General features: G+C 48.9%; 51 protein-coding genes, 1 pseudogene and 1 riboswitch (1 of these 53 running past the window's edge). Of the genes and pseudogenes, 17 read left to right on the top strand and 35 right to left on the bottom strand.

The genetic code is table 11. The features are described from left to right. Both K0504_RS08470 and K0504_RS08465 read left to right on the top strand, forming a co-directional pair. A protein-coding gene (locus tag K0504_RS08470) for a DUF2306 domain-containing protein (RefSeq protein WP_220103748.1) crosses the window boundary here: on the top strand, positions 1 to 235 show its 3' portion. The gene continues 221 nt to the left of window position 1, outside the view; the window shows 235 of its 456 coding nt (coding positions 222-456); the start codon falls outside the window, past its left edge; its stop codon occupies positions 233 to 235. A gap of 154 nt (positions 236 to 389) precedes the next feature. Then, the gene (locus tag K0504_RS08465; RefSeq protein WP_220103747.1) at positions 390 to 1,292 is read left to right on the top strand and encodes a hydrogen peroxide-inducible genes activator; all 903 of its coding nucleotides are present in this window, start codon (positions 390 to 392) and stop codon (positions 1,290 to 1,292) included. A gap of 250 nt (positions 1,293 to 1,542) precedes the next feature. Here K0504_RS08465 and K0504_RS08460 read toward each other — a convergent pair whose 3' ends face one another. The 12 genes from K0504_RS08460 to K0504_RS08405 all read right to left on the bottom strand — a co-directional run bounded on the left by K0504_RS08460 (position 1,543) and on the right by K0504_RS08405 (position 17,417). After that, complete coding sequence (locus K0504_RS08460; RefSeq protein ID WP_220103746.1) at positions 1,543 to 3,384, bottom strand: GGDEF domain-containing protein; 1,842 nt, start codon at positions 3,382 to 3,384, stop codon at positions 1,543 to 1,545. 228 nt (positions 3,385 to 3,612) lie between these two features. Continuing rightward, a complete protein-coding gene (locus tag K0504_RS08455) occupies positions 3,613 to 3,936 on the bottom strand; it encodes a hypothetical protein (protein WP_220103745.1) in 324 nt (107 codons plus the stop codon). Positions 3,937 to 4,142: 206 nt separating this feature from the next. Then, complete coding sequence (gene atzF, locus K0504_RS08450) at positions 4,143 to 5,948, bottom strand: allophanate hydrolase (protein WP_220103744.1); 1,806 nt, start codon at positions 5,946 to 5,948, stop codon at positions 4,143 to 4,145. Next, entirely contained in the window at positions 5,945 to 9,577 is a 3,633-nt protein-coding gene (gene uca / locus K0504_RS08445; RefSeq protein ID WP_220103743.1) for an urea carboxylase, read from the bottom strand. The genes atzF and uca overlap by 4 nt, the downstream gene beginning before the upstream one ends. A gap of 92 nt (positions 9,578 to 9,669) precedes the next feature. Beyond that, positions 9,670 to 10,308, bottom strand: a complete 639-nt coding sequence (locus K0504_RS08440; protein WP_220103742.1) for an urea amidolyase associated protein UAAP2 — start codon at positions 10,306 to 10,308, stop codon at positions 9,670 to 9,672. A 12-nt stretch (positions 10,309 to 10,320) separates the two neighbouring features. Next, on the bottom strand, positions 10,321 to 11,046 hold the full coding sequence (locus K0504_RS08435; protein WP_220103741.1) for an urea amidolyase associated protein UAAP1: 726 nt from the start codon (positions 11,044 to 11,046) through the stop codon (positions 10,321 to 10,323). A gap of 81 nt (positions 11,047 to 11,127) precedes the next feature. Next, entirely contained in the window at positions 11,128 to 11,949 is an 822-nt protein-coding gene (locus K0504_RS08430) for an ABC transporter ATP-binding protein (protein WP_220103740.1), read from the bottom strand. Next, positions 11,942 to 12,772 (bottom strand): ABC transporter permease, encoded by an 831-nt coding sequence (locus K0504_RS08425; RefSeq protein WP_220103739.1) that lies wholly within the window; start codon positions 12,770 to 12,772, stop codon positions 11,942 to 11,944. Before K0504_RS08425 ends, K0504_RS08430 begins: the two co-directional genes overlap by 8 nt. Before the next feature lie 73 nt (positions 12,773 to 12,845). Beyond that, positions 12,846 to 13,928, bottom strand: coding sequence for a putative urea ABC transporter substrate-binding protein (locus K0504_RS08420; protein ID WP_220103825.1), 1,083 nt, complete (start codon positions 13,926 to 13,928; stop codon positions 12,846 to 12,848). 116 nt (positions 13,929 to 14,044) lie between these two features. Then, positions 14,045 to 14,158, bottom strand: a riboswitch (guanidine-I (ykkC/yxkD leader). Between the two features lie 240 nt (positions 14,159 to 14,398). Next, a complete protein-coding gene (locus K0504_RS08415) occupies positions 14,399 to 15,268 on the bottom strand; it encodes a transporter substrate-binding domain-containing protein (RefSeq protein ID WP_220103738.1) in 870 nt (289 codons plus the stop codon). A 118-nt stretch (positions 15,269 to 15,386) separates the two neighbouring features. Then, positions 15,387 to 16,325: a transporter substrate-binding domain-containing protein gene (locus K0504_RS08410; RefSeq protein ID WP_220103737.1), complete on the bottom strand. Its 939-nt coding sequence runs from the start codon at positions 16,323 to 16,325 to the stop codon at positions 15,387 to 15,389. A 159-nt stretch (positions 16,326 to 16,484) separates the two neighbouring features. Then, a complete protein-coding gene (locus K0504_RS08405; protein WP_220103736.1) occupies positions 16,485 to 17,417 on the bottom strand; it encodes a substrate-binding periplasmic protein in 933 nt (310 codons plus the stop codon). 379 nt (positions 17,418 to 17,796) lie between these two features. Between K0504_RS08405 and K0504_RS08400 the strand changes: the two genes are divergently transcribed. Both K0504_RS08400 and K0504_RS08395 read left to right on the top strand, forming a co-directional pair. Further along, positions 17,797 to 18,261 (top strand): chemotaxis protein CheX, encoded by a 465-nt coding sequence (locus K0504_RS08400; RefSeq protein ID WP_220103735.1) that lies wholly within the window; start codon positions 17,797 to 17,799, stop codon positions 18,259 to 18,261. Continuing rightward, on the top strand, positions 18,251 to 18,682 hold the full coding sequence (locus K0504_RS08395) for a secondary thiamine-phosphate synthase enzyme YjbQ (protein ID WP_220103734.1): 432 nt from the start codon (positions 18,251 to 18,253) through the stop codon (positions 18,680 to 18,682). The genes K0504_RS08400 and K0504_RS08395 overlap by 11 nt, the downstream gene beginning before the upstream one ends. 89 nt (positions 18,683 to 18,771) lie before the next feature. Here the strand turns inward: K0504_RS08395 and K0504_RS08390 are convergent, their stop codons facing one another. From K0504_RS08390 to dnaB, 3 genes are all read right to left on the bottom strand, one after another. Next, positions 18,772 to 19,137 (bottom strand): hypothetical protein, encoded by a 366-nt coding sequence (locus tag K0504_RS08390; protein WP_220103733.1) that lies wholly within the window; start codon positions 19,135 to 19,137, stop codon positions 18,772 to 18,774. Between the two features lie 157 nt (positions 19,138 to 19,294). Further along, positions 19,295 to 20,383, bottom strand: coding sequence for an alanine racemase (gene alr, locus K0504_RS08385; RefSeq protein ID WP_220103732.1), 1,089 nt, complete (start codon positions 20,381 to 20,383; stop codon positions 19,295 to 19,297). A gap of 3 nt (positions 20,384 to 20,386) precedes the next feature. Then, complete coding sequence (gene dnaB / locus K0504_RS08380; RefSeq protein ID WP_220103731.1) at positions 20,387 to 21,784, bottom strand: replicative DNA helicase; 1,398 nt, start codon at positions 21,782 to 21,784, stop codon at positions 20,387 to 20,389. A gap of 204 nt (positions 21,785 to 21,988) precedes the next feature. Between dnaB and K0504_RS08375 the strand changes: the two genes are divergently transcribed. The 4 genes from K0504_RS08375 (at position 21,989) to K0504_RS08360 (ending at position 28,448) form a co-directional block, all read left to right on the top strand. Continuing rightward, on the top strand, positions 21,989 to 22,249 hold the full coding sequence (locus K0504_RS08375) for a DUF3624 domain-containing protein (protein WP_225918055.1): 261 nt from the start codon (positions 21,989 to 21,991) through the stop codon (positions 22,247 to 22,249). 103 nt (positions 22,250 to 22,352) lie between these two features. Continuing rightward, positions 22,353 to 24,824 (top strand): S9 family peptidase, encoded by a 2,472-nt coding sequence (locus tag K0504_RS08370; RefSeq protein ID WP_220103729.1) that lies wholly within the window; start codon positions 22,353 to 22,355, stop codon positions 24,822 to 24,824. A gap of 239 nt (positions 24,825 to 25,063) precedes the next feature. Beyond that, positions 25,064 to 26,371 (top strand): GGDEF domain-containing protein, encoded by a 1,308-nt coding sequence (locus tag K0504_RS08365; protein ID WP_220103728.1) that lies wholly within the window; start codon positions 25,064 to 25,066, stop codon positions 26,369 to 26,371. A gap of 175 nt (positions 26,372 to 26,546) precedes the next feature. Then, the gene (locus K0504_RS08360; RefSeq protein WP_220103727.1) at positions 26,547 to 28,448 is read left to right on the top strand and encodes a diguanylate cyclase; all 1,902 of its coding nucleotides are present in this window, start codon (positions 26,547 to 26,549) and stop codon (positions 28,446 to 28,448) included. A 2-nt stretch (positions 28,449 to 28,450) separates the two neighbouring features. Here K0504_RS08360 and chrA read toward each other — a convergent pair whose 3' ends face one another. The 9 genes and pseudogenes from chrA to K0504_RS08315 form a co-directional block, all read right to left on the bottom strand. Further along, positions 28,451 to 29,608, bottom strand: coding sequence for a chromate efflux transporter (chrA, locus tag K0504_RS08355; protein ID WP_220103726.1), 1,158 nt, complete (start codon positions 29,606 to 29,608; stop codon positions 28,451 to 28,453). Positions 29,609 to 29,692: 84 nt separating this feature from the next. Further along, complete coding sequence (locus K0504_RS08350; protein WP_220103725.1) at positions 29,693 to 30,355, bottom strand: YitT family protein; 663 nt, start codon at positions 30,353 to 30,355, stop codon at positions 29,693 to 29,695. 230 nt (positions 30,356 to 30,585) lie between these two features. Then, the gene (locus K0504_RS08345; RefSeq protein WP_220103724.1) at positions 30,586 to 32,910 is read right to left on the bottom strand and encodes a putative Ig domain-containing protein; all 2,325 of its coding nucleotides are present in this window, start codon (positions 32,908 to 32,910) and stop codon (positions 30,586 to 30,588) included. A 436-nt stretch (positions 32,911 to 33,346) separates the two neighbouring features. Beyond that, positions 33,347 to 33,778: a hypothetical protein gene (locus K0504_RS08340; protein ID WP_220103723.1), complete on the bottom strand. Its 432-nt coding sequence runs from the start codon at positions 33,776 to 33,778 to the stop codon at positions 33,347 to 33,349. A 19-nt stretch (positions 33,779 to 33,797) separates the two neighbouring features. After that, positions 33,798 to 34,448, bottom strand: a pseudogene (locus tag K0504_RS08335) (RHS repeat-associated core domain-containing protein); the annotation flags it as partial. Between the two features lie 94 nt (positions 34,449 to 34,542). After that, positions 34,543 to 35,070, bottom strand: a complete 528-nt coding sequence (locus tag K0504_RS08330) for a GNAT family N-acetyltransferase (RefSeq protein WP_220103722.1) — start codon at positions 35,068 to 35,070, stop codon at positions 34,543 to 34,545. Then, positions 35,060 to 35,332, bottom strand: coding sequence for a type II toxin-antitoxin system TacA family antitoxin (locus K0504_RS08325; protein WP_220103721.1), 273 nt, complete (start codon positions 35,330 to 35,332; stop codon positions 35,060 to 35,062). The genes K0504_RS08330 and K0504_RS08325 overlap by 11 nt, the downstream gene beginning before the upstream one ends. A 92-nt stretch (positions 35,333 to 35,424) precedes the next feature. Continuing rightward, positions 35,425 to 35,646, bottom strand: coding sequence for a tyrosine-type recombinase/integrase (locus K0504_RS08320; protein WP_225918053.1), 222 nt, complete (start codon positions 35,644 to 35,646; stop codon positions 35,425 to 35,427). 962 nt (positions 35,647 to 36,608) lie between these two features. Continuing rightward, positions 36,609 to 37,409 (bottom strand): RHS repeat-associated core domain-containing protein, encoded by an 801-nt coding sequence (locus tag K0504_RS08315; RefSeq protein WP_220103720.1) that lies wholly within the window; start codon positions 37,407 to 37,409, stop codon positions 36,609 to 36,611. A 278-nt stretch (positions 37,410 to 37,687) separates the two neighbouring features. On the opposite strand from K0504_RS08315, the gene K0504_RS08310 reads away from it, so the two are divergent. Next, the gene (locus K0504_RS08310) at positions 37,688 to 38,449 is read left to right on the top strand and encodes a TIGR04219 family outer membrane beta-barrel protein (RefSeq protein ID WP_220103719.1); all 762 of its coding nucleotides are present in this window, start codon (positions 37,688 to 37,690) and stop codon (positions 38,447 to 38,449) included. A gap of 72 nt (positions 38,450 to 38,521) precedes the next feature. Here the strand turns inward: K0504_RS08310 and K0504_RS08305 are convergent, their stop codons facing one another. Continuing rightward, positions 38,522 to 39,820, bottom strand: coding sequence for an adenylosuccinate synthase (locus tag K0504_RS08305; protein ID WP_220103718.1), 1,299 nt, complete (start codon positions 39,818 to 39,820; stop codon positions 38,522 to 38,524). Positions 39,821 to 40,118: 298 nt separating this feature from the next. On the opposite strand from K0504_RS08305, the gene K0504_RS08300 reads away from it, so the two are divergent. Continuing rightward, complete coding sequence (locus tag K0504_RS08300; RefSeq protein ID WP_220103717.1) at positions 40,119 to 40,376, top strand: GrxA family glutaredoxin; 258 nt, start codon at positions 40,119 to 40,121, stop codon at positions 40,374 to 40,376. 72 nt (positions 40,377 to 40,448) lie between these two features. Here the strand turns inward: K0504_RS08300 and hflC are convergent, their stop codons facing one another. The 9 genes from hflC to K0504_RS08255 all read right to left on the bottom strand — a co-directional run bounded on the left by hflC (position 40,449) and on the right by K0504_RS08255 (position 50,331). Next, the gene (gene hflC / locus K0504_RS08295; RefSeq protein ID WP_220103716.1) at positions 40,449 to 41,330 is read right to left on the bottom strand and encodes a protease modulator HflC; all 882 of its coding nucleotides are present in this window, start codon (positions 41,328 to 41,330) and stop codon (positions 40,449 to 40,451) included. Beyond that, positions 41,331 to 42,482: an FtsH protease activity modulator HflK gene (gene hflK / locus K0504_RS08290; RefSeq protein ID WP_220103823.1), complete on the bottom strand. Its 1,152-nt coding sequence runs from the start codon at positions 42,480 to 42,482 to the stop codon at positions 41,331 to 41,333. It abuts the gene before it with no gap. Between the two features lie 55 nt (positions 42,483 to 42,537). Beyond that, positions 42,538 to 43,827, bottom strand: a complete 1,290-nt coding sequence (hflX, locus tag K0504_RS08285) for a ribosome rescue GTPase HflX (RefSeq protein WP_220103715.1) — start codon at positions 43,825 to 43,827, stop codon at positions 42,538 to 42,540. Between the two features lie 26 nt (positions 43,828 to 43,853). Further along, the gene (gene hfq, locus K0504_RS08280; protein WP_220103714.1) at positions 43,854 to 44,111 is read right to left on the bottom strand and encodes an RNA chaperone Hfq; all 258 of its coding nucleotides are present in this window, start codon (positions 44,109 to 44,111) and stop codon (positions 43,854 to 43,856) included. A gap of 78 nt (positions 44,112 to 44,189) precedes the next feature. Continuing rightward, the gene (gene miaA / locus K0504_RS08275; RefSeq protein WP_220103822.1) at positions 44,190 to 45,098 is read right to left on the bottom strand and encodes a tRNA (adenosine(37)-N6)-dimethylallyltransferase MiaA; all 909 of its coding nucleotides are present in this window, start codon (positions 45,096 to 45,098) and stop codon (positions 44,190 to 44,192) included. 50 nt (positions 45,099 to 45,148) lie between these two features. Beyond that, a complete protein-coding gene (gene mutL / locus K0504_RS08270; protein ID WP_220103713.1) occupies positions 45,149 to 47,026 on the bottom strand; it encodes a DNA mismatch repair endonuclease MutL in 1,878 nt (625 codons plus the stop codon). Beyond that, positions 47,023 to 48,345 (bottom strand): N-acetylmuramoyl-L-alanine amidase, encoded by a 1,323-nt coding sequence (locus K0504_RS08265; protein WP_220103821.1) that lies wholly within the window; start codon positions 48,343 to 48,345, stop codon positions 47,023 to 47,025. The genes mutL and K0504_RS08265 overlap by 4 nt, the downstream gene beginning before the upstream one ends. Positions 48,346 to 48,362: 17 nt before the next feature. Beyond that, positions 48,363 to 48,827, bottom strand: coding sequence for a tRNA (adenosine(37)-N6)-threonylcarbamoyltransferase complex ATPase subunit type 1 TsaE (tsaE, locus tag K0504_RS08260; RefSeq protein ID WP_220103712.1), 465 nt, complete (start codon positions 48,825 to 48,827; stop codon positions 48,363 to 48,365). Further along, positions 48,820 to 50,331, bottom strand: a complete 1,512-nt coding sequence (locus K0504_RS08255; RefSeq protein ID WP_220103711.1) for an NAD(P)H-hydrate dehydratase — start codon at positions 50,329 to 50,331, stop codon at positions 48,820 to 48,822. Before K0504_RS08255 ends, tsaE begins: the two co-directional genes overlap by 8 nt. Positions 50,332 to 50,337: 6 nt before the next feature. On the opposite strand from K0504_RS08255, the gene queG reads away from it, so the two are divergent. The 5 genes from queG to ppgK all read left to right on the top strand — a co-directional run bounded on the left by queG (position 50,338) and on the right by ppgK (position 55,031). Beyond that, positions 50,338 to 51,489, top strand: a complete 1,152-nt coding sequence (gene queG, locus K0504_RS08250) for a tRNA epoxyqueuosine(34) reductase QueG (protein ID WP_220103710.1) — start codon at positions 50,338 to 50,340, stop codon at positions 51,487 to 51,489. Positions 51,490 to 51,556: 67 nt separating this feature from the next. Further along, a complete protein-coding gene (locus K0504_RS08245) occupies positions 51,557 to 52,723 on the top strand; it encodes a GGDEF domain-containing protein (protein WP_220103709.1) in 1,167 nt (388 codons plus the stop codon). A gap of 144 nt (positions 52,724 to 52,867) precedes the next feature. After that, positions 52,868 to 53,782, top strand: a complete 915-nt coding sequence (locus tag K0504_RS08240) for an SPFH domain-containing protein (RefSeq protein ID WP_220103708.1) — start codon at positions 52,868 to 52,870, stop codon at positions 53,780 to 53,782. A 2-nt stretch (positions 53,783 to 53,784) separates the two neighbouring features. Continuing rightward, positions 53,785 to 54,249 (top strand): NfeD family protein, encoded by a 465-nt coding sequence (locus K0504_RS08235; protein WP_220103707.1) that lies wholly within the window; start codon positions 53,785 to 53,787, stop codon positions 54,247 to 54,249. 11 nt (positions 54,250 to 54,260) lie between these two features. Further along, positions 54,261 to 55,031 (top strand): polyphosphate--glucose phosphotransferase, encoded by a 771-nt coding sequence (gene ppgK / locus K0504_RS08230; protein ID WP_220103706.1) that lies wholly within the window; start codon positions 54,261 to 54,263, stop codon positions 55,029 to 55,031. Positions 55,032 to 55,096: 65 nt separating this feature from the next. On the opposite strand, the gene maoP is transcribed toward ppgK, so the two are convergent. Beyond that, positions 55,097 to 55,450 (bottom strand): DUF413 domain-containing protein, encoded by a 354-nt coding sequence (maoP, locus tag K0504_RS08225; RefSeq protein ID WP_220103705.1) that lies wholly within the window; start codon positions 55,448 to 55,450, stop codon positions 55,097 to 55,099. Positions 55,451 to 55,858: 408 nt separating this feature from the next. On the opposite strand from maoP, the gene pfkA reads away from it, so the two are divergent. Together pfkA and K0504_RS08215 are read left to right on the top strand one after the other, a co-directional pair. Next, positions 55,859 to 56,821, top strand: coding sequence for a 6-phosphofructokinase (gene pfkA / locus K0504_RS08220; protein WP_220103704.1), 963 nt, complete (start codon positions 55,859 to 55,861; stop codon positions 56,819 to 56,821). Between the two features lie 98 nt (positions 56,822 to 56,919). Further along, positions 56,920 to 57,504: a hypothetical protein gene (locus tag K0504_RS08215; protein WP_220103703.1), complete on the top strand. Its 585-nt coding sequence runs from the start codon at positions 56,920 to 56,922 to the stop codon at positions 57,502 to 57,504. The last annotated feature ends 167 nt before the right edge of the window (positions 57,505 to 57,671 follow it).

The raw sequence follows: 57,671 nt of genomic DNA, 5'->3' as shown, positions 1-57,671 counted from the left end.
CGGTTTCGTGGCCATACGGCGCAAGCAATTAGCGGCACATTATTATTTTATGTGCTGGTCTTACATCGGCTTGCTGTGTGCCACGATCAGTGAACTCTTCGTGCACCTGCCCTTGGCTGTGTTTTTGCAGAGTAAAATCGCTTACCTTGATGTGGCGCTGATGTGTAGCCTGATAGCTGCAGGCTTTTATTGGCTGCCCAAATACCAACATCGTTATGTTGGAAAACTCAAATAGGGCTTCCTGTCCACTCCCCTCCTAGCCCCCCAAGAGAGCAATTCAATCAGCTCCAACCATCTCTCTGTTTGTACAAATCATTATTGCAACTGTTGCATGAGCCACGCTTAGGGGTACACTGCTTTGGTGATTCTATTTTTATGAACGTAGCCAAATGATTTCCATTAAACAGGTAAACTATGCACTCGCCGTTGCCAAAACCCTCCACTTTAAGAAAGCGGCGGAGCAATGCAACGTGTCGCAATCGGCGTTGAGCACCGCCATTAGCGAGATGGAGTCGCAGCTCGGTTTAAAAATATTCGAGCGCAACAACAAGCACGTGTTAATCACCGACGCTGGTCAGCGCGTGTTAGCGAAAGCACAAACCATCAAGCTCGAACTAGACGAATTGATGTTGTTATCGCAAGCCGATAAAGCACCACTAACAACGCCCATGTCGCTTGGGGTGATCCCCACCATCGGGCCATATTTATTGCCACAAGTGCTGCCGGAAGTTCGCCAGCAATACCCTGATTTTCGCTTAAAAATTAGTGAAGGCCAATCGCACGAGTTCGTCGAAAAAGTAAGAAATGGCGATTTGGACGCAGCGATCTTGGCTTTGCCTTATCCGCTTGCGGGCTTAATTAGCTTTGAGTTCTGGCAAGAAGATTTTTACTGGGTTAGCCACAAAGACGAAGCCTCGGCGCAAGTGCAGGAAATTACCACCAGCGAATTGGAGCTGGATAAGCTGATGTTGCTAAAAGAAGGGCACTGCCTTAAAGATCATGCATTGGCCGCCTGTAAACTCAAAAGCTTAAAGCAAGAGTCGGGGTTTGATTCCACCAGCTTGCATACCATTATTCAGATGGTTGCCGGTAAATTAGGCACCACGCTGGTGCCCGAAATGGCACTCGATCAACTGCTACACGCGGCTTCCGAACTGCGCGCAGTTCACCTCAACGAGCCTGGGCCACACCGTAGCATTGCCTTTATCATTCGGCCGAATTATGTCAAAACCAAAGACATAGAAGTGCTAATGGCGCTCTTTAAACAGCAGCTACAGCTTCAAAAAAACTGAAGTTTGTGATTGGATTTTGTTGATGTACTCAAGCCCTTAGCGAGTCGATACTAGCACTGTCATTTTTATAAGAGGTGCATTCCATGAAATTATTAACTCGTTTGTTTAGCAAAGCTTCGGGTAGCAAAAAACAAATCAAGCAATGTAACTACCAAGACAACTACTACGGCGATCAGCTGTGCTCATTCAATCAAATGTAAGTCATTCAGGGCTGGCAGAAATCGGGCTGGTTTAACCGTTAGCGAATTGATTAAACCGCTTGTTCGGCTCGGTTTCGGCCACGATTTTTCGCTTCGTACAAGGCTTCATCCAGTTGTGGGTATAGCTGGCCAAAGGTTTCGCTATTATCAGCAGCCAACTGCTTGTAACCGAAGCTCGCGGTGATCGTCACCGGCTCTCCTTGCCAATCTAGCGGCTGACACTCAACCGCTGAACGAATCCGCTCAACCACTCGGCCTAACTGTTCAACATTGCTTTCACGCAATAACATCATAAATTCTTCACCACCAATTCGGCCAATGCGGTCAGATTGACGGATTTCACGCAGCACAACTTGCACCGTATGAATCAGCGCGGCATCGCCCGCGGCGTGTCCTAGCCGGTCATTGATTTGCTTAAAGTGGTCTAAATCAAATAACACAACGCCAAAGCCAGTATGGCTTTGATGCCATTGTTGGTAGCAAGACAAAATGGCGCGCCGGTTATCAATGCCAGTGAGATGATCGGTTTCAGCAATGCCCTGAATACGTTTCCTAGAGCGCCATACCAATAGCAACACGATCACCAAAATTACCGTGGTTACCAGTGCCAGCAAAGTCACTAAGCGGAAGTTTTGGCGCTCCAACTCAATCGATTGACGCTTAGCGGCTTCAAGGCTGGCCATTCGATTGGCTAACTGAACCTCCAAGTCACTAATTTCAAGCTCAAAAGTTGTAAGCCTCAACAAATCCTCTTTTTTTGCCCGCATACTCATTTGTTGCCAATTCAACGTCATCAACTCATTGAGTTGCCCTATCGCAGACTGCTGTTCACCACCAGCGATCGCCAGCAAAATTCGCACATAACTGGCAATCGCTTTAGATTTGGCTGAGCTGCCAGACTGACTCATATCAAGTTGGTTTTCTGCAATAATTGTTTCAGCGGCAGCGAGCCCCGAGTCGACAACCGTAGCCCAAATTAGGATATGGAGATTTGATTGCCAGTGATGGCTGCCCGCTTGCTCGTTACTGTATTCATGGGCAATAAGCGCATGCTTAGCGGCTTGCTTGGGCATATTTTGACGCATGTACATCTCGGCATAATAACGGTTGAGATGAAACAACCATATCGGCTGGTCAGTCAGTTGCTCTGCGGCAGACAAGTATTCACTCGCTTGCTCGAAATCGCTGAGGGCAATGTGCGCAACAGCAAGATTGGCCAACATACCAACGGTTTCACCGGCAAATTCTAATGCCTGAAATCGCTCTAGTGCTTTGCCGAAATAGTCAACGGCGGCGAGGTAATGATGTTGTTGATAGTGGTAAGCAGCAATTTCAGCTTGGATGTATCCCATCAAGCTAGAACTATTGTCCTGCTTCATCATTTGTGTGGCTTGCAGTAATAACGCCAATGGCTCTGGTCCATCAGGATACTGCGAATAACAACGAGAATAGGAATACAGCAGCATTGCTTTCAGACTGTTGGCAGCCTCAGCATTTAGTCCATATGCCTGATGATAGCTTTCACAACCTTGCTCTGGTGAGGTCAAATCGAAATGCAAGTGACCATCCAGCAGCAGGTATTCCATCATTGCTGAGTCGGAGACTTGATGCTCGGTGAGTAAATCGACGATTTGTCGTTGAATCACAAGCGCCTGCTCGGTATTACGCGAGCCTTGATAGGCGTGACCTTGACGTGCCAAGTACTGTACTTGCTGCGTTGCTGACCAGTCGTCAAACTGGCTTTGGTATTGCTCTGCCAACGCCAATACATCATCGTCGTAGCCAAGACCGATTTGGTGATATGCCTGATCAAACGTTTGAAAAGAAGTGGCAAACGCAGGGCCAGCTAATGCTGACGACATGACCCAGACCACCATTAAAAATAAACGCATGAAGGTTCCTAAAAGTTAGAACGTTGGCCGCTAGCGTATTGCAGCTATTGATAAGAGGTTTTTTAGGCAGTATGGGCCGTTGGCATCACTCATGATGCCAACCATTACTGTTAATTCTTGTAGATCTCACCAAATTAGCAAAATATTTCAGTTGGATGAGGCAATCGACCAGTGTCAGCACAGCGGCAGCTCGCTTTGACTAGACGATGCTGAGGTTTAAAATTGCGGTTAGTGAGCACCTGATGAGTGCAAGTATTCCTTGGCAAGTTCATCTGCGATGCGGCCAGGGTGGACATCGTTATAACTTTCGCGTTGCAGCCATTCTGGTTTTTCTAAATAATTATCAACGAAAAACTGAGGTACATTGAGCGCTGCGGCACATTGCGAAATTTGATCTTCCTTGCGATCGCGGGTCCGAGCAATATTTCTGGTTCGAATTAACCCGATCAACCAAATCCCAGTAATCAACGCTGGCCAAATCAACGACCATTGCCAATAGACAGTTGCGCCCCAAAAGGCTAGTTGTAACAGCACAAAAACTAGCTGACTCACAGTACGATCCGCATTAATGAATGAAGCCCTAACCATAACAGCTTGAATCATTCTTAATGTTAGTTAGATCAAAAAGGTAGCAATTTACTTAATTGCACTGCCAGAACAGATAACCCCCATATGAACAATGAGTTGAGTGCGCTAACTAACAAAAAGGCGCCTCTAAGGCGCCTTTAACTTCCATCTGCGTCAATTGTTAGCAAAGTTCACGATTGCATGTATTGGCGCCAACCACCGAAATGAGTAATATCGGTTGCAGTTTCAATGGCATAGCCTTCGCAAATAAAACTTGTGCACCAGCGGCCATCAGCAAGCTCTACCTTGCCCAACCCAAGTGGTTGCGGAATCCCCTGTAAAAAGCTGCCCAAATGTTTCACCGGCATTTGCCACACTTCCACCGCAATAGCTGCGCCATGTTGTTCAGTGCGGATCAGCCCTGGCCGGAATGGCGGCCCTCCAGCAAGCGCATAGAAGCGATAGTTGGCCGATGTGGTAGTTTCTTCCAGCAGCACAGCATCGCGGTCAAGCAATTGGTGATTAAGCGGCAAGCCGGCTAAATGAGCGCCACACACCACCAATTCAACCATTTCTTCAACTGCAGCGCTCTGCTCAGCCTCAGTATGTATGGGTAGCGGTAGTATCGTTGCCCCAAGCGGCAAGCCAAACGCCTGTTGCAATTGGCCGCCCATGCTCAGTAATTTGCGATCTTGCCAAACCTGCCCAAACAGAGTGATACCAAACGGTAGACCCGTTTGCTGAAAGCCTGCTGGTACAGCAATCGCCGCATAATCCAACAGATTCATAAAGTTAGTGTAATAACCTAAGTTGGAATTAAGGGTGATTGGGTCGGCATTGACCGCGCCAATGGTATAGATAGAGCCTGCCGTTGGCGTAACAATGGCATCAACTCCGGCCAAGATTTCATCGCACCGTACTTTGTATGCCTGAAGCTGATAAGTGGCTTTAAACGCATCAACGGCCGTTTTGCCCTGCGCGCCACCAATAATGGTTTCAATCACCGGTAGGCAACGGCTGCTATCGGCTTCAAAAAATGACTGAATAGCGGCGTAACGCTCTGCCACCCAAGGGCCTTCATAAAGCAACTTGGCCGCATTTAAGAAGGGTTCAAAATCAACTTCGACGAGTTCAGCACCCAACTCCGATAACTGATTAAGCGCGGCTTGAAATAGCGCTTGAGTTTGTTGATTACCAAAAAACTCCAGTTGTGCGGCCTTGGGTACACCAATCGACTTGCCACTCAGCGCTTGCCCAGTTTGATAGATCTCGCTACCACCATCGGCTCTGGCGTAGCAATCGGTCACATCATATTGACCAGCAATATCGAGAAGTAGGTTGATATCCGCTGTGGTGTGGGCAAATAAGGTCACACAATCGAGGCTTTTACAGGCCGGTACCACGCCCGAACAGCTCAACAGTCCTTTTGATGCTTTCATTCCGATGATGTTGTTAAACGCCGCAGGCACTCGGCCCGATCCAGCCGTATCTGTTCCTAGCGAAAAACAAACTTGGCCAGTGGCCACGGCTACCGCACTGCCGGAACTAGAGCCGCCAGACACGTAGTTAGGGTCAAAGCTATTGTGCACCGCGCCCCACGGTGAGCGAGTACCCACCAATCCTGTAGCAAACTGATCTAAGTTGGTTTTACCTAAAGGTACCGCGCCAGCATGAATAAGTTGAGCCACCACAAAAGCGGACTCCTCTGGCTGATAGCTGTATTCAGCGCAGCCGGCGGTTGTCGGTAAATCGGCTAAATCAATGTTGTCCTTGATGGCAAACGGCACGCCGAACAATGGTAACTCGTCGGGAGACTTCCCCTCCAGGCCATCGACATAGGCCGCCAGTTGCTCATCGGAGATCAGGCTTAGCCAGCTGTTGGTGGTATCTGAGCGCGCGGCTTCTAGCTGTGCTGCGAGAAACGACGCAGGCGTTAGCCGACCCGCAGCATAACTCGCCAAAACACCTTGCACGGTGACAGAATTTAGTTGGCTCATGCGTTCACCTCTGCGTTTTGTTCTGTAGTTAACACCATCAAACGTTGGCCCGCATGCACTTGCGCGCCCGACTGTTGGCTAATACTTGCAATCACACCAGCTGCCGGTGCGGTTACTTCTAATTCCATTTTCATTGCCTCTAAAATCATCACCACCTGACCGGCCTTGACGGTATCGCCAGGCTCAACCAGCACTTGCCAGATGTTGCCAGCGACATGGCTTTCAATAGCCTGCTGCCCTTCAGCCAACAAATCGTCGTCTGCTGACGCTTGAGTCATCACTTCGGCTGCAAAATTGGCATCGCCTGATTCCACCCAGCGTTGCCGCTCTGCCTCAAACGCTTGTTGTTGATTGGTTTTGAAGTGGTTGATGTCAGCTTGATTGGCATCGATCAACGATTGGTAATCGGCCAGCGAGAACTCAGTGTGCTCAATCTTGACCGGATACTGACCTCGCGGATGCTGTTTGCGGATGGTTAGCAGCTCATCAGCGCTCACTTCGTAAAATTTGATTTGATCGAAAAAGCGCAACAGCCACGGTTTTTCAAAGGCTTCGGTGGTGCGATAGCGATTCCACATTTGCATGGTGCGGCCAACAAACTGGTAACCGCCCGGCCCTTCCATGCCATACACGCACAAGTAAGCGCCTCCAATACCCACCGCATTTTCAGGCGTCCACGTGCGCGCAGGGTTGTATTTCGTGGTCACCAGACGATGGCGAGGGTCGAGCGGTGTGGCCACTGGCGCGCCCAAATAAACATCCCCTAGCCCCATCACTAAATAGTTGGCGTCAAAGACAATTCTTTTGACCTCATCAACCGACTCAAGACCATTAATACGACGAATAAACTCAATGTTATCCGGGCACCAAGGGGCATTCTTACGCACCACTTCATCGTACTTTTTAATGGCGAGGCGCGTTGCTTGGTCATCCCACGACAAAGGTAAATGAACAACTCGTGCCGGTACCTTGAGGGTATCAATATCACCTAAACTGGCTTCCAATTGCTCTAATAAAGGTAACAATTGAGTCAGTGGCAATTGCAGATTGTTGTAGTGAATTTGCAGTGAACGAATGCCCGGCGTAAGTTCTAAAATGCCGTCAATGGCTCGCTCTTGCAGAGCCAGCATGAGTGCATGTACCCGAAAGCGCAGCCGGATATCCAACACTTGTGGGCCATATTCAACCAACAAGAAGTCCTCGCCGCTTGGGCGGTAAACAACCTGCTCGCCTACGGTATCGGCCGATAAGGTTTTAAGCACCGGCGATGCTAATGGCAGCCGTTGCGGCACCACCGCCGCATCGGTGAAACTACCGCCAGCAATGGCTGCTAATTGAGCGCGTTCGAGCTGCTCGGCATCGGCCATTGATACCGCCTCAAAACGAACTTTATCACCGGCTTTGAGCTGCCCCATTTTCCATAAGTCGGCTTTAATAATGGTGGCAGGGCAAACAAACCCGCCAAGGCTAGGCCCGTCAGGCCCCAAAATCACCGGCATGTCGCCAGTAAAATCAATGGTGCCCACAGCATAAGCGTTGTCATGAATATTCGATGGGTGTAGCCCCGCTTCTCCGCCATCGGTGCGAGCCCACTGCGGCTTTGGCCCCACCAAACGAACACCAGTACGCGATGAATTGAAGTGAACTTGCCATTCGGCTTCGAAAAAGGCCTGAATGTCATCATCGGTGAAAAAGTCAGGCGCGCCATGTGGGCCGTAAATAACTCGTATCACCCAGTCATCGGTCAGCTGAGGAGGTGTAATTTGGGTATTCGACGTCGGAGTCGCAGCGGCTTGCTTACAGGCATCGGAACAAAGGTGAAGCACATCGCCGGCACGTAACGCGCGCCCGCCGTGACCGCCAAACTGCCCCAGCGTGAAGGTCGATTTACTACCTAGATAATCTGGGCATTGAATACCACCCGCAACAGCCATATAACTGCGTGCGCCTGCGCCACTAATACGGCCAAGCGTTAGCGTTTGACCCGGCTCAACATTAACAAGGCTCCAAGCTTGAATCGGCTGACCATCGAGTTGGGCATCAATGTCTGCGCCGCCAAAAGCGATAACGGTGGCACAATTAAATTTAAGAGTTGGCCCGCTGATGATGATTTCGAGCCCGGCAGCTGAGTTGTCGTTACCCAGCAATTGATTTAGCAAACGGAAGCTGACCGAGTCCATCGGTCCAGATGGCGGAACGCCAATGTCCCAGTAGCCTGCACGACCAGGGTAGTCTTGAATAGTGGTTTGGGTGCCGCCGGTCACCACATCAAAGGTTGTTGGCTGGTAAGTGAAGTCATTCAAACTACGTGTTAGCACCGTACCGCTTGCCACCAAATCGGTTGCTAGCAATTGCGAAAGGTAGCCAAGGTTATGCTCAATACCGTACAAGCGAGTATCGGTTAATGCTTGGCGAAGACCTGCCAACGCTTGTTGTCGATCGCTGCCGGTATAAATGATTTTTGCCAACATGGGATCGAAAAAGGGCGACACCTCTAAACCCGCTTCAATCCAGTGGTCAATACGTACATTAGAACCTTGCGGGAACTCAACCTGCGTCAGCAAGCCTGCGCTGGGTTGAAAGTTTTTGTTGGCGTCTTCGGCATACAGTCGCACCTGAATAGCATGACCGGTTGGCTTTAATGTTGGCGCAATAACGGCCAGTGGCGTCAACTCGCTGGCACCGAGTTCGATCATCCAGCGAACCAGGTCAACACCAAACACTTGTTCGGTAACACCATGCTCTACCTGTAAGCGAGTGTTCACTTCTAGAAAGTAAAATTGCTCGGTATCTTGGTCTAATACGAATTCGACGGTTCCTGCATTGCGATAATTGACCTGTGACGCCAAACGAATTGCCGTGTTTTGCAGAGCCTGACGGGTTTCATCCGATAAATGTGGTGCAGGCGTTTCTTCAATCACTTTTTGGTTACGGCGCTGAGCCGAGCAATCTCGCTCGCCCAATGCCACCACACCGCCTTCGCCATCACCAAAGATCTGCACTTCAATATGACGCGCGTGCTGAATAAATTTCTCTAGAAACAAGCCTGCATTGGAGAAGTTGTTTTCGCTCAGTCGCTTGACCGATTCGTAACTATCGCTCAGTTGAGTGTTGTCGTCACAACACTGCATGCCAATGCCACCACCACCAGCGGTACTTTTGAGCATCACCGGGTAGCCAATTTGCTCAGCCTGCGCGAGCGCTTGTTCGAGCGAGTCGAGCAGCGCAGTACCGGGCAAGAGCGGCACTTTTGCTTGCTCTGCTAGCGCGCGGGCTTGGTGTTTCAAACCAAAACCGTTCATCTGCTCGGCAGTTGGCCCCAGAAACACTAATCCCGCCTGTTCACAGCGAGCAACAAAGTCAGGGTTTTCACTTAAGAAACCATAACCGGGGTGTACCGCTTCAGCACCAGATTCGGCGGCAATGGCGAGTAGTTTGTCTTGATCGAGATAGGTTTGAGCAGCAGGCCCGTCTCCGAGCGAGTAGGCTTCATCGGCCTGAGCGACGTGCAAGCTGTCAGCATCGGCTTCGGCATATACCGCCACACTGGCAACGTTCATTTGTCGCAGGGTGCGGATAATTCGGCAAGCAATCGCGCCGCGGTTAGCAATCAGCACTTTTGCAAACATAGGTCATTCACCTTATTAATCGGGTCGTCCCGAGATGAACTATGGGCGTTGGATGGGGTCGTCCCCAGCCCTTATTGGTCAGTTGCGTTGCATTAATTCCACACCAGCACTTCAACTGGCGTTGGGTTGTAAGCGTTACAAGGGTTGTTGAGTTGTGGGCAATTTGAAAGCAATACAATCACATCCATGTTGGCCTTCAACTCTACATATTTACCCGCTCCGCTAATGCCATCTTCAAAGGTCAGGCCGCCTTGTTCGGTAATAGGGACATTCATGAAGAAGTTGATGTTGTGGGTGATGTCGCGCTTACTCAAACCGTATTGCTCATTTTCCGCAACAGCCAATAGCCAGCTATCTCGGCAGGCGTGCATGCATTTTTTATCAATGGCGTAGCGCACTGTATTACTTTCGGTGGCACACGCGCCGCCCAACGTATCGTGGCGTCCGCAAGTATCCGCCACAATCTCCAACATCGGGTTACCTTCGTTCGATATCAGTGTGGTGCCAGCCGTCAGGTACACGTTGCCTTGTTCACGAATTGTATCGACGGCACTGTAACGCTCCGATGGATCCTTGGCGTTATAAAACAGCGTATCGGCGGCTTGATTGCCCTCTAAGTCGAGAATTCGAAAGGTTTGTCCGGCTTTGACAACTTCCATGTAATAGTCGCCCGCCGCGACGACATCTCGTCGAACCGCATGCTCTGCGAGCAATTCACTTTCTTTAATCATTGGTTGGGACTCCTAGTGACAGCAGCGATCCGCTAAATAGCGACGGTTGTTTTCAAAACCACGAGCGTTTTCCGGCCGCGAATTTAAGCAATCATCATCGACAGCTACCGGAGCGGATTCGATCATGCTCACTTCAACCGAGTGGCGAGGGTATTCGCTGGCGGGGTTCATCGGATGCGGGCAAGTGGTAAACATCACTAAGGTATCCATCTCAAAACGAAGCTCAATGACATCACCCGCGCTGCTGTGATTTTCAGCAAACTTGAGGTTGCCTTCGGCATCCGTGTGAACCTTGCTAAACAGGTTAAGATTTGCCGCGAGGTCTTTCTTACCCAGACCATATTTGGCCACTTCCACCAATAAGGCGTCATAACCATTTTGCTTCCAGTTGTTGCGGTCGGCCTGATAGTCTCGTTCGCCCCACTTAGCAGCAGTTTTTGCCTTATTGGCTACGCCAGCAACGGTATCAATCCAGCCGGTATCATCACGCACAATTGAGCAAAACACTCGTCCCATGTCCGAGTACAAACAATGCCCTTGGGTTAATTTAAAGGTGTGCTGACACTTCAACGTGTCTGGCGCGTTGTAGCGCTCTAATAAGTTATTTGGGTTGTAGAACAACATGCTTAGGTTGGCACCACCGTCAACATCAGTGAGTACCAAGGTGTGACCTTTCGGCACCACCATCGACCAGTGACTGGCCGGAGGTATCCGATCGGTTAAAATTGCTTGGGCCATAAAAAAATTCTCCATTGGTTGCGCCATTCGACGCAGCGCAACACTGTGTTTGGTTGACGTTAGCTTCCGGCGCGAAGGTACTTACGAGGCGCTATTGAGTGCGGCCATGTGCGGCGTGCCAGGCAAGGTCACCAGTTCGTTCATTTGCTCGGCTGAAGCATGATCATGGTGTAGCGGAATATCAAAGGTGACTTGAGCACCAAAGCGCTCAGGCGCTTGCGGATCATGACGCAGCTTGTCGAATACCCAGAGTCGACTGCCAAGTTGGAAGCCCTCACTCAAGTCGTGCGTGATCATAAAGACCGTGAGTTGCTGTTCTTGCCACAGCTCACCAATCAAGCCATGCATGTCTTTGCGGATCCCAGGATCAAGCGCTCCGAAGGGCTCATCAAGTAGCAGAATGCGCGGCTGTTTGAGTAACGCCTGAGCAATCGCTAAACGCTGCTGCATGCCACCCGACAATTCACTTGGATAACGATTGGCCGCATTGGCCAAACCGACTTTTTCAAGCATCGCCATGGCGCGGTCGCGGGCATCAGACTTAGCTTTTCCAACCAGTCGACCAAGCAACAAGCCGCTCAATGAACGGCTAAATTCATCACCCAACATGCAGTTTTGCAACGCCGTCATGTGGGGAAACACGGAATAACGCTGAAACACAATGCCGCGTTCAACACCGGGCTCGGCACTGAGCGGGGCGCCATCCAGCAAAATTTCACCGCGCGAGGCTTGCTCCGTGCCCAACATCAAGTTCAAAAAGGTCGTTTTACCACAGCCGGAAGCTCCAACAATACTGACAAATTCGCCAGCTTTGACGCTTAAATTGAGCCGCTCAAGCACCACGTTGTCGCCGTACTCTTTCCACACATTATTGAGTTCAATGATTGGTTTTTGATCAGTCATCACGACTCCCCTGTTCTTTGTGATACCAAGGGAACGCCAGCAGCGACAACCGCTTGAGCGACCAGTCCATGGCAAATGCCAGCGCGGTAATCCACAGCACGTAAGGCAAAATCACATCCATTGAAAGGTAACGACGTACCAAGAAGATGCGGTAGCCCAACCCTTCTGTGGCAGCAATGGCTTCCGCCGCGATCAGGAACAACCAAGCACTACCTAGAGTTAGTCGCACCGCCTCAATCAATCTCGGCATGATTTGCGGTAGCACCACTCGCACAATGATTTGCCAACTATTGCCGCCTAAGGTTTGCGCCTTGAGTAACTGTTCGTTTGGGAGGGCGTCGGTTCGCAGCTGTAAATCGCGAATAATGATGGGGCTAATGCCGATGACAATGAGCACCACTTTTGACAACTCACCTAAGCCAAACACAATGAACAAAATCGGCAAGATTGCCATCGGCGGGATCAGTGACAGCGCGGTAACCAGCGGCGACAACGGCGAGCGCATGTAAGGCACCATGCCATTGCCAATGCCGATAATCAGACCAATTAAACCGCTGATGCCAACGCCCATGGCCAAGCGAGCCAAACTAGCACCGGTATCCTGCCACATGAGGTATTCACCGGTGCGCTTGCTCGGCTCAAACGCCATGCGTTCAATCGCCTCGGCAAAACTGCTAAACGCCGGTAACAACTTGTCATTGGGGTTTTCCGCCAAGCGGGCATCCGATGCAGATAAGTAGAACAACAGCAAGATGGCGAACGGCAAGATTCCGAGTAGGATACGGCCGTATCGATTAGGTGTTCGATTGATGATGCGCGTCATAGGCACCTCTGGATAGACAGCTCAGTGGAATTGCCCAGCCAACAGCGTGGCTGAGCATGACAATCAGCTAATGTTACAGTGCGCCTTTGGCAGCCATGGTCATGTAGCTTGGGTCAAAGCGAAGCTTGATGTTGCCTTTGTCGCCAAACACACCGGCGGGCGTTTCAATGCCAATGAAACCGGCATCTGGCGCGCCCTCACCTAGCAAGCCGTGTTCGAATGAAAACTCACTCACTTTTTGCATGGTTTCGGTTAGCTTGGCGCTGGTGGTAAAGGCTACCGCTTCGGCAGGGGTGTAGAACATTTTGGTTGAGGCCAGTTGCGCTTCATAGCCTGCTAAATCAGTACCTGACGCTTCAGCCATAAAGGTCTTGGCTTTGGCGGCAGCGTCATCGCCAGCAGACATAGTTGCGAGAATTTCATACCAAGCACCGGTCAGTGCTTTACCTAATTTTGGATTGGCAGCGAGGGTCTCAGTGTTCACTACCAGCAAATCGATGATCTCACCAGGAATCATTGACGAATCAAAAACCTTGGAGTTATTCGGCATCGAGATAATTTCACTCAGCAGCGGGTTCCAGGTAGTCACTGCGGTCACATCGCTGGTGGTAAATGCAGCCACTAGATCCGCATCAGACGTATTAACCACCGTGACGTCACGTTCGCTCATACCAACCGACTCTAAGCCACGGGCTAACAGGTAGTGGGAAACGCTCAACTCAACCAAGTTAACGTTCTGGCCTTTGATGTCTTTGAGTGATTTTTTACCTTTGAGCACCACACCATCGTTACCATTGGAGAAATCACCGACGATCAACGCCGTTGAATCGACACCACTAGCAGCAGGAATTGTCAGCGCGTCCATGTTGGTCATCACGGTGGCGTCAAATTGGCCTGCGGTGTACTGGTTAATTGACTCAACATAGTCGTTGACCTGCACCACATCGATTTTGATGCCGTACTTGTCGGCCCACTTATCAACAATGCCGGACGCAGCACCGTAATCCCAAGGCATCCAGCCAACATAAATAGTCCATGCTAATTTGAATTCGGTTTTTTCTTCGGCTTGAGCAGCCTGAGTTGAGCCAGCAATGGCAATGAAACTGGCCAGTACAACGGCCGCAGCTTTTTTGACGGTACGAAGGGTTTTCAACATCACTAACCTCACCTTGGTTTAGTTTTGGATTTAGTTTTCGGTTTTTACAGTTGGATGTGCAGTACGAGCTCACCCAAAGAAACTTGTCGCGCGAGAGAAACCATGACCTATGGTCGTTCTCCCGGGCTTTTGTCCCTCCGTGTGACCTCATTACTTATCGTGCGGTGAGGTTGACAACTCTCGGACCAGTCACTGATATGGCATCAGCCGGAACCCTAGATGTCTATTTTTCAAATTGTGGTCAACGCTGATCGAGCAGCGGAGATAGTTCTCTCATGCGTTAATGAATTAAAAGGCAAAGCATGTGCCAAAAAGTAAGCCAATACAGTTTTTGCCTTGTAGGAAAGGGCGTTGAGGGACAGCAGCAGCCATCAAGAAAGTTAGGGGTACAGGTATTATTGCACCAAGGATGAACATAAAAGCCCGCTTACGCACCAACATAACGCCCCATTATCTATCGGGTTAATTCGTTAATTCTTGTTGAGCTTCAACGTCGCAGGCCAGATCCAGTAGTGTTCAACATCGAGTGGCGTTTGTTCCGGCAACAGTTGATTAGGCACATGAATAATATGGCGATTTTCAATATTGGCCATATCAATAAAGTCATCGTTAAACTCCAAGAAGATGTCACGCAAATGGCCCGATTCAGCCAGCCGATTAAAGCCCAGTGTTAAGCGGCGAGTCAACTCTGGTTCGTGGGGGCTAACAAAAAAGTAAAATGGCGCCACATTATGGAGAATGATCGTCGGTTCAATCATGATGTTGGGGGCTATGTCGGCAAATCGATTCATCTCAACAAAGATTTCGTGAACACCCCGCACCGTATAATCAAAGCGCTTGGTTTCGAGCATCTTAAAAAGCCCTTCATACGTATTGCTCGCGATGGTTGGAAACCCTTGCGGCTCAACGACTTTACGCATCATCCAGTTTGAGCCAACGCCTAACTTAAGTTGTTTTAATTGCTCCAGAGTTTTGACTTGACCAAATTTGCTCTGATCATCTTTGTGAATCAACAACAAACGGTAGTTATGGATCCCCATCCGTACCGGCACTCGGATTGGTGTTAAACGGCGCTCAAGTTGATTCGAGGTGAGGCCAAAAAATACGTTTTCTGGGCCTCCGGCCTCCATGTGCTGAATCGCACGTTCGTTACTTATTCGGCTCTCGCGGAATCGAATTTCATAAGGACCAAATTCGGCCTTGGTAACTTCTAACGCTTCAGCTAAAACTTTCTGCTTGTAGGCGAGCCGAGGATCACTGGCCACCCAAGCATCATTTAAACGAATCACCATAACGTCTTGGCTATCGGCGCTGTGTGCAGCTGGCAGCCAAATCGTCATAAGCGCAAGCACGAGCTTGACCCAGTGGTTGATAATCCCCTGGTTGCCGATTAATGCTCGCCAACAGAAACAACTCAAACTCTGATTCCCCTTAAGTCCACCACATCCAGCTGTTCGCTCAATTTTGATTTGCGTTTAGCTCCGCCGGCCAAAACCACAGTGCATCGTCACCGATAGGCGTTTCATTTGGCAGTAAGCGATTCGGCACATGAATTATATTACGTTGTGGAATTTGTGCTTTCTCAATGTGATCTTGGTAATGATCTAAAAACATTTCACGCAGCCGGCCCGAATGGACCATATTCGACAAGCCTTTTTCTATCCGCTCCGCCAATACCGGTTCATGGGGGCTGACAAAAATATAGAAAGGCGCAACGATATGCAGCGCCAAGGTGGGCTCAATCACCATATTCGGTGCTTCGTCTCGGAATAATTCTAACTCACCGTAGATTTCGTGCGGCCCACGAATGGTGTAATCGTATCGCCCCATCTCCAGCATTTTGAACAAACCTTCATAGGTATTGCTGGGAATGACTTTAAACCCCTCAGGCTCCAACACTTTGCGAGTCACCCAGTGGGCTCCTAAGCCAACTTGAAGTTTCTTTAGCTGCTCTAAGGTTTTGACCTGCGCAAATTTTTCCAAATCATTTTTATGGATCAGTAATAAACGATAATTAAGGGCGCCCATACGGATCGGAATGCGAATTGGGATCAGGCGTTGCTCTAGCTCTAATGAGGTCAGGCCAAAGTGAATATTTTCAGCGCCCCCCGATTCGAGGCGGCGAACCGCTCGTTCATTTTTCATTCGACCGGTATTGATGAAAAGTTCAAATGGCCCGTATTCTTCTTCGGTCAGCTCTAGCGATTCGGTAATCACATTGAGCTTGTACATCAGGCGTATATCATTCGGCGCACGCGCGTCGCTCATCAACACCTTGGTCATTGGCAGCTCAGCCCAAGCGTTGGTCAACAACATGCTGCACACCACCACAATGGCTTTGACTTGCCTCTTTGCTGTCTGTTGAACACAGTTCGTGAATTTTGCTAATGACGCCATAAAAGCTAAATCCTCACGTTGTTGCTCCGTCAGAATTTCCCTTTCTTTGCGGATTGTTACTGAGTGCTCAGCCTGCCCTGCTGATCACTATTGTTGCGCTAGATATAGTTACGTTCGATATAGTTACGTTCGATATTATTGCGTTCGATATTGTGCCGCTCAATGCGCCGTTTGTTTTAACGGCCAGAACCATAATTCGCTATCGCTCAGCGGAGTCCCTTCTGGCAATAACGGATTGGGGATCTGGATGATATGGCGCTGCTCGATATGTGCTTGGCCAATATCACGCTGGTGATACTTTAAAAATAATTCTCTTAAACGACCGGATTCGTTCAGTGCAACGAGCCCAGCTTCAATGCGTTTAGCCAGCTCCGGCTCTTTCGGGCTAACAAACAAGTAATAGGGTGCAACGATATGTAGCGCTAAATTGGGCTCAATCATGATATCCGGCGCATCTAACTTGAAGCGCTCTAACTCATGAAACACTTCATGGGGGCCGCGTACGGTATAGTCAAAGCGTTTGTTATTCAGCATTTTGAATAACCCTAGCCCGGTCGACGTAGTGCTCGGGACAACTTCAAACCCTTGCGGCTCTAAGACTTGCCTTGTGACCCAATGTGCCCCTAAGCCTATTTTTAATTGCTTAAGCTGCTCGAGCGTTTTGATGTTGGCGAATCGAGCTTGCTCATCTTTGTGTATCAATAACAATCGATAATTCAGCACGCCCATACGAATAGGGATGCGAATGGGAAGTAGGCGACGCTCAAGCTCCTTTGAGGTCAATCCAAAATGAACATTTTCAACGGTGCCAGATTCCAATCGCACAACAGCGCGCTGCTCTCGGAGTCTGGTGTCGGTTATTTCAATAAAGTATGGTCCGAATTGGTCTTCCGAAGCTTTCATCGCTTCGTCCAAGACTTGCAGAATATGCATCCGTCGCGGATCATCCACGGCTCGAGTTTCACTCATGGTGACTTTCATGACGCCTTCAGCAATGACGTAACCCGACAAGCATCCCCATAACAATAAACTGCTAAGCAAGCCTGCGATGTGTGAAAGAGCAAGACTATTAATCAACCGGTGCCGAGCCATCCTTTTTACCTTGACCGTTAATCCCACTAAACATTGTCGCTCATCCATCTGAAACTAGAAGCAATATGTTAATAATTTGTGAAGGAAAATAGCGGCGAAGATCACGCTAATCGGATTAAAAACGCCATGATTGATGGCATGACAAACTCAGCCACAAGATAGTCCGCAGAGGTTTGTAGGGAATTGTCCAGAAATGCTTCAATTTGGGCCCGAACTTTATGAATAGATGTGACCCCAAACAAAGCATTGCAGAATGATGCCAACCAACAGTTGTCAAAGCTTTAATTCGTATTAGAATCCGGTGTATTGTTCATCTTAGCTACTAGCCAAGATTGTTTGTTTTTCTCCTATCGGACATGACATAGGGAAGCCCCGCTCAATGAACGCCGAATTTATTAACCCCTTTTTGACGTCGCTGCAGAACGTTTTAACCACCATGGCCAATCTGGAACTCACTCCAGGCAAGCCAGGCTTAAAGCGTGACGAAGTAGCCCGAGGCGATGTTTCAGGTCTCATTGGCATGATTGGGCCACAAACGAAAGGCTCGTTTTCTATCAGCTTCGAGCAGGAAACGGCATTTGAAATCATGCAACGGATGCTCGGTGAGCGCCCAACGTCAATTAACGAAGAAGTGACCGACATGGTTGGCGAGATCACCAACATGGTCACCGGTGGAGCCAAAAACCTATTGGCAGATAAAGGCTATGACTTTGACATGGCCACACCTGCCGTCGTTTCCGGACCCGCGCATACCATTACTCATAAAGCCAAGGGCCCAAAACTGATCCTGCCGTTTACCTGTGATGCTGGCAAAGCATACCTAGAGATCTGCTTTGACAAATAGCACCTGGCTGCAACAAGAGTTGCAGCTACCCGCTTATCAACGTGGCTTCCACCTCATCACCCACGAAGTAGAAAATGCCATTCCGGCGCTACGTCATGTCACCATGGGCTTGTGCCATGTGTTTATTCAGCACAGCTCGGCATCGTTGACCCTCAATGAAAACGCCGACCCGACGGTGCGCGGCGATTTTGAGCGTCATTTCAATCAAATGGTGCCGCAAAACGCGCCTTACTATCAGCATACTTATGAAGGCCCCGATGACATGCCGGCTCACTTAAAGGCATCAATTCTTGGTGCCAGTGTCACCATTCCAGTTCGCCAAGGCAGATTGGCCCTCGGCACCTGGCAAGGCATTTACTTGGGTGAGCACCGCGATCACGCTTTGGGTCGGCGCTTGATCATCACGGTACAAGAGCAATAATCCAGCCTATCCAGTACATCGCGGTGCCGTTACGGCACAAAAAAAGCCTGCATCTTAGATACTGGCTTTTTTTGTGCAGGCGTTAAGCGTTATAGCTCAAGCTCAAGGGGTGGCTTCTTCTGGAGCTGAGGTAAAATTTCTTTGAATTGCTCTTTCAAGCTATCACAACCTTGTTGGGCTCCAGGCAAGTCTTCCTTCATTTGCATGTAGTATTTATGGGATTCCAGCTTGATGTGTTCCCAGTTAACTTCAGTGTCTGGGCTATAGCCTTCTTTAAAGGCATAAAGTTTGGTTAAGTCCATGAACTTTTCTTTATCAAGCGGCATACCACAGTCGATGCTAATGTACTTTGCTTCACCTGCTAAGCGAATTAAGTCTTCCGTTAATAGAGCTTCTTCCGCCACCACAACCGAACTCATTGACACCAATGCGGCTCCTAAAACCATCGCTTTCATAAAATTTTCCTTTTAGATGTTTTAAACCAAAACCCACCTAGATCCGTTTTATAACCGGAGGATTAAGTATGTTTATTTAAGTTTAGCAATGATTTAGAGAATATCTTATAAAAGTGAACAAAAGCTGAACAAACTCTTGTAAGGCGTGAATTTTCGCCTAGCGGTACTGGTATTTCACTCGGCGGGTAATGCCACAAAACAACTCGTAGGCAATCGTATCGGAAGCTCGAGCAACCTCATCGGCAGGTAATTGTTGGCCCCACAATTCCACGGCATCGCCCACGTTGATGTCTGCATTACCCACATCAACCGTCAACATATCCATAGAAACCCGACCAGCTAGAGGGTAGCGACGGCCGTTGATCACCACCGGTGTACCATCAGCAGCATGACGTGGATAACCATCGCCGTATCCCATGGCTACAACAGCTATTCGAGTTGCTTTATCAGTACGCCAACGAGCGCCGTAACCGACCGGTTCGCCTTCAGCAAGATCTCGTACAGCAATCACTTTGCTGGTTAAGGTCATCACGGCTTGCAGTTGATGATCGGCGGCAACCCCCAGTTGCATTGGGCTGGCGCCATACAACATGATGCCAGGCCGAAGCCAGCCTTGATGGCTCGATGAATGGGCAACAATCGCCGCAGAGTTTGCAAGCGAGATGTCGCCACCAAACGTATGTTCAGCAAAGGTAGGATAAAGCGCTTCAAAATTAGCCTGCTGCTGCTGCGTCATGGTGTTATGCAGATCATCGGCACAGGCGAAGTGAGTCATCAAGTTGATATCGGCACGCACTGACAAACATGCCTGTAGCCGCGCCAAATATTTGCTGGCGTGTTCCGGCTCAACACCAATTCGGTGCATTCCGGAGTCAATTTTGAGCCATACAGCAATTGGTTTGTCGAGTTCGTTAACTTGCTCTAACGCCTCTAATTGCCAGCGCTGATGCACCACCACATCGAGCGACAAGGTTGAAATGAGCGCTAGCTCTTTGGCATCAAAGAAACCTTCCAACAACACGATACGGTGTTGAAAACCCGCTTCACGCAAGCTTACAGCTTCATGTAAACGCGCCACGCCGAAGGCTTCAGCAGAAGCAAGAGCATGCGCAGCGTCCAACAAACCATGCCCATAAGCATTGGCTTTGAGCATGGCCATGACAGGTAAATTCGGCGCATGACGGCGCACCTGCGCTAAATTATGGGCCAGCGCTTTGGTGTGGATGGTTGCAACGGCAACTTCCACGACCTACTCCTCCATCATGCCGCCACCGGCAAAGTTGTCGAAGCGGGAGAATTGACCTTGGAAGGTAAGGCGAACACGGCCAATGGGGCCATTCCGCTGCTTACCAATAATGATTTCAGCCGTGCCTTTGTCGGCACTGTCATCGTGATAAACCTCATCGCGATAAATGAACATGATTAAATCGGCATCCTGCTCAATGGAGCCCGATTCACGCAAGTCAGAGTTTACGGGGCGTTTATCGGCGCGTTGCTCCAACGAACGGTTTAACTGAGATAGCGCGACAACCGGGCATTCCAGCTCTTTGGCAAGCGCTTTGAGGGAGCGTGAGATCTCGGCAATTTCCAACGTCCGGTTTTCACTCAAACCCGGTACCTGCATGAGCTGCAGGTAATCCACCATGATCATGCTGATACCACCATGCTCGCGAGCAATTCGGCGCGCACGCGAGCGCACTTCGGTTGGTGTTAGGCCAGACGAGTCATCAATATACAATTTACCGCGCTCAACCATCATGCCCATGGTGCCGGAAATACGAGCCCAATCCTCATCGTCCAACTGACCCGTACGAATACGTGTTTGGTCAACCCGGCTTAGTGACGCCAGCATACGCATCATGATCTGATCCGATGGCATTTCCAGTGAGAAAATCACCACAGGCTTGTCTTGGGTAAGCGCGGCGTGCTCACACAGGTTCATCGCAAATGTGGTTTTACCCATCGAAGGACGAGCAGCCACAATCACCAAGTCTGAGCCTTGCAGGCCCGCGGTCATTTTATTCAGATCGGTGTAGCCAGTATCTACGCCCGTGACACCGTCGTGGGGGTTATTAAATAGCTGTTCAATTTTTTCAACAGTTTGGGTCAATACCGACGTCAGGTTTTGCGGCCCGTCACTTGCGTTGGTGCGGCTCTCCGCAATCTTAAAGACTTTGCTTTCTGCCATGTCGAGCAATTCGGCAGCGTTACGCCCTTGCGGATCAAAGCCAGCTTCAGCGATCTCATTGGCAACGCCAATCATGTCGCGCATAACCGCTCGTTCACGGACGATTTCAGCATAGGCCGCGACGTTAGAAGCACTTGGGGTATTTTTGGCAATTTCAGCAATATAGGCAAAGCCGCCCACATCATCGAGCTTGCCTTCATTTTCGAGTGCTTCGGCAAGCGTAACCAAGTCAATGGGGCTACCCGACTCAGCCAACCGGCCCATGGTCTCAAATAACAATTGATGGGGTTTGCGATAGAAATCTAGCGCCACCACGTTTTCGGCCACTCGATCCCACGCTTCGTTGTCGAGCATCAGACCACCCAGTACGGACTGCTCAGCCTCTAATGAGTGAGGTGGTACTTTAAGGGATTCAACCTGACGATCGGGTGAGCGCGATTGTTGTGGAGAGTTAGCCATGGGACACCTATCAAATTCGGCCCATCATTATCGGTAAAAGCACCCACGCTGTCACTCGCTTTTCATCTCAGAAACACAAACTCGTTGATACGCAGCAAGCCAAGCGCAACAATCCCTCAAACATTCAATTAGCTAAGGCGTTTACTTGCTCATCCATCAATGGGCTGGCACATTGGCAATCACTAACATTCGTCATAACAAACTATGGCGTTAACAAAAGGAACATCGTCTGTGCCATGCGATGAGTGCATTAGCACTGTGTTCAAGCGCAAACTAGGCCGCTGCAAACGCTGCATGTGGCAGCTGCTAATACTCTCGCTAGTCTGCTGGCCGCTGTGGTTTGTTTATTACTCCGACACCCCCAAAGTGGTTGAATCGGTCGCCTTGTTATTATTCAGTTGTGTGTTTACTTTGCTGCTCTTATTACACCTGTTGATGTGGGCTATTTTACGCGTTCGCAGATAGCCTTAGCGTCATTCTGAACACCTTGCCGAATTGTGTATACTGTCGCTGGCCTTAACGGCCCCGACAGTTCTATCCAATAAAACAAATAAAACAGGTCCTCGGCATGATCCGACATTCCACGCTTCGCAATTCGATTGCAGTTTCTTTCGTTTTGCTTACTGCCTGCGCTCAAACATCACCAGATGTCAGCAGCGCGGCAACACCGTCAGTTGCAACTATTCCTGCGCAACAACCAGCTAACTCGCAAGGCTTAACCCTGCAGCAAATCATGGCTGATCCGAAATGGATTGGTTTTGCGCCACATGCCAGTCATTGGCATTGGGATAGCAGTGCGGTTTATTACGACCAGAAGGTTAGCGAGCAAACCTATTACCAGCGCGTCAAACTCGATCTACAAGGCAACACTGAAACTCCCGCCATTGAGCAACGCTATCAGACCGACATGGAAGATGGCGTTAACTCAGCCGATGGCAAGCTGCGCGCCTATGTGTTTGGCGACAACTTGTTCTTAGCTGACTTAACCAATGGCGAAGTCACCCAGCTCACTCGTAGCAGTGACAAGGTCAGCCAGCCGCAATTTTTAACCGATGGCCGCATTGCCTTCCGTCAAAATGATCTGTTCATGGCGCTTGATCTGGCAACCGGAATTCGCCAGCAATTAGCTGATATTCGAGAAGAGGACAGCCCCAAACCACCAGCTAAACCTGAAGGGTTTGTGGCCGAAGAACAACACAAGCTCATTGAGTGGATTGCCAACAAACAAAAACGTGCCGAGCGCCGTTTTGATACCGACCAAGAATGGCAACAAAAAGACCCTTCAGCCACTGCTGAGCCTATCTATTTAGGCAAGGAGCATGAGCTACTATCCGCTCGCCTATCACCAACGGGCCGCTTCTTATTACTAGCCTATGCCGAAGATCGCGACGAACGTGCCGACTCGGACATCATGCCCAACTACATTACGCACGACGGCACCATAGAAACCCAATCTGTGCGTCCTCGGGTAGCTGATTCTGATCCCGCGCCACTGCAAATGATGTTGGTGGACAATCAAACTGGCGGCATGACGATTTTAGATTTGTCGGTTCTGCCGGGCATGGATGACGATGTTTTCAAAGCGGTTCGCGCCGCCAACAAGAAAGCCTATGGCGATGCGTATGATGCGCCGGAGCCATACGAGCGTCAGTTGCAATTAATGGAAAACTGGGGTGGCGGATACCCGTCGATTATCTGGCATCCAAGCAAAGATATTGCGCTGATGATGGTCGAAGCCGTAGACAATAAAGATCGCTGGATTGCCTCGGTTGACGAGTCGGGCGTCATCAAATCGCAACACCGACTGCACGATGATGCTTGGGTAAACTACAGCTTCAACGAGTATGGTTGGTTGGGTGATGACATCTATTACCTTTCTGAGCAAATGGGTTATAGCAACCTTTATCTGAAAACGCTGAATGGTAAAACCCGCAAACTCGTTGGTGGCCAACAAGAAGTTCAGTCTCTCACCGTGTCTGACGATGGCGCTTACATTTACTATGTTGCCAACCCGGCTCACCCAGGCATTTATGATGTGTTCCGAGTCGCAACTGACTCCGGTGAAGTAACTCAGCTAACCGATCTAAACGGCATGACCAGCTACCTGCTGAGCCCAGACGGTGAGCAGCTATTGCTGACCTACTCCAATACCACCTCACCACAAGAGCTTTGGGTTACCAAGGCCGACGGTAATGAGCAACCGCGTCAGTTAAGCAATACGGTTAATGCCGAGTTCAAAGCAATTGAATGGCAACAGCCAGAAATTATTGCTATGCCATCGGCCCATGATGATTTACCGGTTTATGCACGCGTCTTCTACCCACAAGGTTATGACGCCAGCCGCGCCGAGCAATATCCTGCCGTGATGTTTGTTCATGGAGCCGGTTATTTGCAAAACGCCCACGCAGGTTGGTCAGGCTATTTTCGTGAATTCATGTTCCACAACCTGCTAGCTGAGCAAGGCTACGTGGTCATGGACATTGATTACCGTGGCTCAAAAGGTTACGGCCGCGATGTGCGAACGGCCATCTACCGCAACATGGGTTATCCAGAAGTGGAAGACATGGCAACAGGTGTTCAGTGGATGGCGACCAATGCCAATGTCGATGCCCAACGCGTTGGCGTTTACGGCGGATCCTATGGCGGCTTCCTAACGTTTATGGCGTTGTTTAACGAGCCTGATTTGTTTGCAGCCGGCGCAGCATTGCGACCAGTAAGCGACTGGGCCCATTACAATGCGCCGTACACCAGCAACATTTTGAATACGCCAGAGGTTGATCCACAGGCTTACCGTGTAAGCTCGCCGATTTACCATGCCGAAGGCCTAACCAAGCCTCTGCTGATCAACGCGCCAATGCTCGACAACAACGTGTTTTTCCAAGATGTAGTACGTCTGGTACAGCGACTCATTGAGCTGGAAAAAGATGATTTTGAAACGGCTATTTTCCCGGTTGAGCCTCACAGCTTTAAAGAGCCCTCAAGCTGGCTTGATGAATACAAGCGGATCCACAAACTTTTTGAGCAAAACTTGAAGCCATAACCTCAAGCCGCTCAAATAACCATCACATAAAGCTGAGGGCGTTTGCTCTCAGCTTTTTTTGTGAACCAACCGGTTGTATCTAAACCGCATCACATCAATACTCTGAGCAAATGTTCCATCAGAACCTAACAAAGGCTGATGTGAACTAAGTTGCAACTTGGACGCGCCCAAACACTCTGCCAATCAGCGTTGGCAACTTACTTGGTGATTCTGTTCGCTGCCTTGCAGCCCAAAGCCGTATGAAAGCCATTTTTAAAACTGAAATTATCTACCTTAGCCTGTTACTGCTGACCATTACCTTGATCGTCTGGCAGCGCTACGGCATGAATATCAGCTACAGCTATCCGCTCACAGCTGCTCATTCCTATGAGCTACTCAGTGACGATATAAATGGCGGCCTATCGATCGCCCGATTAAGTTTTAGCGAAGGTTACCCAAGCTTGCACTGCGATATAGTGTTGTCGCCAAGTTTTCCATTTTGCGCAATATTGCTGCCACTTCGAAATGAAGAAGGTCGAGGTGTCGATTTATCCCATTTTGATAGCCTAGCCTTGACGCTCAATTACCAGTCGAGCGAACGCGACACTGTGTTGGTTTACCTCAACAATGGTGAAGTTCTTAGCGGCCAGCGAGCATTGCGAGCCAATTTAGAAGTCGTTGTACCGCACCAAGGCGTGCACACCTACATCATGCCGCTGGATCAGTTTCAGGTCCCATCATGGTGGGTATTTTCTCGGACTGAACGCAATATAAGAACCGAGAGCAAGTTCGATAATGTTCAAAACATCCAAATTTCGACCGGTGATCACCGAGGCCAGCGCCAAGTCAATATTGGCGCCGTCTCGTTCAGCTTTCATGGCAAGTGGATCAGCACTTCGGATTTATATTTCTACATTACTGCCGCTTGGATCATCGTTGCGGTATTCCAAACGCTGATCTTGGTTCGCCGCATTCATTTAAAATATGACGATGCCAAACAAGAAGCGGCTCGCCTTAATGACATCAACGCCTTTTTACAAATTGAGCGGGATAAGTTTGAAACCCAAGCCAAGTACGACGCCTTGACTGGCTGCATGAATCGCAATAGTGCCAGCGACATATTGCGGCGCGTCAGCAAGCGTTTTAAAAACGAAAGCGTGAAAGCCATGCTCATCATGCTCGATGTTGATCATTTTAAACTGTTAAATGACCGCCACGGCCATGATGAAGGCGACCGCGTACTCCAGCGCTTGGTGGAGATACTGCAACAGCATATTAGAGAGCAAGATCAGTTGATTCGCTGGGGCGGTGAAGAATTCATTATTATTTGCGAACAAACCTCACTAAACGGCGCTATGACCCTAGCGGAGAATTTACGGGCGCTGCTCGAAAGCTCAAAATTGTCAGAATACACCCGCGTAACAGCGAGCTTTGGCGTGGCAGAAATGAACAGTCTGCAAGTTGACCAATGGTTTCAACAAGCCGACAAAGCGCTGTATCAAGCCAAAAACAGTGGTCGCAATCAAGTTATCTTGGCGGCACCTGAAAATAGCTTCGGCGCCAGCTAGCCAAGCAATTAAAAGCGCTCTGCTCCGTTGAATAACAGGGCGTCAGTTGCACATTGCGAGCAGATCAAGCAGACTAATCAGCAATGCTGTTGGTTAGCGTCTGTTGCGCGTTACCTTACGATTCAAGGCAGATGGCAACAGGATCTAGACGTTAACTACAACAATAATAAACCCAATGCCTTACGTTGTTAGCCGATATCGCTTTTATGTGCGGTGCTTCATTACCGTACTGATGTTGTTTGCAAACCCTTTGCAGGCCACGGTTAACGACGCCCAGCCTTCCATGACAGAACAACAATTTCTGGCTCATGTTAAGGTGCTTAATGACGGCTCCGACACCACACTTGAAATGAATTTGGCGCTGATCAACACGTTGGAAAGCCATGTCCATCGTTTTAGTGATGCTACGCAACGACAATTCAATCGCATGAAATGTTGGTATCTGTATGCTCAAGGCGTAACCAGTTCAGATCCCTTCTTCGACGCTCAATTGGCAGAAGCAAGAGCCGCGGCAGATCAACACGCAGAGGCTGACTTCCTTAACTGCCAAGGGGTTTACTTATTCTACGAGGGCGATCCAGAAGCAGCCCTTCACAACTACCAAGCATCCCTTAAAATTGCCTACCAGTTGGATGATCGCCGCTTAATCGCCGATGGTTATACTGCACGCGGCGAACTCAACTCTTACTTGGGGAATCTCGGCACCGCGCTGGAAGACTTGCTGCAAGCGCAACTCATTTTCGATGAATTGCAATTACCTTACTACAGCGCTTACAACCTGTCGGTCATTGCTAATACGTACCGCCGGATGAAAGCCTATCAGCCGGCATTGAAGCACTATGATCGGCTCTATGAGCTGTTCCAAGATGCCGTTGATCGTAAATCGTTTCAGAGCATTCGATTGCAACAGGCAATGATCTATCAAGACATGGGGCAACTCGATACCGCACTCGATATTGTGCAGGCGGTTTATCAATACTATCAAAAGCAAAATGATGACCAGGGTCAGTCGGAAGCCGCAACCTATTTAGCGAGTATTTACAATGATCGGGGCGAATATCAACAAGCGCTCGAGTTTGGTCAACAAGCAGAGCTGTTAAGTGAGCATCCCGAGTTAGATCCGCAGCTGACTCGCTTATATATTGGTCAGGCACTTGCCGGGCTCCAACGCCTTGATGAAGCACTTGAAGCCCTAGCCGATGCCGAAGCTTCTTTTTTACGCGAAGATAATCTTCGTTTTTTATCCGAGCTGTATCGTGCAGAAGCGCAAGTTTACCGCCAACTTGGCAACTGGCAGCAAGCGTTTGAACGGCAACGCCAATACACCGAAAGCTTTGTGACGCTGACGGAAAAGCAAAACGAGCAACATTCTGCACGCTTGCGGATCGACTTTGATTTTCAGCGTACCCATGAAGAGAATCAGCACTTGAAAGATCAGCAAGAGCTGACGGACGCTAAATTGGCAGCGTTGGCCACGGCAGCTCGCTGGCAGCGCATTACCATGTTGATGGGTGCTATTTTACTGCTCGCATTAGCGGTTATTGGTGCGCGCTACTTCCTCCATGCCCGCCGCATGCAAGCACTTGCATTGACCGATCCGCTCACCAATCTACCCAACCGTCGCCACATTGAAGAAGCTGGCCTGCAAATGTTGGCGCGCTGTCATACGCATCGCCAAACGTGTGCCCTGCTCATCATGGACATCGACAACTTCAAGCAGATTAACGATACCTTTGGCCATGATACTGGCGATCAGGTATTGCAACGGCTATCAAAAATTGCCCAAGAGACCGTCAGGGCACAGGATGTATTAGGGCGAGTCGGTGGTGAAGAGTTTTTGGTCTTATTGCCCGCCACCAGCCGCAAGCAAGCAGGAGTGATTGCCGAACGTTTGCGCCAAGCCATTGAACAAATGAATGCCACCGATATTGTTGAAGACTTGGCCATTACCACCAGCATTGGCGTGGCACAAATGAACAGCCATTATGAAACACTCAGCCAACTGACAACTCGTGCCGATAATGCATTGTATGCCGCTAAGGCAAGTGGCCGGAACCGAGTAGAATTAGCACCTTAAATTTACAGCGCCAGCAATAAACCGAGTGCCACATAGCCCGCAACTAAATAGAGAACCGGTACTTTAAGTTGCCGCAGCAATACGAACCCGACCACCACCGCCGCAAAATCTTGTTTTAAAAATACCGAGCTGGTAAACACCGGCGCATACCAGGCACTGACTAACAGTCCCACTACAGCGGCATTCACAGCGCTAATCGCGCCAGCAAGTCTTGGCCTTGCCACCAATGCCTGCCAACTGTTCAGCAATCCAACCATCAACAATAAACCCGGCGCAAATATCGCAACCGTAGCAACCAATGCCCCCAGCAGCGGTGAAGACGGCGTTAATTCAGCACCAAGGAATGTCGCTAGGGTAAACATCGGGCCGGGAATGGCTTGCGCAGAGGCATAGCCGAGTAGAAAGCTGTCTTGGCTGATCTGGCCAGCGAGCGACTCTTGCAACAACGGCAGCACCACATGACCACCGCCAAAGACCAGCGATCCTGCCTGGAAAAACTCGGAAAATAGTGCAACCAACGACGACTGCCCAGCAATTAACGGAAGAACGAAAAATAACAGGCCAAATAACACCAATGCCCACCATAACGGAGAGCTGCAAGCCTTATCATCAACGCAAGGTTTCTCCGTTGGCGCAGTCATTTCAGGCTGACTGGCACCAATCACTGCTGCCCCAGCCAACACCAGCAATTGCGTCCACAACCCTTGCTGCAACAACATCACAACGGTGCTAACTAAACCAATCAGTAAGCTTGTTTGTTTGCTCCAGAATTGCTTGCTCATGGTGATTACGGCATCCGCCACGATTACCACGGCAAACAACTTCAGGCTATGAATCACCCCTTGATAAAAGCTGTTGTCGGTCAAGCTGGTATTGAGCAGTGCAATGGCTGCCATGATGGCAAATGACGGTGCAGTAAACCCGATAAAGGCCGCTAAGCCGCCGAGTAACCCTGCCCGTTGATAACCAATAGCAAAGCCCACTTGAGACGAACCAGGGCCGGGCAAAAATTGGCTTAGCGCGATCAATTGAGCGTAGCGAGGTTGATCAAGCCAACCGAGTTTATGGACGAAATGGCGCTGAAAATAGCCTAAGTGAGCCGCAGGGCCACCAAAACTAACCCAGCCTAGCGCGAAGAACTGTTTGAAAATCTGCCACATAACACTTTCTCTTCAAAGAATAGAAAGGAGTATGGCGTTCAAATATGACAGCGGCAAGCTATTCTCCTGCCGCGTTTGATGGCGTTACAGCGCCTCTTCTTGCGGTTTAGTGAATGGCGTTTCTGGCTGAGCAGTTTGACACTCTTTGCTCACCGCTTTTGCTTGTTGCTGAATCGGAGCTTTCTTGTGGTAACGCCCTAAGACAGAGCTCAATACAACAAAGCCGAGCAGTGAGTAAGCCACTTTGTCCCAGTCATATAAGGCCAAAGCCAAAGCAGCAACGATCAAGTCAGAGCCTAACAACACCTTGCCGGAGTGAATGCCAAAACGCTCTTCGAGGAACAAACCAAGAATGTTGACGCCGCCAAGTGATGAGCGATAGCGAAACAACAATATCAGGCCAATACCAATAAGGCCTCCGGCAATCACAGCCCCCAGTAACGGAGGGAGATTATCAAAATGGACGTAATAGTTGAGCACATCAGACATCAGCGACACAGCAACAATACACAGTAGGCTGCGCAAAGCGAATGCCTTGCCCATTTGTCGAATGGCTAAATAGAAAAACGGCAGGTTAATGGTAAAAAACCAAAAGCCAAAGGTGATTGGTAATGCTTTGTTGGCAATAAATGCCAAACCCGCAGTACCACCAACCAGCAAACCGCTAGCTGCAAGGAAGCACACACCTAAAGACACCAGAAAACAGCCTTCAACCTGTGCATACCAACTCAGGGCCATCTGCTTCATAACAAAAAATCGCTTACTTGAAAAACACCGGCGGCATTGTAGAGCCGGAATGATGAATTGCCTAAGAAATGGCGCGTTGGCTCGCCGCCAGCCTGTAACGACATCTGTTATGAAATGTTTACAGGCTAAAAACAAAGCCCCACTCAAGTGGGGCTTTCGGAGGTTGTTAGTCTATCAGTCCCGACACGCGAGCATTGCGACCTGCCTTACTGCCAATAGACAATCCAGAGTTACAGCTTGGAAACATCGGTTTGATAGAGAATTTGCAAGCTCGCAGGTTGCAATGGAGTCGAGCCTCCAACATTAAAGTAAAGTTCAGATATCAACACCGGCTGACCACGAGCATCAATAGCAACGGGCAGCGAACGCTGCGTCAGCGAGCCTTCAATCACCAACTCGCCAGAGGCATTGTCAATCTGCCAGCTATCTTGCCAAGCCTCAGCAACACAATAAGGGTCAGATATGACTGATTCGCAGTTTTCCATGAGCAAACCGAGCAAGTTGTATTGTTGTGCCACACCACTAGAGGATAATTGGTAGACAGTGTCAGCAGGAATCCAACGGCCGTAATCACCTGACGCATCATCAGGATTGAATCCTGTTGGTGCTTGCCATTTATAGCTCGTCGCCCATAATTGCGGGAACTCTGCTGCCGTAAGAGCGCTGGCTTCAACAGTTGGCAGCTCTGCGGTTAGTGTTGTGCCGGCGCCAAATACTTGCATCAGTTGGTTATTCGAGAAAACCCAAACCAATGCACTATATAGCTCACCACTTTGTTGATAAGGCACCACTTGATATCGATAGTTAGCAACACTCAGCTCAACGCCATTATCAATCTGTTGCCAGCTAAACAAAGTCCCATCAACTTGGCTTTGCGCAACGCTATCTGCTTGCAACAACAGTAAATCTTGGCCAGCTTGATTACTGTAACTCTGTGATGCTGTGCCAAACCGTGGTAGCGACAAGTACGATCCGACTTGAGTGTCGAAATCAACGGACGGTGACGAATCTTGCGGTACCCCTTGCATCACCATAGTAGAGCTTGAGCCGGTAGCCGTAGGGTTTAATGCGGACTCAGTAAAGTTATTTAGATCGCCATTATTCCAATCTTGAGGAAATTCGTAGCGCAATGAATTAGCAACATGCCATTGTTGTAGATCATCATAATCCATTAATAACGTGAGTGTTTGTGATTCAACGGTGAGTCGAAGTTCAATCGCTTCGACTGGGTCACTTGCTTGCTGAATGCCATCAGCCCACTGCACCACATCATCACCGAATCCGTAACTTGCCAAACTCTGTGCGCCCACAAAAAACGCACTCAGCGCATAACTTTGCCCAGTGGCGTATGTCAGCTGCAATTCGCCATTAGAAAGGCTCCAAGCGAATGCGGCATCAGCCGATGTTGACTCAACCTCATTGTGCCAATAACTAACACCAGTGCCATCATCATGGAAGACCAATACTTGCTCAATTTCGCTGGGCATGAATCCTGGCTGTGCAGGCAGATGCAGTACTTTAGTGCCAGTAATCATCGCCTCATTGAGTGTGGAAGTGAGCGGGCTGTCGCTATTCAACAGTGACCAATTGTAGCTTTGCACGTCATAGAACTCAGTCGTCAGTTCATGCGTATCAAACCAATCATTGAGTACCTCTAACGGATTATCACCCCAAAAGCTGGTAAGTGTTGTACCGCCTAATTCAATCTCATCATCAGCATAATCGGCAAGCCATTGAATAGCCGATGCAAGCTTCACTAATTGGCTTTCATTCGCGGCTAACTCTGCTACTTGCCATTGCGCACTGGTAGACGGGTTATCCTTTGACGTAGCGCTATTCGCCAAAATATACCGAGCGGAACTCAGGTCAGAAATATATAAGCGCGGCTCTTGTTGCTTATCTAACGATGTGTGTTGCTGGCTATCAGCCACATAATTCAATACATAATAAAGCTGACTGACCAGCTCAATATGGTCGCGATCACCTACTCCCGTAGCTCTAAGCAGCGCAATATCACCGTCAATATCGGCTCGCAGATTGGCCTCAAGCTGAAAATTGCCGTCACTGTCGGCTGTTGCGGTAAAAATTTCATCGGCGACTTCAAGCGTGACCAAAGCTTGAGGTAATTCAAGCCCATAAATTTGCCCTGACAGGGTCAAGCCTACAGCGTCGACAACAGTAACCGAAAATGCTGGCAGCGATTGAGATTCTTCACCATCAGAAACTGAGATGACGATATCGGCGTAAACCCCTGCGCTGGCGTAGTCGGCCGTTCCCGAGATGGAGCCTGTTGACTCGTCAAAATTGGCCCAACTAGGTAAATTATCAACGCTAAATGTTAGCGTGTCGCCATCGCTATCTGACGCGGTGGGAGTGAATTCATACATTAGCCCTTCATTGACAGAAGAGGCCGGGCGACCAGCAATTGCAGGCGCAGCATTGCCTACGGGCTGAACAGTCGAGGTACCGCCGCTGCCGCCACCACCACCACAACTAACGGCCATCGCGGCTAAACAACCCAAAATAAGATAGCGAGAATTTGCTCTAACAGTCATACAACATTCCTTTGTCGACAAGGTACTTAGTAATAATTTCAACGCCAAGGTAAGCGCTTACATAATTACTGCGTAGGCTACCGAACAACGCCTTCATATCCGAGCCGCAAGCACCAAAAATTTGATAATCAGCATAAAATTTCTCTTCATCGCTGACTTGCTAAGCACTTAATGGAAAAGCAAAATTTAAGCATTCCCATTTAAAATCAATTAGCAATGGCAATCACAAAGAACCGGAACACTGGCAAGAAACACTGGAATATACACTTGTAAATTCCACTCACACGCTGCCACGACTCCAGACAAAACCTTCCACCTGTCCAAAACAAATCTGCCAGCATTCCGCTGAAAAGTTGCCAAGCGGCCAAAAAACAAAGGCCCAGTGAGTGGGGCTTTTGTTGAGAAATCACTGGGGAGGTAGATAACAAAAACCTATTTACTCTACCCCCTTTGGGCTCTTTGGATTGTTCTCTACTATTTCGGATAGCTCAATCGTCAGCACCAAATCACACCTACCATAAGATATATTTAGAGAGGACTTCTCCGCCAACTCATTAGAAAGCAGGAAGTAATACATATTAACGTTATTTTCGCTTTCTACTGACTTCAACTCTGTATAAAAGTCGAAACCACTTTCAAAACTCGAACCTATAAGAATCGATACCGCCTCTAAGTCGGAGTCATGTAATTTCCGATTTAGAAACAATGAATAAGCTGAAGCATCTCCCTGAACTTGTCTTTCAACTCGAAAAATATTGGCATATTTTTCGGTGTTTTTGTTAGCAAAGCCTTCCGCATCAATACATGTATTGGCATTTGCGAAGAAGCCAGTCATTACCATTGCTAGAAACAAATAAAATTTTGCCATACTTTTTCTCGACATTAAGTTATGGATAGACTTGCTGCATTACATGGTCTGGATTCTTATGCCTTTTACTTTTCTTTAGTCCTTTAAAGGCTGCTCTATCAGCAAATTTTGTCGAATACCGATAAGCGGTATAGCCAAAGATATCCTTTTGATCTGCTAACCCTGCACTATGGAGTGATTCATGACCTACCATCCATGTAGTTCGACTTGTTCCAAAAGCCGCTGAGCTAGTATTGACAGTCATGATTTTTCCACCAACCTTGTCTACTTGAGCTGCGAACCCTCCTGTATCTTGGGCGGTGCCAGCATTGGCAACAAAGCCATTGCTTCCATCATCTCTCAAAGCCGCTGCTCCAGCATCTAGACTAGAAGCCATTGCTTCCAATTCTGAACCTGAGTAACCATCTGAATTAGTCTCGCCTTTTTTCATACCAGCTGCCTGATCTCGCAATGAAGCAGCCGCTGAACTCATATCGTTTGCAGCCTGTTTTTGTGCTTCATCAAAGGTATCCCAATCTTCATCGGTCCAACCATCCCCTCTCCCGTACATTCCTGTAGGATCCACCATATTCACCGGATCATTCCCCACATAAGCATAAAGATTCATTTGATCTTCATAACCCACGGGATCGGTTTGCATAAAGCGGCCAAGCTTTGGATTGTAAATCCGTGCTTTGTAATAGAATTATCGGAAACAGGCTCCCAACATTCTATTTCTTGAAGGAGTAACTAGGTGGGTCGCATCCTTGCTTCAAAAGGTCAAACTATCCCAATATCCCGTTGATGGTTTCTATACTCAAAAACATCTTGGCGATGTCATCCTGGCTTCCGTCATCAAGCCGAGTAAAACCTAACGAGAGATAAAAATCGGTGGCTCCGGGGTCTGCATCCAAATACAAGCCATATATACCGATCACTTTCGATGCTCCATGCACTCGGTGGAGGGCATCAGACATCATTTTCCGTCCTATACCTTGCCCCTGAAGACTATTGTCAACACCAAGCATCACCAAGCGAACACAAGGGATGTCCTTTGGTAAGCTGCCGCCAGATAGCTTCTCCATATCTGAAGCAAGCAACTTGAAAGAAGTCAGCGTGTAAAAAGCACAAAAGCGTTCATTGTCGTCACAATCCAAAAGGACATAAGCTTTCGAAAACTGTTGGCTCACCTGCTTTTTTAACGAAGAGCGAACAAACTTGTTAATGACTCCATGTCCGCAATCAAATTTTTTCTGTTGATAGTACGTCTTAGTTGAATCGTACTGCTCTAAGACAAATCGACTATCGCTCACTGAACATCCCTTCAGATAACAAGCCATGCAATGCTTTTGTTGGCTTGTTTGGCTTAGACAACGCCGCAAATAGAGCCTGTTGTTCTGACTGTTGCAACTTCATTTGCTCTACGACTTCTCTTGCTTCTCTAAGCGCTGGCTCCATGATAAATGTCGTCATATCGACACCTCTCAAGATGGCAGCCTGAGCCAACAGCTCTTTGTTCTGTTGTGTTGTTTTCAAATCAAGTCGAGCATCTTTTTTCAATGCTAATGCTGTCATGATGAACTCCTATACGGGTATTGTACGTATTAATTTTGTTATACTAGCAAAGCAACTCCGTACGTTCAACATACGTACTAAAACTGTCTACATCACAACTCCAACCGATTGAGGCTAAGCGCCGAAGGATGCGTTTGACTGTATACCTCGATGAGTTTTGAGCGAGAAACAAAGGTATAGACTTGAGTGCTAGTGATACTGGCGTGACCTAGCATTTCTTGTACATGCCGCAAGTCGGCTCCGTTATCCAACATCATTATGGCTGTTGAATGACGAAACAGATGACATGCGCCAGCTCGTTTAAACCCAGCCATACGAACATATCGTACCAAACCAAAACCTTTCATGTTTTTTGTGGCGTAGCCTTGCCTTGACGGCAGAAGATCTGGGAATAATTAACACAGACTGCAAGGAAGATTTGTACAAATTGTTTTACTGGAGCTCTCAAGCTGCATTGTGGTTGGTTGGTAAAGAACTATCAGAAGCTAAGTCAGTAAAAAGATATTCACCAAGTAAAAGTTGTAACTATGGGTTGAGGTGGGTCATCAACAAGTTGAATAAAGAACGGCCGAAAAACAAGCGCATTTCACCAATTATTAATAACCCCTTGGGGTAAAGAGCCTAACCGCCTACTCTGTATTGATTTTGACCAACTCTGGTACATCATCTCTCTGCGGCGTACCAGCAATCCGATAATCAAACACCGAGTTGTGTGTCCATCGACCTATAAAAAACTGTCAATAAAATCGGCAGATATTCCTCCACTGCATTTTTAGTTCCTTGAACCATAGTCGTTTCATCAAGCATTGGCAGGAAATCAATGGAACGGTGGAAGTGTTGTTTTAACACCACTGGAAGCAAAGAGCCGGAACACTGGCAAGAAACACTGGAATATACAGCTGTAAATTCCACCCTCTCGCTGCCACGGTTCCAGATAAAACCTTCCAGCAGTCCAAAACAAATCTGCCAGCATTCCGCAGAAACGTTGCCAGACGCCCCAAAAAAAAGCCCCTGCGAGCGGGGCTTTTAGTGGGGAGTTATTGAGAAGATAGAACCAAAAGAATAAATTAATTCTGCGCCCTTTGGCTCTTTGCCCCAGTCTAGCTTTTGTTCATTTCGTGGAAAAACACCCAGAACATAATAAGAAAACCTATAAGAACAAGAGTAATCCGGAGGGCACCTTCAGTCCATGAAGAAATGCAAAAATTTATGGACATAACTACTATTACTTTCATTATGGCAATGTGAATACGATTACTGTTCATAGCATAAAACTCTAATATTCATCTTCAGTGGTGTAAATGATAGAGTCAATTTGGGTAGTTGATGTTGTAATACTACCTCCCGTTCCGGTTAAAGATGGAGTGCCGACTTCTAACCCTCCAATCATTTTACTGTCAGAATTAATCTCACCATTTTCGTCCATTGTTAAACCACCTTCGACAGTAATCGGCCCGAAATCCCCTTCAACATTCATTGAGTCGCCTGAAAAATCATCGACTCCTCCCTCGGTTAATTGAACAGTAGCAGCAGTTCCTATATCGGCACCGATTCCAGTTTTAGTAGTCGTATAGGTGCCAACGGTTAATTCACCTTCGCTGTAGGTAATGAAAGTTCCTTCTTCAACTCCACCACCAGCACCACCGATCACTTCAGTTTCCCAACCTAAAGATAATGTCCAATTACCCGTCGGATCAACCATATTCACCGGATCATTCCCCACATAAGCATAAAGATTCATCTGATCTTCGTAGCCCACGGGGTCGGTTTGCATAAAGCGGCCAAGCTTTGGATTGTAAATCCGTGCTTTGTAATATTGCAGACCAATTTCTGGCAATACCATTTGCCCTGTATACCCAAAGCGGCCTTTATTTGTTGAATCTGGCTCGGCGAATGGGCCGTAATGATTAATCGTGGTCAAAGAGCCACTATTGTTGGATAGAGCAATAATTGAGCCTTGATGGTTTTTGGTGAGAAATGTTCGATAGCTCGCTCCGACATTCTCTCCGTCATATTGAACTAACGGGCTATCTATACCGTCATTGTGTACATAGCGCCCTGTAACAGCAGATCCCACATACTCAGCAATTACTGCATCTCCATCATATACAAACTTGGTGGTTGTTCCTCTAGAGCCAACTATTCACCACCACAGCTGTTAGGTAAAAAGGAAGAGAGTTACGGCCAAATAAACGCCTAAAAATGATCCGACACAAAAGTTTCAAACAACTCTGGGCCGTCGCCAGCAATCGATACTTATTTGATCCACTTCGCGTGCGAGGCCACAGTCCCTCTATGATTCGTCACATCAGCATGTTAATTTTGCCAGCACACACTTAGATGAAGTACAGCCAAATGAAAACAAAATTAATCGCACTGGCCGCGCTAGCGACGTTACCGTTTGCGTCACAGGCCGACACATTTGCTGGCGTCTACATGGGCGCTCAATATTGGGATATGAACGCTGACGGTGGTTTTGGTACCGGCGACCTAACGCAAGACTACGATTTATACGATGAGGGCAAAGGCGTCATCTGGGTAGCCGTTGAGCATCCAGTGCCACTGTTGCCGAATTTCATGCTTCGCTACAACCAAATGGATACCGATGGCAGCGCCGATGTGGTTGATTTTGAGTTTGGTGGCATTGTATATGACGGCAAATCTACGGTTGATGCAGAGCTCGACCACATCGACATGGTGATGTACTACGAGATCTTAGATAACAGCCTGACGAGCTTAGATATTGGTGTAAACCTTAAGTATGGTGACTACAAAGTTTCCGTAACAGGTGAAACTACCATCGGTGACACGGTTGTTGAAGAATCATCGCAAGAAAACTACAAAGGCGTGATTCCAATGGTTTATGCCGCCAGCCAATTGGGTATTCCGGGCACGGGCTTATCATTCTTCGGTGAAGTCAATTGGATTGGCGTTGGAGATGCCAATGCTTACGACGTACAAATTGGCGCTCAGTATTTGCTGATCGACAACCTCGCTGTGGATGCTGGCGTTCAAGTTGGCTACCGCAAAGTGAAGTTTGATATTGATGATGTCAGCGATCTGACCATTGATGCCCAGTTTGACGGTGCTTTTGCTGGTGTGATGGTACATTTCTAATGCTCACCAGCAAGACATAAAAAAGGCCGCTTAATGCGGCCTTTTTTATGAAGCAAACATGATCAACATGACTTACATGTCAAATGGGTGCTTGCGAATGATTGTTTCAACACGATCTGGGCCAGTTGACACGATATCAATCGGAATCTCAAGCAGCTCTTCCAAGCGCTCAATGTAATCCAATGCAGCTTGTGGCAACGCATCAAGTGACTTGGCACCAAAGGTGACCTCACTCCAGCCAGGCATGCTTTCATAAACTGGCGTTACTTCTTCATAGCCTTCTGCAGCCAATGGCGGCACTTCAGTTATCGATCCGTCTGCCATTTGATAGCCAGTACAGATCTTCACTTCTTTAAGGCCATCCAATACATCCAGCTTAGTCAAACACAAACCTGTCAGGCTGTTGATTTGAATCGCTCGGCGCATGACCACAGCATCAAACCAACCACAGCGGCGTTGGCGACCTGTTGTCGCACCAAACTCGTGACCTTTTTCGCCAAGATACTGACCGACTTCGCACTCAAGCTCAGTTGGGAATGGGCCACCACCAACACGAGTGGTGTAGGCTTTCACAATGCCCAGCACGTAATCGAGGTGACACGGGCCAAATCCAGCACCAGTCGCAACGCCACCCGCAGTGGTGTTTGAGCTGGTTACAAACGGGTAAGTGCCGTGATCAATATCAAGCAAGGTACCTTGAGCACCTTCAAACATGATTTTGTCGCCACTCTTGCGAGCTTTATCGAGTACGTCGATCACGTCAACGGTCATTGCTTTAAGTGTATCTGCAACAGCCAAAGCCCCTTCGAGTACTTCGTCGTAGCTCACTTCTGGCGCTTTATACAATTCACGCAGCGCGAAGTTGTGATATTCCATGACAACTTTTAGCTTTTCAGCGAAGGCTTCTTTGTTGAACAAATCACCAACGCGTAAGCCGCGACGAGAAACTTTGTCTTCGTACGCTGGGCCAATACCGCGGCCAGTGGTGCCAATGGCTTTTTTACCCAGAGCCTGTTCGCGTGCAACATCAAGTGCAATGTGGAACGGCAAAATTAATGGGCAGGCTTCGCTGATGAATAAACGTTCTTTAGCAGGAACGCCGCGTTCTTCAAGCATGGCGATTTCAGTAAACAACGCGTCAGGCGACAACACCACACCATTGCCGATGATACATTTGACGTTGTCACGCAAAATGCCAGACGGAATCAAATGTAAGACGGTCTTTTCACCGTCAATAACCAACGTGTGGCCCGCATTGTGGCCACCCTGGTAGCGCACCACGTAACTTGCTTGATCAGTTAGTAAGTCAACGATCTTGCCTTTGCCCTCGTCACCCCATTGAGTGCCGAGAACCACAACATTATTGCTCATGCTTGAACTCTTGATTTGGTCGATTAAACGCAGGAAAGGGCCGGATTTTAGCAGATAATAACCCGCTAGATCACCTAATTTGTGTGCTATCGCTCAGCGAAAGACACCGATTACGCCACAGTGAGGTTTAGACATAGCGATTTCGCCCGATCTAAACTGGTACGACAACTGTAGTCAAAGCTCAAGCAAGCGCTAAATTTATCGGCAAAATCTATCAGGCCAATGGCAACAATCAATTTTACCAACGCCATGCAAATCGCTATGCTGTGGTCACTACTTACTCAGAAGGATCACCAACATGTTCGCTGTTATTTTCGGCCGCCCTGGCTGCCCTTATTGTGTTCGCGCGAAACAAGTTGCAGAGCAACTCACCGAAAAACGCGATGATTTTAAATTCCGCTATGTTGATATTCATGCCGAAGGGATCAGCAAAGCTGATCTATCAAAAACCGTCGGCAAAGAAGTTGAGACTGTGCCGCAAATATTCTTAGACGAAAAACATGTTGGCGGTTGTACTGAATTTGAACAACTAGTACGAGATAACGCTTGGCTATAATCGCCTAGGTGAAATGCAAAAAAAAAGATGCCCGCGGGCATCTTTTTTTATTTGGGGTCGCGCTAGAGCAGCTTATTTACCCAGCGGATCTTTCATGTATTTGAAGAATTCGCTATCAGGCTCAATCACCATCATATCGCCGCCTTGACCAAAGCTCTTCTCGTACGCTTGTAACGAACGGAAGAAGGCATAGAACTCAGGATCTTGGCCATAGGACTTGGCGTAGATATTGGCGGCTTCAGCATCACCTGCACCACGCAATTCGCGCGCCTGACGTTCTGCATCAGCCAACATCACCGTGACTCGAGCATCAACATCAGCGCGAATAGCTTCCGCTTTCTCGCGGCCTTGTGAACGGTGTTCACGAGCAACCGCAGTACGCTCTGCACGCATCCGTTGGAAGATCGAGTTACTCACTTCCGATGGTAGGTTGATTTGCTTCACACGAACATCAAGTACTTCAATACCAAGCTCTTGTGCACCTTCAGCAACTTGTACCAAGGCGTTTTCCATCAGCTCACTACGTGTACCCGAAACAATCTCGCGAATGGTACGGCTACCGAACTCAGTCCGCAGACCGTTGCTGATCCGACGCTTTAGGAGTGACTCAGCACGAAAGAAATCACCACGAGTTGAAAGGTAGAATTTAGAAAAATCACTGATGCGCCATTTCACGTAGCTATCAACAATCAAATCTTTCTTCTCAGACGTTACAAAGCGATCCGCGCGGTCATCCAACGTTTGAGTACGAGCATCGAGGTAACGAACCGTATCAATGAACGGGACTTTGACATGTAAGCCCGGCTCATGAACCACAGTGGCACCAGAGCCATCAATACGCTGAACTTTACCAAAGCGGATGGTAATAGCTCGTTCACCTTCACTCACCACAAACAGTGACGAGAATCCGGCCAAGACAAGTGCCGCTAATACGACTAACAATACAGGTCTCATTTAGTTACTCCCGCTAGTAAAGCGATCTGTTCGTTCGCGGCTGCTGCTCGGGCTCGAACTAACGGGCGCACGGCTACTGCGATTCGAATCGGAGAACGCTGACTTGGTTGATGTTTGCGGCGTACTCTTCATGATTTTATCAAGCGGCAAGTACATCAGATTATTGCCACCTTCGATGTCCACCAACACCTTGCTGGTGTTACTGTAGACTTTCTCGATGGTTTCTAGATACAAACGCTTCCGTGTAATCTCTGGCTGCATCGTATATTCAGGCAATATCAGATTAAAACGAGCAACATCACCTTGCGCATCCAACACTTTTTTCTGCTTATAAGCGTTAGAATCTTCCAGAATACGTTTCACCTGACCACGCGCTTGTGGTTCAACTTCACGCGCATAAGCTTCTGCTTCGCGAACAAAACGCTCTTCATCTTCCTGTGCAGAAATCGCATCATCAAATGCGTCTTTTACTTCTTCAGGCGGACGCGCCAACTGAACGTTCAAGTCAACGATTTCTAAGCCGGTGCGGTATGGGTCGATGATATTCGATAGCTCTTGCCAAGTTTCAGAACGGACCTGCTCGCGACCACTGGTCAATACGTTGTCCATGGTGTTGTGACCGACGACGTAACGCAGTGCACTATCCATGGCTTGCAGCAGGGTGTCTTCTGGGTTCATCACGCTGTAAAGGTACAGGTATGGGTCAGTCACACGGTACTGCACGTCCATTTCAATACGTACCACGTTTTCGTCTTTGGTCAGCATGAAACCACTGGTCGGCATGGAGCTAACCGACCGAACATCGACGGGAGTTACCTCGTCAATAAAGGTTGGTTTCCAATGCAAGCCAGGCTGAACGTTGTCGACAAAGCCACCGAAGCGCAATTTCACGCCCAACTCAGCTTCACGCACGGTATACAGTCCACTGAAGGCCCAGACAAGCAAGGCGATGATAACGACTAAACCACCGCCGAACTTCATCACGTCGGAGTCATTACCGCCACGACCACCACGGCCGCCGCCAAATTTGCCACCTAATTTTTTGGATAGGTTAGTCAGCACCTCATCCAAATCTGGCGGCCCCTGATTACCCGATTTTTTCCCTTTCCAGGGGTCATTCGGCTTATTGCCGCCTGGCTCGTGCCAGGCCATCATGGATTTTTTCATAGTTATTTTAATGTCTCTCCGACATGTCCAGATCCAAGGGTTATTCAGAAATAATGTAATCTTCTGCTTGCGGGCAGTCGCGCTTTACTAAAGCCCGCCAATCATTTTGAGGCATGCGAATCGATAACTCTGATTCGCCTTGCTCTGTGTAATGTTCTTCCTGCACCACATGACGCTGATACAGCATACCTCGCAACTTGCCTTGTGCAGGCGGAATTCGCAAGGTGTATTCCACCATTGTCTTGCCAAGGCGCTCTTGCAAGGCATCAAATAGTAAATCGATACCCAGATCTTGCTGTGCAGACACCCATACTCGCCATGGCACACCATTTTCATCGCGATCAATACGCGGCTCAGCACCTTCAAGCAAATCAATTTTGTTACATATCATGAGTACGGGCACTTCACCGGCATCGATCTCATCAAGTACTAAATTGACCTGATCAATATTGTCCGCAAAGCGATCGTCGGCACCATCATAGACATGTAACAGTAAATCGGCTTCCTGCGTTTCTTGCAAGGTTGCCTTAAATGCTGCAACTAAATCATGGGGTAAATGCCGAATAAAGCCTACTGTATCTGCCAGAATGGTGGGCCCAACATCAGCCACATCAATTTTTCTGAGGGTTGGGTCGAGCGTTGCAAACAGTTGATCGGCAGCATACACGCCAGCTTCTGTGACTCGGTTAAACAAGGTTGATTTGCCGGCATTGGTGTAACCAACTAAGGAAATCGTAGGAACCTCTGCCCGGCGTCGAAAGCGACGGCCCTGCTCACGCTGCTTCGAGACTTTCTCTAAGCGACGTAAAATATGGTCAATTCGACCACGAACTAAACGGCGGTCGGTCTCAAGCTGGGTTTCACCCGGCCCGCGCATCCCGATACCACCTTTTTGTCGTTCAAGGTGGGTCCAACCCCGTACTAATCGCGTTGATAGATGACGCAATTGCGCCAGCTCTACCTGCAATTTACCTTCGTGGGTTCGGGCGCGTTGCGCGAAAATATCGAGGATCAAGCCCGTCCGAGCAAGAACGCGACACTCACAGAGTTGTTCCAGGTTGCGTTCCTGCGCTGGAGATAGGGCATGATTGAAAATGATGATGTTGGCATCATACAGCTTAACAGCTTGCGCAATTTCCTCGGCTTTACCACCACCAACGAAATACTTCGGGTGCGGCGCTTTTCGAGAGCCCCGCACCACGCCTTGCACGTTAACGCCAGCCGATTCGACCAACATTTCCAGTTCGCGCAAATCTTCGCGCTCATGTTCATCTGAGAAGTCAATGTGAACTAAAACAGCCTGTTCACCGGCCTGATAACGATCAAACAACCAGTTGACTCCTTAGGTCAGGAAAATTATTCAGCACTGTCACCTTCAGGTTTACCTGAATGCTGCTGCGTCACATGCGATACCGGACGAGCAGGAACCACAGTCGAAATGGCGTGCTTATATACCATTTGATTGACAGTGTTCTTCAGCAGAATGACAAATTGGTCGAACGATTCAACTTGGCCCTGAAGCTTAATGCCATTTACCAAGTAAATTGAAACAGGAATGCGTTCTCTGCGCAGCGCATTCAAAAACGGGTCTTGTAGCGATTGCCCTTTAGCCATGGAAATAGTTCCTTTTTATTAAAATTTTGTATTTAGATCATTAAAAAACATGTTGAAGTGCCGCAAGTATAACCCACATCAACTTGACTGGCGAAGCCCTGTCAATGCAATTACTTGCTGCAAATTCGTTGCTGAATGTGTATCCAGCCAATGAACGTCAGACCAGCCCCGCAGCCAGGTCATTTGACGTTTGGCTAACTGGCGAGTTGCAACAATGCCACGATATACCATTTCGTCGTGATCAATCTCGCCAGCTAAGTAAGCCCACATTTGCCTATATCCGACACTCCTGATCGATGGGAGTTCCGGGTGTAAATTTTTTCTCGCGAATAATTCCGCAACTTCCTGCTCAAACCCAGCGCTCAGCATCAACTCAAAACGTTGCGCTATTCGTTCGTGCAGCATAGCTCGCTCTTGTGGCGCAATCGCAAACTGTACGAAGCGATAAGGCGGCTTGCTTTGCGCCTGCTGCGCTTGCAGCTCGGTCAGACTTTTGCCACTAATGCGGTACACTTCCAGCGCTCGATTCAGGCGCTGCGGATCGTTCGGGTGAATACGCTTTGCAGCCACCGGATCGACCTGAGCAAGCTGCTCGTGTAAATAACTCCAACCATGTTGTTCAGCTTCGTCAGCAATTTGCTGACGAATTTTGGGATCGGCAGCGGGTAACGCTGACAGCCCTTCAAGTAACGCCTTGAAATACAGCATGGTGCCGCCGACCAACAGTGGCGTTTTACCAGCGGCCACAATCTCGGCCATGTGCTTGAGCGCATCTCGGCGAAAATCTGCGGCCGAGTATGTTTCCGCCGGATCGATAATATCGATAAGCCGGTGGGGCGCTCGCGCGAGTTCTTGCGCGTTGGGCTTGGCGGTACCAATGTCCATACCACGATAAACAAGCGCCGAGTCAACACTAATAATCTCGCAGTTATACTGCTCAGCCAAGGTTATGGCCAAATCCGTTTTACCGGATGCCGTTGGCCCCATCAGGGTAATCGCCAACGGATATTGCTCTGCTTGTGGCACGGTTATTGGTCTCAATCAAATGTCGATGTTAGTAAGTCTGCGCTTACCTCGCGCCAATAGTTGGCGGTCATATCCGTTGCCGCATAATCGACTAAGCCTGCTAGACGCTGCGTTTGCATCATGTCGCTTACTTCGGATGCTAAGCCCAAAGCAATGAGCTGACTTGCCGTTTGTTCCTCACTCTCTTGCTGCTGAAGCTCACTCAATAACTGATCGAGCTGAGCCGCTAAATCAGTATGGCGCAATACGGCAGGAAGACAGCGAATAATCAGTTTATTGGGGTGAGGTAGTGCAATTTCAATACCGAATTTAGCGCCATAGCTTAAACACTTCCGCCATAGTTCGATCTGCTCAGGCTCAAGTGTCACGGCCATGGGCAATAATAAGGGCTGAGCCTTCCACGGCAGAGGCTGTTGAAGCTGCTTCTGTCGCTGTGCGGCAGCAAGCACATCTAACATCAATGGCTGGCCCTGGTGCAGCACTAAAGCAAAATGTGGCGCAATGGCGACAAAATGTGGCGTCGTATTGGCCCCACATGCTTCCGCTGCTGAGTCAACTTGGTCATTGGCAGTGATTTGCTGCGAATAGTGCCCATCTTCGGTGTTAGCCCGCTGCGGCGCGATCAGCGCTTGATAGTTGCGTACTGCTTGCTTCGACGGTGTCGATTCAGCAACCCAATGTGGTTTGGGCTGGCCCGCACCATAGCGTGGTGACGCGGCAGCTGTATTTGCACCCTTGTTTGCGGACGCGACTTGTTCCATTTTCGACGGGCTAGTTGAGGTAACAATTTCACCAGTACTGGTATCAACATAGGTGTCGCTGGCTAGCGCAGTTTGATTTGGTTCTATCGAAGCTGCCGACTCAAACGAGGAATCAACCTCGATTGATTGTTGTGTGTGGCTGAGCGCTTGCGCGACGGCCTGCACGACAAAATCATGAACGAGGCGCGTTTCAATAAAGCGCACTTCATGCTTGGTCGGGTGCACATTCACATCGACTTGATCAAACGGTAATTCTAAATACAGCACATAGCCGGTCAGACCAACATCCGAAACATAACCCGCATAGGCTTGACGAACCGCATGGGTAATCACTTTGTCGCGGATCATTCGGCCATTGATAAAGGTGTACTGCGGCGGCGATTGTTGACCACAGCCTGCAGGTTTTAGCAGCCAGCCTGCAATTTTTAATGGCCCACCATCCTGACTCATGTGGATCACATGACGGCAAAATTCTGCGCCGCATATCGCCTGCAACCGTTTCAACTTGGCCGCATCTGTTGCACACGGAGGTAAATTGCGAACGCATTTGCCATTGTGGGTCAGGCTAAATCCCACATCAAAACGCGATAGCGCCAATCGCTTAATCAATTCATCGATATGGTGAAATTCGGTTTTATCGGCGCGTAAAAATTTACGACGAGCTGGCGTATTAAAAAACAGATCGGCCACTTCCACCGAGGTACCAACGGGGTGGGCTGCAGGTTTTAATTGCACCTGCATATCTCGGCCTTCGGCGTATGCGAGCCACGCCTCTGTTTGCGTGGGCGGTCGTGACGTTAATGACAGTCGGGCTACAGAGCTAATACTGGCCAATGCCTCGCCACGAAAGCCTAACGTTGCAATGGATTCAATATCATCCAGCGAGTGCACTTTACTGGTGGCATGACGGCTAAGCGCCAACATCAGTTGCTCTTTATCAATGCCACTGCCGTTATCGCGTATCAGCAATCGTTTGTGGCCGCCACGTTCGATCTGCACATCGATTTTAGTGGCGCCGGCATCCAAGCTGTTTTCCACAAGCTCTTTGACCACAGAGGCAGGCCGCTCCACCACCTCGCCAGCCGCAATTTGGTTGGCTAAGCGCGGTGGCAAAATTTGAATGGTCATGAGGAGCTACCAGGAATTCGCAATACTTGCCCAATACGCACCACATCTGTCTTCAGCTTATTTTCCTTTTTTAGCTGGCTAACAGACGTTCTATAGCGTGCGGCAATGAGTGACAGTGATTCACCCCGTTTTACCACGTGGTTGCGATTTGCTTGGCGAGCCAAGTAGGAGCCCGGCGGCGGGCTTTGTTTAAAGTAGTCGCGGGTACCACGGAATATTGCCAATGCTAACTTGTCTTGGTGCGATGCAGTGGTTAGCAAACGTGCTTCAGTCGGGTTAGAGATGAATCCCGTTTCGACCAAAATTGACGGAATATCTGGCGATTTCAACACCGCAAGGCTTGCCGCTACGGGTTTTTTCTTATGCAGCTTGGTGACCTTTCCTAGCTCTTTCACAATCCGGCCAGCCACGGCTTGGCTTTCGACCATGGAATTGTCCATCGACATATCCAGTAGTGCGCGAGCGACATACTTCTCGCTATTGGTGTTTTCAATGATTTCGGCGGCGCCGCCCAGCAATTCCGAATGCTTTTCAGCCTGCTCCATCCAACGACCAATTTCCGAGTTCGCTCGACCTTGCGATAGCACCCATACCGACGCGCCGCGTGGTTGTGGTGAAGTAAAGGCATCGGCATGCACCGAAATCAACAAGTCAGCTTGGTTTTTACGGGCGATTTCTGAGCGCTTATTAAGGTTCACATAGTAATCATTGGTACGCACCATGATTGCTTTCATGCCCTTTTGCTTGTTGATGTAGTTTGCCAATCGTTTTGAGATAGCTAACGTAACGCGCTTTTCGTATCGCTTACCGGGGCCAATGGAGCCAGGATCTTCACCGCCATGACCAGCATCAATAGCAATCACCACATCGCGGTCTTGAGTCACTTTCTGACTGGCGGTAACCACTTTAGATGGCTCTTTGGTATCGAAGGCGTCAATGACTAAACGATCGCCATAGGGTTTGGTTGGCGAAAGGGGGAATAAAACAGGTTTAACCGGCCGGGCTAGCTCGAGCACCAGTCGCAAGGTGCCCTTTTCTGGCGGCGTCGAGGTACGAATTTTTTTCACCAGCTTGCTATCAACATTGACGTTCGCCAGATCAACTTTGCCCGTGGTGTGCTTAAGATCGACCACAAGGCGATCGGGGTTGGTCAAGCTGAAGTACTTGTAGGATGGCTGTTCGGTGAGATCCAGAACCACACGCGTAGACTCAGGCGATGGCCACACGCGCACGCCTTTTAGGCTATTAGCTGATGCCGACCACGTCAGCAGCACCAAAACGCCCACAATTAGTTGAAAGATTCCCCGCGCATTTCTCATTTGCATTTAATTTTATTCTAGTTAGCTGACAACGCCTCTAACGTGCGTTTTGCTGTTTCACTATGAGCAAGCAGCGTTGCCATGCGTCCTTGCCCGTCATACCTCAATGTAATCTCCAGATCGGCCTCAGGCAATAGACCTTGGCCACATTCTGGCCACTCAACTAAACATAGCGAGCGCCCATCAAAGTATTCGCGAATCCCCATAAACTCTAATTCTTCTGGGTCGGACAAACGGTATAAGTCGAAGTGATAGACCTGATGTTCAGCAAATTGATAAGGCTCAACCAAGGTGTAGGTTGGACTCTTAACAGCACCTTGATGACCAAAGCCTCGCATGACGCCTCGGCTTAATGTGGTTTTGCCCGCCCCCAAATCGCCATGCAAATAAATCACGGCCGGCAACGTCTGATGCTTGGCTAATACTGCCCCGAGGGCTTCTGTCGCCTGTTCATCGGCCAGCGGGTATTGCAACTCAGTCATTACTTGGGTTCACTAATCGTCGTACATGTGGATATAAATCACTTGCCAACATGCCTCGTTCACCTTGCTCTGCGGCTAAATCCGCCGCATCACCATGAATACAAACCGCTAAACATGCAGCTTCAAATGGCGGTACACCTTGGGCCAGCAAGCTGCCAATAATACCACTAAGAATATCGCCCATACCGCCACTGGCCATGCCTGGGTTACCCACTCGGCACACCCGCATGTACGTGCCGTTAGTCACCAGCGTACCCGAGCCTTTGAGAATGACGATGCCACCATACTTTTTTTGCAATGCCGCAGCAGCCGCAAATCGATCTAACTCGACGTCTTCAATACTGATGCCTAATAAGCGAGCAGCTTCACCGGGGTGTGGCGTTAATATCCAGTTGTCACGCTTGGAGACGTTGTCAGCCAAAATATTGAGGCCATCGGCATCAATAACCAGTGGCACTTCGGTCTCCAGTACCATCGAAAACATCGACTGGCCCCAGTTGTCTGTGCCCATCCCCGGGCCAACCACAATAACTTTGGCGACATCAGCAATGGTTTGACGTAACGTTGGGCTGGCGGTTTGAGCACCAGCAACAATGAGTTCGGGTCGATGCGCCAGAATAGGGCCGATATGCTCAGGGCGGCTGATGACGGTGACAATTGCAGCGCCCGCGCGCTGACACGCTTCTGCCGCGAGACGAATGGCGCCTGGCATGCCAAGATCACCACCCACCACATAAACTTTGCCGCACATGCCTTTGTGGTAAGTGCGTTGTCGAGCTCGGAGGAAATGTTTGAAGTTAGCGTAACGGACTTGCTCAACATGACTGTCGATCTGTGCCTGAAACGCCTGTCGGATGCCTAACTCGTCAAATTCAATATCACCAACATAATCAGCAGCGCGGCCGGTATACATGCCTTGCTTACGGGCAACAAATGAAACCGTCATTTCGGCGTGAACCGCTACGCCAAGAACTTTACCGGTGTTGCCACACAAGCCCGATGGAATATCAACCGAGCAAACCGGCTTGCCGAGCTGGTTAATCACTTCGATCATGTAATCAAAAGGCGCTTCAACCGGCCGGTTCAAGCCCGTGCCGAGTAGCGCATCAACGATAATATCAGCTTGCTCTAAGTTAGCTTCATCAAACGGTAATACCTGACCACCGCTTTGCAGCCACTTATCGCGCGCTTGAGCAGCTTCACCGGTTAAGGTGCTGGCATCGCCAACTTGAATGAGCTGTACCCCAAAACTGTGCTGGCGGGCTAAACGGGCAATAACGTAACCATCGCCGCCGTTGTTGCCGCGGCCACATAGAATTAATAACCGCTGCTTGTTGAGCCAGCGACGTTTAATGGCGTTAAAGCAGGCTTCGCCCGCACGCTCCATCAGCGCGGCTAAGGTTGCCCCTGCAATTTGGGCGGCTACGGGTTCGTAGGTTCGGACTTGTTCGGGAGTGTAGAGCTTGTATGGTAAACTCGCCGGAGAAACTTCGAATTCAGTCATGAGCTTATGTCGGCACCGAGTGAAACAGATTTGGTAGATCTGACCAACCTTATCAGGCAGTGGAGCAAAGCGCTAGGTTTCGCCGATTTAGGCATCTGCGATTTGCAGCTAAGCCACCATAAAGCAGCATTTACCGACTGGCTGGCTGCGGGTTATCACGGATCGATGAGCTTTCTCGAACGCAATGGCGAGCTGCGGTTTGATCCAGCATTACTGCACCCTAATACCCTGCGCGTGATTTCAGTTCGGATGGATTACTTGCCTCACCAAGCTCGATTTGCTGCCGATCTCGACGATAGTCAGCAGGCGTATATCTCGCGCTATGCCGTGGGGCGCGATTATCACAAAGTCATGCGCAAACGCCTCAAACAATTGGGCGATAAAATTGAAGCCTACTGCCAACAGCACTTTTCTACGCCATCGGCCACCCGACCATTTGTCGATTCGGCGCCCGTATTAGAACGGCCACTGGCAGAAAAAGCAGGTCTAGGCTGGGTCGGCAAACACTCCTTGTTGCTCAATGCGGAAGCCGGGAGTTGGTTCTTCCTTGGCGAGCTGATGATCAACTTACCCTTGCCGACAACTCAGCAATCAGTAACGAATCAATGCGGCGATTGTGTCGCTTGCATGAAGATTTGCCCTACAGGCGCAATCGTTAAGCCCTATGTGGTGGACGCCAATCGCTGTATTTCATACCTAACCATTGAGCACGACGGCGCCATTGATGAAGCGCTAAGACCGCTCATGGGCAACCGGATTTATGGTTGCGACGACTGTCAGTTAATTTGCCCGTGGAATCGCCAAGCCGAGCCCACCGACGAAGCCGACTACCAACACCGAGCCATTTGGCAGCAACACGACTTATTAACGTTATTTAGTTGGACCGAGCAGCAATTTTTGGATAACACGGCGGGCTCCCCTATTCGCCGCATCGGATTCGAACGCTGGCAGCGCAATCTGGCAATTGCCATTGGTAACGGTCCGGCAACTGAACAAGCCATCGACACGCTAAAAGCACAACGAATAAATGCTACAGCCATGGTGGTGGAGCACATCGATTGGTCGTTAGCGCAACTGCAGCAACAACAGCTGGCATCTCGTAAAACAGCCCGCTTGGTGCGAGCCATCCGCACCGGCCTACCTCGTGACGCCGATTAGCCCCGGCTTCGTTACAAATCTATTTTTCTCCTATACTTTCGTTTTTAGTCAAAACGATTGAGAAGTAATGGATTTTTCAGAGCTACAGCTGTTCTTCATTGCAACCCCGAACATCATAATCAGCCTGCTGGCCGCAGTTTATATGTATTGGGGAACACCATCAGCCACCGCTACGTCCAATGCCTGCATTCGCTACTTTTCGTTGTATTTTCTTATGTTATTCGCCGCTTTCTGTTCGATTGCTGGCAGAAATTCGCTTGGAGAGTTCGTCTCTGTCACGATTGTCCAATGCTGTATCGCAGTCGCCCTTGTGATGTTGGTTGCAGGTCTAATTCATCGTCGGCAAATGAGCGTTAAGCAATTCATATTGAAGCGCCACGTCATCACATTAGCGATGATCTACGTGTTGTCTGAAGTGATACTGTTCACCTATATACAAAATGTTATTGCATATCGAGTCATCACCGCTTTTCTCTTTTCGTCGGCGGTTTACACCGTTTGCTTAAGCCTTACTGTTCCCTCTAGCCAGCCAACCCGCGGCGAACGCTGGATGAATCTATCGCTTTATATATCCATCGTGTGCTGCTTGCTATTGTTGTGCATCACCATCACGCCTGCGATTACCCAATATTGGCAAGTGCTCTTTATTACTTCCATGGCATTTGTCGTAAACATCTTTGCTCTGTTTGCGGGGCTGCACGCCATGTTGCTCGACGACCATGTGCAGCTATATAAGAAAGCCTCCAATACCGATCCCCTGACCCAGCTCCATAATCGTCGGTATTTTTATGATCAAGCACTCAAGATGATCAGCCTTGCGCAGCGGCACCAAGACGACATCTGCGTATTGATTTGCGACATCGACAAATTTAAAGCCATTAACGATAGTTATGGCCACGATGTTGGCGATCAAGTGATCGTTGCATTTGCGCAGACGTTGCAACGAGAAAAAAGAGCGGAAGACTCGCTGGCGCGATTTGGTGGCGAAGAGTTCGTGCTGTTACTGCCTAAAACCAATTTGAATGGCGCTCTCGGTTTCGCTGAACGTCTGCGCCAAGCCATCGAGAAGACTCAAGTCCCCATCGGCGACAAAGCGCTGGCCGTTGCAGCCAGTTTTGGTATCGCGTCCTGCTCCTCAGCAAACATTGATGACAGCCTTAAACAAGCCGATCAGGCGTTATATCAAGCCAAAGCACAGGGCAGAAATCGCGTGATGGTATATGAACCAGCCTAGTTGACGTAGTTAGAACGCCTAGAAATCATGCTAACCTATTGATTCATCGATTATTCGATAAAAGCGATAACTGTCACCCAAATCGCCTTATTCATCGGTTAATCTTAAGGTTTACACAAGTACACGACTCAAGGAAGACCGCTTATGCTAGATCAACTCCCGTTGCTACCGCTGGTGATTGCTGGCTTTGTTTTATTCATCGTTTTTTCTGGCGTGGTTTCTGTTCGTCAGGGCTTTCAGTACACCATCGAACGATTCGGTAAATTTACACGCGCATTGGAACCCGGCCTGCATTTTGTGGTGCCTTTTGTCGATCGTATCGGTCATCGCGTCAACATGATGGAACAAGTACTGGAGATCCCATCACAAGAAATCATTAGCTCCGACAACGCTCAGGTCAGCATCGACGCATTACTGTTTTTCTTCCCGATCGATGCAGCAAAATCGGTGTATGAAGTGAACCATCTAGAGCATGCGCTGCGGAACTTGGCCATGACGAATATCCGGACCGTACTCGGCTCGATGGAATTGGACAAAATGCTGTCAGATCGCGATGAAATCAATTCTCGCTTATTAAATGTGGTTGATAGCGCCGCCGAACCTTGGGGCGTCAAAGTCATCCGCATTGAAATTAAGGATATTGCACCACCCGCCGATTTGGTTGAATCCATGGGCAACCAAATGAAAGCCGAACGTGACAAACGTGCCGTCATACTAGTAGCAGAAGGCGAACGACAAGCAGCCATTTTGCGCGCAGAAGGTGAAAAGCAATCGCAAATTCTCGAAGCGGAAGGGCGCAAAGAATCGGCCTTTCGGGATGCAGAAGCGCGCGAACGGCAAGCCGAAGCAGAGGCCGAAGCCACCCGCATGGTCTCAGATGCAATTGCCAATGGCAGCGCCCAATCCCTTAACTACTTTGTGGCTCAGAAATACGTTGAATCACTTAAAGATATTGCCTCAGCAGATAACCACAAAGTCATTATGTTACCGCTGGAAGCCAGTGGCGTGCTGGGCGCCGTCGAAGGCGTCCGAGAATTGTTGAAATCAGCAGGTAAGTAACCATGGTGATCGTGTTGGAATGGTTAAAACAAATGAGCCCGTCAGAATGGGCCATTATCGGCTTACTGTTAGTCGTTTTTGAAGTGGTGCTGCCCACCAGTTGGTTGCTATGGCCAGGGCTGGCAGCATTAGTTGTTGCGCTTGTTCACTGGTTAGTCCCGCTTGGCTGGACCGGCCAACTGCTAACCTTCGCAATCTTGACGCTGCTCATGTTGGTCATTGGCCGACGTTTTTACAATCCAGCCCATATTAACTCCAGTCAGCCCGATCTGAATCAACAAGTCGGCCGTCATCAGGGAAAGCAAGCTACGCTGATTCAAGATACCGACAATGGCCGTAGCCGAATTCATTTAGGTGACAGTGAATGGCAGGTCGAGGTTTCAGGCGATCGTCAGGTGCCGGCAGGAACTCACGTTGAAATTACCGGCCAGCGCAGCAACATTCTGCTGGTTAAAGTCAAAGATTAAAGGAACGCACAATGCAGGTTTTAGGTATTGATATTGGTGGCTCAGGCATCAAGGGTGCAGTGGTTGATGTAACCACCGGTGAACTTATTAGCGAGCGGTTGCGCATTCCAACGCCTCAGCCAGCAACGCCCGACGCAGTTGCCGCAACCGTGGCAGAAATTTGTGATCAGCTCCATTGGCATGGGCTGGTTGGCTGTGGATTTCCCGCCGCCATTCAGCATGGCATAGCCCGCACGGCAGCCAACGTTGATGACTCATGGCTAGGCGCAAACGTGCAAAAGATTTTTTGCGAAGCGACTCACCTGCCTTGCTACGTGGGTAATGATGCTGATGTTGCGGGTTTAGCGGAAATGCAATTTGGCGCTGGCCGCAATATCGACGGATTGGTCTTTATGGTCACCATTGGTACAGGTTTGGGCACGGCACTGTTTAATAACGGCGAGCTAGTTGCCAATACAGAGCTAGGCCACCTGTTCGATCATAAAGGCCGCGAATGGGAACACCGCGCGTCGGATGCGGCTCGCAAACGTGACGAGCTAGATTGGAGCAGTTGGGGTAAGCGCTTTAACAAGTATCTAATTACCTTAGAGCAGCTATTTTGGCCCGATGCATTTATTTTGGGAGGCGGTGCGAGCAAAAAATTTGACCGTTTCGCTGAAACCATTGATGTTGCCGCGCAAGTCATGCCGGCAGAATCACTCAACCAAGCGGGAATTATTGGGGCGGCTATTTTGGCGCACCAGAGTCATGACTCGCTCGATATGACACAACTACCAGGCTAGCTACAGCGTTAGGCCTATCGAAAAAGAGCCGGCAATTGCCGGCTCTTTTGTACTCATTGTTCGTTTTAATCCTCGTCGTCATCGATGATGACATCTTCATCATCGTCACCCTCTGTACTGGGGCTTTTCGCCGACAGAGCACGAACATGCGGCCGATTAATGCGTTTTTGGTATTTCATCCAAACCCGCTCCAAGGCACTTTCTGGCTCAAGCTCGCTTCGAATAACAGCTTGTAGACGTTTTTCCTCTTCTGTTTCCGGCGTGATTAAGTCATCGGCTAATGCCGCGGCTAATCGCCCATATTGTTCTAAAACCTGACTTTCTTTGAGTGAAAAATCACCTGACCTTGAAAAACCATAAGGATAATTTCGAAAGTCCTGAAAACGCTTTTGCAGCGAAGTCCGCATCTGTTCAGACATGGTGAACCAATCTCCAAAACACCGTAAATCGTTCTGTTTCAGAAATAATTCTGACTGGCCATTTTGTCAAAAGAAAATTTTGTGAAAAATAATAAAAAGTGCCAGAACTCACGTCTTTTTTTAACTCGTATCGCAAACGTAAAAAGCTTGATAGAATTATTTCACGACCTAAAAATTTGAAACTTAATTGAACCAGATCAACCTAACTAGGGTGATCTAATTCAAGAAATTATTACAATGAAGCCACTAAAAATACGACCAGATCGTCCTATACTGCTAGTGGCTTGCGATATCAGCGCTCTCAAATCACACAATTTGAGCGATGGCATCCCGCAACAACATCCCAAATAGCCGGAACTAGTCGTGTCGGGAATGCATAACTTTTAAAATACAGGACAGAGGAAACCCATGATTAAAAAGATTGGTGTACTAACCAGCGGCGGTGATGCGCCGGGCATGAATGCTGCCATTCGAGGTGTCGTGCGCGCAGCACTGTCTGAAGGATTAGAAGTCTATGGCGTCTACGATGGTTACATGGGCCTGTACGAAGATCGCATCGAAAAGATGGATCGCCGTTCGGTATCAGATGTCATTAATCGCGGCGGTACGTTCCTTGGCTCGGCTCGATTCCCGCAATTCAAAGACGAAGCGGTTCGCCAACAAGCGATTGAGAATCTCAATAAGCATGGCATTGAAGCGCTCGTTGTTATTGGTGGTGATGGCTCTTACATGGGCGCTAAGTGTCTGACAGAAATGGGCTATCCATGTATCGGACTACCAGGCACCATTGATAATGATGTACCAGGTACGGATTATACGATTGGCTACCTGACGGCACTCAACTGTGTCATTTCCGCCATTGACCGACTGCGCGATACATCAAGTTCTCACAACCGAATTTCGATCATTGAAGTCATGGGCCGATACTGCGGCGACTTGACCATGGCGGCTTCCATCGCCGGTGGTGCCGAATACGCCATCGTGCCAGAAAAAGCTTATGACGAAACCAAGTTGATTGAAGATGTTGCGCAAGGTATCGCCAACGGTAAAAAGCACTCCATCATTGTTGTTACCGAGCACATTACTGACGTTCACCAGCTTTCGAAGAAAATTGAAGCGCGTACTGGCCGAGAAACTCGCGCCACCGTTTTAGGTCACGTGCAACGTGGTGGCGCGCCAACGGCATTCGACCGTGTATTAGCCAGTAGAATGGGCGTGTTTGCCGTTAGTTTGTTAATTAAAGGCGAAGGTGGTCGTTGTGTTGGCGTCGTCGCAGGTAAGCTGGTTCACCACGATATCGTCGACGCAATCGAAAACAAGCGCCGGGTCTTTGACGAAGAACTGTACGAAACCGCCGCTAAATTGTTCTAAAGCTTTACCACATTCATATTTTAAAAAGCTCCCCCTAGGGGAGCTTTTTTGTTTGCGTTACACTCCAGCCAATGCTCAAAGCAAATTGAACCCTTGATATGCCGTTACTTCGTTCCATATGCCGTTACTTGGTTTACGCCATTGGCTATTGCCTATTGGCCAACGCGGCCAAAGCGGTCGATTATCAAATTGATGGTAACTGGCGCAATGTGGAAGATAGCGAGCAACTATTTGTCATCTCGCGTTTTGATTTTAATCCGGGGTTAGTTGATCACGCGTCACTCGTGCTCGAACGCTACCCACCAGCTTGCCATAACGCGGCGTTGCTGTTGGAGTTTGGCCCTAGCTCTCAATTCTCGCTCGATATGTCCGGTCAGCGTTACAAGTTCAACTTTAAAATCGACTTCAATCCAGCACGTTCAGCAACCTTTGTTAGTCATTCACAGCAACGTGATGACGGCAATTACTTGCTGCTGCAGCTCGTTGCGATAGAACGCGGCGGCACCTTGTTGTCAGAAATGGGCTCTGGAGAGCGAATGACCATTCGTTCGGTAGATAACCAACTCAACACGTCAATCACCATTCCCATGAACCAAACGGCGGCAATCATTCGCGGCAGCATTGATGCATGTGTTCGACAAAGCTTTGAATTAGATAAACGCGCTCAGATAGGCCGCGGTTAGCTTAAGCGCCCGCCGGCGAAGCCAACAAGCATCATAAAACGGATGGTATTCGACGTATAACGTTGTCGGGGAACAATGAGAATTTGAGGGAAATTTGGAGCGGCACATCGGGTTCGAACCGATGACCTCGACCTTGGCAAGGTCGCGCTCTACCAACTGAGCTAGTG

Source organism: Neiella holothuriorum (assembly GCF_019457915.1).
GTDB lineage: Bacteria > Pseudomonadota > Gammaproteobacteria > Enterobacterales > Neiellaceae > Neiella > Neiella holothuriorum.
This window is presented reverse-complemented; position numbering and strand designations above follow the sequence as displayed.

Bases quoted from the DNA above. Each gene is read 5' to 3' on its own strand.
- K0504_RS08465 (WP_220103747.1), top strand. From the start codon at position 390: ATGATTTCCATTAAACAGGTAAACTATGCACTCGCCGTTGCCAAAACC.
- K0504_RS08460 (WP_220103746.1), bottom strand. From the start codon at position 3,384: ATGCGTTTATTTTTAATGGTGGTCTGGGTCATGTCGTCAGCATTAGCT.
- atzF (WP_220103744.1), bottom strand. From the start codon at position 5,948: ATGAGCCAACTAAATTCTGTCACCGTGCAAGGTGTTTTGGCGAGTTAT.
- uca (WP_220103743.1), bottom strand. From the start codon at position 9,577: ATGTTTGCAAAAGTGCTGATTGCTAACCGCGGCGCGATTGCTTGCCGA.
- K0504_RS08440 (WP_220103742.1), bottom strand. From the start codon at position 10,308: ATGATTAAAGAAAGTGAATTGCTCGCAGAGCATGCGGTTCGACGAGAT.
- K0504_RS08435 (WP_220103741.1), bottom strand. From the start codon at position 11,046: ATGGCCCAAGCAATTTTAACCGATCGGATACCTCCGGCCAGTCACTGG.
- K0504_RS08430 (WP_220103740.1), bottom strand. From the start codon at position 11,949: ATGACTGATCAAAAACCAATCATTGAACTCAATAATGTGTGGAAAGAG.
- K0504_RS08425 (WP_220103739.1), bottom strand. From the start codon at position 12,772: ATGACGCGCATCATCAATCGAACACCTAATCGATACGGCCGTATCCTA.
- K0504_RS08420 (WP_220103825.1), bottom strand. From the start codon at position 13,928: ATGTTGAAAACCCTTCGTACCGTCAAAAAAGCTGCGGCCGTTGTACTG.
- K0504_RS08415 (WP_220103738.1), bottom strand. From the start codon at position 15,268: ATGACGATTTGGCTGCCAGCTGCACACAGCGCCGATAGCCAAGACGTT.
- K0504_RS08410 (WP_220103737.1), bottom strand. From the start codon at position 16,325: ATGGCGTCATTAGCAAAATTCACGAACTGTGTTCAACAGACAGCAAAG.
- K0504_RS08405 (WP_220103736.1), bottom strand. From the start codon at position 17,417: ATGGCTCGGCACCGGTTGATTAATAGTCTTGCTCTTTCACACATCGCA.
- K0504_RS08400 (WP_220103735.1), top strand. From the start codon at position 17,797: ATGAACGCCGAATTTATTAACCCCTTTTTGACGTCGCTGCAGAACGTT.
- K0504_RS08390 (WP_220103733.1), bottom strand. From the start codon at position 19,137: ATGAAAGCGATGGTTTTAGGAGCCGCATTGGTGTCAATGAGTTCGGTT.
- dnaB (WP_220103731.1), bottom strand. From the start codon at position 21,784: ATGGCTAACTCTCCACAACAATCGCGCTCACCCGATCGTCAGGTTGAA.
- K0504_RS08375 (WP_225918055.1), top strand. From the start codon at position 21,989: ATGGCGTTAACAAAAGGAACATCGTCTGTGCCATGCGATGAGTGCATT.
- K0504_RS08370 (WP_220103729.1), top strand. From the start codon at position 22,353: ATGATCCGACATTCCACGCTTCGCAATTCGATTGCAGTTTCTTTCGTT.
- K0504_RS08365 (WP_220103728.1), top strand. From the start codon at position 25,064: ATGAAAGCCATTTTTAAAACTGAAATTATCTACCTTAGCCTGTTACTG.
- K0504_RS08360 (WP_220103727.1), top strand. From the start codon at position 26,547: ATGCCTTACGTTGTTAGCCGATATCGCTTTTATGTGCGGTGCTTCATT.
- chrA (WP_220103726.1), bottom strand. From the start codon at position 29,608: ATGTGGCAGATTTTCAAACAGTTCTTCGCGCTAGGCTGGGTTAGTTTT.
- K0504_RS08350 (WP_220103725.1), bottom strand. From the start codon at position 30,355: ATGAAGCAGATGGCCCTGAGTTGGTATGCACAGGTTGAAGGCTGTTTT.
- K0504_RS08345 (WP_220103724.1), bottom strand. From the start codon at position 32,910: ATGACTGTTAGAGCAAATTCTCGCTATCTTATTTTGGGTTGTTTAGCC.
- K0504_RS08340 (WP_220103723.1), bottom strand. From the start codon at position 33,778: ATGGCAAAATTTTATTTGTTTCTAGCAATGGTAATGACTGGCTTCTTC.
- K0504_RS08325 (WP_220103721.1), bottom strand. From the start codon at position 35,332: ATGACAGCATTAGCATTGAAAAAAGATGCTCGACTTGATTTGAAAACA.
- K0504_RS08320 (WP_225918053.1), bottom strand. From the start codon at position 35,646: ATGGCTGGGTTTAAACGAGCTGGCGCATGTCATCTGTTTCGTCATTCA.
- K0504_RS08310 (WP_220103719.1), top strand. From the start codon at position 37,688: ATGAAAACAAAATTAATCGCACTGGCCGCGCTAGCGACGTTACCGTTT.
- K0504_RS08305 (WP_220103718.1), bottom strand. From the start codon at position 39,820: ATGAGCAATAATGTTGTGGTTCTCGGCACTCAATGGGGTGACGAGGGC.
- K0504_RS08300 (WP_220103717.1), top strand. From the start codon at position 40,119: ATGTTCGCTGTTATTTTCGGCCGCCCTGGCTGCCCTTATTGTGTTCGC.
- hflC (WP_220103716.1), bottom strand. From the start codon at position 41,330: ATGAGACCTGTATTGTTAGTCGTATTAGCGGCACTTGTCTTGGCCGGA.
- hflK (WP_220103823.1), bottom strand. From the start codon at position 42,482: ATGGCCTGGCACGAGCCAGGCGGCAATAAGCCGAATGACCCCTGGAAA.
- hfq (WP_220103714.1), bottom strand. From the start codon at position 44,111: ATGGCTAAAGGGCAATCGCTACAAGACCCGTTTTTGAATGCGCTGCGC.
- miaA (WP_220103822.1), bottom strand. From the start codon at position 45,098: ATGGGGCCAACGGCATCCGGTAAAACGGATTTGGCCATAACCTTGGCT.
- mutL (WP_220103713.1), bottom strand. From the start codon at position 47,026: ATGACCATTCAAATTTTGCCACCGCGCTTAGCCAACCAAATTGCGGCT.
- K0504_RS08265 (WP_220103821.1), bottom strand. From the start codon at position 48,345: ATGAGAAATGCGCGGGGAATCTTTCAACTAATTGTGGGCGTTTTGGTG.
- tsaE (WP_220103712.1), bottom strand. From the start codon at position 48,827: ATGACTGAGTTGCAATACCCGCTGGCCGATGAACAGGCGACAGAAGCC.
- K0504_RS08255 (WP_220103711.1), bottom strand. From the start codon at position 50,331: ATGACTGAATTCGAAGTTTCTCCGGCGAGTTTACCATACAAGCTCTAC.
- queG (WP_220103710.1), top strand. From the start codon at position 50,338: ATGTCGGCACCGAGTGAAACAGATTTGGTAGATCTGACCAACCTTATC.
- K0504_RS08245 (WP_220103709.1), top strand. From the start codon at position 51,557: ATGGATTTTTCAGAGCTACAGCTGTTCTTCATTGCAACCCCGAACATC.
- K0504_RS08240 (WP_220103708.1), top strand. From the start codon at position 52,868: ATGCTAGATCAACTCCCGTTGCTACCGCTGGTGATTGCTGGCTTTGTT.
- K0504_RS08235 (WP_220103707.1), top strand. From the start codon at position 53,785: ATGGTGATCGTGTTGGAATGGTTAAAACAAATGAGCCCGTCAGAATGG.
- ppgK (WP_220103706.1), top strand. From the start codon at position 54,261: ATGCAGGTTTTAGGTATTGATATTGGTGGCTCAGGCATCAAGGGTGCA.
- maoP (WP_220103705.1), bottom strand. From the start codon at position 55,450: ATGTCTGAACAGATGCGGACTTCGCTGCAAAAGCGTTTTCAGGACTTT.
- pfkA (WP_220103704.1), top strand. From the start codon at position 55,859: ATGATTAAAAAGATTGGTGTACTAACCAGCGGCGGTGATGCGCCGGGC.
- K0504_RS08215 (WP_220103703.1), top strand. From the start codon at position 56,920: ATGCCGTTACTTCGTTCCATATGCCGTTACTTGGTTTACGCCATTGGC.